The organism is Massilia sp. CCM 8734 (genome assembly GCF_011682155.1).
Taxonomy (GTDB): Bacteria; Pseudomonadota; Gammaproteobacteria; order Burkholderiales; family Burkholderiaceae_D; genus Telluria_A; species Telluria_A rubra.
This window is the reverse complement of the sequence record NZ_WHJI01000003.1, coordinates 56,490-112,442: the sequence shown is the minus strand read 5'-3', so window position 1 is coordinate 112,442 and position 55,953 is coordinate 56,490. Positions and strand designations below refer to the sequence as shown.

Sequence of the window (55,953 nt, the reverse complement as noted above, 5' to 3'; positions counted from 1 at the left end):
CATCGCCGCCAAGACCAACAACAGCCTCGGCGTGGCTGGCGTGGCGTTCAACGCCAAGGTCCTGCCGCTGCGCGTGCTGGGCAAATGCGGCGGCTACACGTCCGACATCGCCGATGCGATCACCTGGGCCTCGGGCGGCACCGTTGCCGGCGTGCCGGCCAATGCCAACAAAGCGCGCGTGATCAACATGTCGCTCGGCGGCGGTGGCGCTTGCGACACCACGACCCAGAACGCCATCAACGGCGCCCGTTCGCGCGGCACCGTGGTGATTGTCGCCGCCGGTAACGACAACGTTAACGTCAGCAACGCCAGCCCGGCCAACTGCTCGGGCGTGATTGCGATTGCCGCAACCAACAAGGCGGGCGGCCGCGCTTCGTACTCGAACTACGGCACCCTGATCGACGTGGCGGCGCCTGGTGGCGACACCGGCGGCCTGATCCTGTCGACCCTGAACGCCGGCACCGGCGCGCCAGGCGCGGATAGCTACGCCAACTACGCCGGTACCTCGATGGCGACCCCGCACGTCGCTGGTGTTGCCGCGCTGATGCTGTCGAAGAACGCGGCCCTGACGCCGGATGAGATCGAAAGCAAGCTGAAGTCGACCGCACGCGCCTTCCCGGCCACCTGCAACAGCTGCGGCACGGGGATCGTCGATGCGCTGGCGGCCGTGAAGTCGGTCACCGGCGGCACCACGCCGCCAGCCGGCACCACCATCAACGAAACGGAAGCGAACAACGCGACCGCAACGGCGAATGCGGTGACGGTCAGCGGCACGGTTGTTAAAGGCAACATGGGTTCGAGCACCGACTCCGACTACTTCGTGGTTCAACTGCCAGCGGGTAAAACCCTGTCGGCGGCAATGACGATCGGCAGCAGCACCGCCGACTACGATCTGTATGCCTACAACAGCGCGGGCACGCAGGTGGCGTCGAGTGAAAACGGCGCAGGCGTAGCCGACAGCCTGAACACCGCCAACACCAGCACCGCCACCACCACCCGTTATGTCCGCGTGAAGTACTACAGCGGCGGCACGGGCGCCACCAGCGGCGCGTACTCGCTGAAACTGTCGTGGTAATGTAAGTCAATGCGGCGGCCTGGCCGCTGCATGACAAAGGGGACGACCGGCTTGCCGCTCGTCCCCTTTTTTACGTCGATAGGTGAGATCGGCCACCGTACTTAAACCGTCTTTCCCGCCTGCGCGGGAAAGACGGTTTTGCGGGTTGCGGTCAACAAATAGCCTCTACCTATACTGCTATTTACTCATACGCCCCCAGCCTGCGCTGTTCCTCCGCCGAAAAATGCTGGTTCCGCACCTGCTGCAACACCGCCTCCGACCCCGTTCCCACGCTCGCCCGCTGCGCCAGATAGGCCTTGATGCGTCCCTTCCACGCCGTCTCTTCGCGATCCAGATCGGCCAGCCGGCTGGCCGCTTCCGGCGAGAACGCCGTCGCCCGCAAGCGATACACCTCGTCGTCACCCGCACCCTGCTCGCGCAGCTTCTGCACCGACGCTTCCATCCGGATCACCTTGGTGGGCGCCTCGCGATCTTCGCGCAACGCCGCCGGCATGCGCTGGTCCAGCGCCGCCATCTTTTGCTCGCGCTCGAGCGCCGTCAGCGCGCCGTCCTGCTCGATGTCGAGCCGCGCCAGCGCATCGGCGTCGTACGCGTCGCTGGCACCGAACAGTCCCGTCGCCTCGGCCACGCTGAAAAACTGCGGCCGCAACCGCTGCTTGAGCGCCAGCCGCGCGCGTGCCGCCTTGGCCAGGTCGGCCTGCGGCGCCAGCGTCTTTTCGGCATCGGCCAGGGCCCGCTTGTAATCGAGATAGCTGGCCAGCAAGCGCTTAGCCTGCGCCGCCGGGCCGGGCGCGAAGCGGCGCTCCAGCTCGCGCTCGATTTCGGCGCGGATCGCCTGCAAATCCTTCTCGCCCAGCCCGGCCAGGTAGTAGTCGAACAGATGCCCCAGTTCGGCGTTGACCACCAACTGGCCATCGGCGTCCAGGCGCACGTCGCCGTCCGGCCTGGTGCCTTCCATCGACCGCACGAACGCAAACGGGTCCGACGGCGCCGGCGGCGCCGCCGCCACGGCGGCCACCTCCGGCCTCGGATAAGCGGCCACCAGCAAAGCGGCCACCAGCGCGCCGGCCCCGAACCTTTTCCATCGCATGCGTGCGGTCATGGCGGCCTCCTTACAGACCGAGCGCCTGCAGGCGGTTCGCTTGCTGGCGGAACACGGTCACCGGACTGGTTTCGAACAGGTTCACGATGCCGATGAACTGGTTCACTTCGTCGAGGTGGTTCATGGCGTAGTCGTCGCGGATCACGCGCCCCAGGCGGCTGGAACAGCTGCTGACCAGGCCATCGTTCTTGCCGCCGAACGCCGCGCCGGTCAGCGCCATGAACGGGTCGATCGCATCGAACACATTGGTGTAGGGCTGGGCCCCGCTCCACGAAAAGTAGTACACGCCATTGACATGGTTGGCGCCTTCGCCGCATGCGCTGGTCGGCACGCCCTGCGGATGGCGTTGGTTAAAGGCGGCCGAGCCGGCCGTGCTGAGCGAGGCGAGCGCAGCCGCGCCATCCTGCGGCAAGCCGGAACGACCGGTGAGGAAGTCCATCAGCGCGGCCACCGCGTTGGCCAGCGCATTGCCCACTTCGGGGGCGTTGCCGGTCAGGATGTCGGCGATCTTCGAGCCCTTGTTCACACCCGCCACCGAGCTGGCCGACGCGACCAGGTTGGGCGCTACCGAAGCGACGTAGCGCACGGTCGGCCCGCCGTGGCTGTGGCCGATCAGATTGACCTTGGCGGCGCCGGTGGCAGCCATGATTTGTTTCACTTGCGAGAGCAATTGTTCGCCGCGCACTTCGGTACTGTTGGCGCCCGAGACCGTGACGGTATAGACTTTCGCTCCACCGCTGCGCAGGGCCGAGGGGATGCCGTAGAAGTACTCGACCGGCCCCAGTTTTTCGAAGCCGAACAGGCCGTGCACGAGCACGATGGGATACTTGGTTTGCGTGTAACCCGCAGCCAGGGCCGGGGCGGGAACGACGAGGATGGCGATAAGCAAAACGGACAGGCACTTCCAAAAGCGATTCATCATTGTTGTCTCCATTGATGGTTTTTGTATGAAATGAACTACTGGAACCGGAGTTGCGCAGTTCAAGCTGCACATTCCTCCGGCTACCGGCAAACGCCCCTGCTTAGGCTGTTTTATGAATTAGAGCGAGCGCTCGGTTTTTTGAATGTAGCACTGGCGTATGCGGAAAGCATCGCGCAGTGCAGCATACGGAGGCCTTGTTTTGCGGTTTGAATTGATCTGTGGTTTTAACGAGCTATAATCATTCCTGAAACCAACTCTAGCGGTAGACGCAACTATGGGAACGCTGGTGTCCACCCGCTTCGACTTCGCCCAGTTTGAAAAGATGACGCCGCTCACCAGCGACACCATCTGGGCCTATCTTGTTGACCGTCACGCCGAGCGGATCGGCGTCAAGCGCCGCAAGCCGGCGCTGGAAAACATGGAAAGAATTTTCGGCGCCACTTTCCGCCTGGCCAATGAAGTGGGCTTTCGCGCGATGAGCTTGCGCGACCTGTGCCGCGAAACCGGTTTGTCGATGGGCGGCCTGTACGGCTACATCGCCAGCAAGGATCAACTGGCGGAAATGATCGAAGACGTGGTGCGGCATGCCAGCCAGGAATTGCCGCGCATGTTCCTGCATGTGCAGGCGCCCCTGGAACGGCTCGAATCGCTGGTGCGGGCGACGATTTACCTGTCCGAGATCTTGCAGCCGTGGTTTTACTTCGTGTACATGGACTCGCGCGTGCTCAGTTTCGAGCAGCGCGGCATGGCGAAAAATTCGGAGCTGTCGATCCAGGCCGAGATTGCGGACATGATCGGCCAGCTCAAGCCTGTGCCGGCCGGCAATCCGGACTTGCTGGCGGGGCATATCGTGGCGATGTTCCAGGATTGGTACATCAAGCGCTGGAAATACCGCGCGGCCAAGGTGCATGTGGATGATTTTGCCGATAGTACCCTGGCCATGATCCGCAGCCATCTGAGTTAAGCTTGGGCCGTCCGCCGCCAAGCCGACGACGACCCGGGCCTTCCAACTTGCAACAAATCCAGTTTCAGTGAATACTGTATGCAATTACAGTAGTTGCCCCTTAACCGGGCACAGCAGAGCGCGTGAACGCCCCAGCCCGAAAAATCATCCATTGCGATTGCGACTGCTTCTACGCAGCCGTCGAAATGCGCGACAATCCCGCCCTGCGCGAGGTGGCGCTGGCGGTCGGCGGTCGCCCCGCCCAGCGCGGCGTGGTGGCGACCTGCAACTACGAAGCGCGGCGCTACGGCATCCACTCCGCCATGGCCACCGCCCAGGCCCTCAAGCTGTGCCCGGACCTGGTCGTGATTCCCCCGGCCATGGAAAAATACCGCATCGCCTCGCGCCAGATCCTGGCCATCTACGGCGACTACACCGACCTGATCGAGCCGCTGTCGCTCGACGAAGCCTATCTCGACGTCACCGACTCGCCGCACTGCAAAGGCAGCGCCACCCTGATCGCGCAGGAAATCCGCAAACGCATCTTCGCCACCGTCGGCATTACCGCCTCGGCCGGGGTGGCGCCCAACAAGTTCGTGGCCAAGATCGCCAGCGACTGGAACAAGCCCGACGGCCTGTGCCTGGTGCGTCCGGACGAGGTCGACGCTTTCGTGGCCGCCTTGCCGGTCAAAAAACTGCATGGGGTCGGCAAGGTCACCGCCGCCAAGCTCAACAACCTGGGCGCGCACACCTGCGCCGACCTGCGCAGCTGGACCATGCTCGAACTGCAACACCACTTCGGCAGCTTCGGCACCCGCCTGCACGACTTGTGCCGGGGCATCGACAACCGCGCCGTGTGCAACGAGCGCGAGCGCAAGTCGGTCAGCGTCGAAGAAACCTACACGCCGGACGTGCCCGACTTGCCGGCCTGCATCGCCCTGCTGCCGGAATTGTTCGACAACCTCAATGCCCGCATTGCCCGCGCCGGGGCCGGGAAAAGCGTGCAAAAGTTGTTCGTCAAACTCAAGTTTTCCGATTTTCACCAGACCACCGTGGAATGTGTTGGCACCGCGCCACACGTGGGGCAATACGCCAAACTGATGGAAACGGGCTACGCGCGCGGCATGCAGCCTGTACGCTTGCTGGGTGTCGGAGTCCGCCTGGGCGAGGCCGAAAACCTCGAACAGTTAAGCCTGTTCGCCGATGCGGACGTGTAAAATGTCGTTCCCTTCGCACAGATGATTTGTCGCGGACGACGCAAGTCCTGCCTCCGGGGCAGGCCGTTACGCAGGAAGTGAAAGCGGTTTTGCGCGCCTTCCTGCTTCACCCCGCTGTAAATACTGACTCAAACAAGGTAAAGCATAATGTGGTTCAAGAATCTTCAGATTTACCGTCTTCCCGCACCGTGGGCATACACTCCCGAGCAACTCGAAGCGGCGCTGGCGCCCATGAGTTTTGTTCCGGCCACCAGTAACGAATTGCTGCGCCAGGGCTGGGATTCGCCGCGCAACAACGGCATCCTGGTTCACACCGTCAACAAGCAGATGCTGATCCTGCTGGGCACCGAAAAGAAGCTGTTGCCATCGTCGGTGATCAACCAGGTGGCCAAGGCCAAGGCGGCCGAGCTGGAAGAAGCCCAGGGCTTCGCACCAGGCAAGAAAGCCATGAAGGAACTCAAGGAGCGCGTGGCCGATGAATTGCTGCCGCGCGCTTTCAGCATCCGCAGCAACACCTTCACCTGGATCGATCCGGTCAATGGCTGGCTGGTGGTGGACGCCGCCAGCCCGGCCAAGGCCGACGAAGTCATCAAGCTGCTGCTGAAAGCGGTCGACCGCATGCCGCTCGAAAGCCTGCGCGTGCAGCGCTCGCCGGTTGCCGTCATGACGGCCTGGCTGGAAACCGACGAAGCGCCGGTGGGCTTCACGATCGACCAGGATACCGAGCTGCGCGCCACTGGCGAGAGCAAGGCGGCCGTGCGTTACGTGAAACATGCGCTGGAAGTGGACGATATCCGCCGTCACATCGCGGCAGGCAAGCAATGCACGCGCCTGGCGATGACGTGGGACGACAAGATTTCGTTCGTGCTGACCGAGTCGCTGGCGATCAAGGGCATCAAGCCGCTCGACGTGATCAAGGAAAGCGACACCAGCACGCGTAACGATGAAGAGCGCTTCGACAACGACATGATGCTCATGACCGGCGAACTGGCCAAGATGATGAGCGAAGTGGTGGAAGCGCTGGGTGGGGAAGCGAAGGCGTAACGGTGTTTTGACGGGCTGCCTCGGTGGCCTGTTCCGGCTCCGGTGCCGCCCGACCTATCCGCTTTTGCCACGATATTCAAAACCGTCATTCCCGCGCAGGCGGGAATCCAAGGCATCTCCGATACGCGAAGGAGCTTGGATTCCCGCCTGCGCGGGAATGACGGTTTTGTATGTAGCGCAAATATTCGCTTAAGTAGAGGCGGTACCCAAAGATCGCACGCTTGGGCAGGCTGGTCCTGCCCGATGTTTCACAACGGCTGAAACACCCCCGCCGCGCGATTCTTGGTCACGTTATCCCACGTGAAAATCTGCCCGTTCATCGCCACATACACACCCGGCGGCAAGATTTGCGCGGCGGCGCTTGCGCAGCCGAGATTGAACAGCGCATCCGAATTCGCAATTTCGTACGGAATCATTGAACCAGTCAACACAATGCTTTTGCCAAGCGCGGCGGCGCCGAGCACGGCCGCCGTTTCCGGCATCGTATCGGTGCCGTGCACGATCACAATCGCCTTCTCCGGCGCCGCCTGGCAACTGGCCAGCACGCGCGCGCGGTCGGCGTCTTGCATGTCGAGCGAGTCGAGCAGGGGAAGCTGCTCCAGTTCAACGGGAACCGTCATGCGCGTGCGCGCCAGCACCGCAGGCAGATGGCTTTCCGCAAAGCCGAGCTTACCGGTCAGTTCATCATAATGTTTATCGAAGGTGCCGCCGGTGGCGATGATGCGCAAGCTCATAGTGATCTGGAATTCGTAAAGAGAAGGTGCCGTATGATAACGTGTAGCGTTGGCCTTGTGCGCGCAAAGCAAAACGCGCAACTTGCCGGTGCGTTAGAATCGTTGTCTGCGCATGAGTCCACTCATTTTTTGTCCTTCAAGAAGCCATGAAAGCCCTTGCCCCAGGAACTGTTATTTTCCATCGCCATCGTGGCTATGGCGTCATTACGCACGTCAACCTGCTGACCGGCTGGATCTCCGCGCGCTTCGGCAGCGAAGCGCGCACGCTCGACCTGAATCTGTCGACCGACGACGTGCAGCATGCCGATGGCGAAGCGATCCTGTTCCGGCGCGCCCCGCCCGACCGCATGCCGCACGCGCGCCTGATGGCGATGGTGCGCGCACTGCACCAGGCCGGTTACGAAAAACTCTATCTCTACTCCTGGCCCAAGCCATCGGGCCTGCACTGGCGCTGGCATTTGTTCACCGCCCAGCGCGACTGGATGCAACGCCCGTGGCGCGAGGGCTGGTACGGCTCGGGCGCCGACTACAACGTCAACCCGGTGATGGGCTGGGGCGATTCGCCTGGCGCCACCACAGATGAACTGGTCACCGCGCTGGCGCGCTTCGACCCGCAAGGCCTGGCGCAGGCGCTCGGACGCGACGAAGACCACACGGCGTGGTTCGAAGGGGCGTGCAAACTCCTGCTGCCGGGCTATATGTACAGCCTGAACGTGGAGCGCCCCGGTGGCGGCGGCTTGCAGGACGCGCCACCAGTGCCGGTGGTGCCCGTGCGCGCCAGCCTGCCGGCTTACGGCGGCCCGGCCCTGGGCTGGCCTCCCGGCTGGGCCGGTTTGTGGACGCGCGCGCATGTGATGCCGGCGCCGCCGATCGATATTACCGGCGAGCGCAAGTTGCGTGAGACGTCGTAGCGGGCGGGAGTTGGTGACATCGGCTCAGAGCCCTCCCTGCGGCGAGACCTGCGACACCGGGGTCAGACCCCCAACGGAAAAACCGGGGTCTGACCCCTCGGACCTGCGACACCGGGGTCTGACCCCTCGACCGGTGACACCGGGGTCAGACCCCTTGCAACGCTTCCGGGTTCAGGATATGCGACGGGGCGCCGTTGGCGAAGTTCAGCACATTCTCGAACGCGGTCCGGAAGTACAACTCGTAACTATCCTTTTCCACGTAGCCGATGTGCGGTGTTGCCAGCACGGTTGGAATGCGCAGCAGCGCCGCGTCCGCCGCCAGCGGCTCGCTGGTGAATACGTCGATGGCCGCATTGCCCGGCCGCCCCAGCCGCAGCGCCGCTTCCAGCGCATCCGGTGCGACCAGCTCGGCGCGGCTGGTGTTGACGAACAGCGCATCGGGCTTCATGCGCGCCAGGTCCGCGGCCGTGACGATGCCACGGGTGCCGTCGGCCAGCCGCAAATGCAGGCTCAGCACGTCGGCGCGTTCGAAGAACTCCTCGCGGGTGGACGCCGCCTCGAACCCATCGGCCACCGCCGCCGCGCGGCTGGCCTCGCCACCCCAGACCAGCACCCGCATGCCGAACGCCTTGCCGTAGCCGGCGATCATGCGCCCGATCTTGCCGTAGCTCCAGATTGCCAGGGTGCGTCCCTTGAGCGTGCGCCCGACGCCGTTCAGCAGCGGGTTGACCGAGGCTGTCTGCCACAGTCCCTCCTTCAGATTATTCGCGTAAGGCACGATCTTGCGGCTGGCCGCCATGATCAGCGCCCAGGTCAGCTCGGCCGGCGCCACCGGCGAGCCGACCCCTTCGGCGATGGCCACGCCGCGCGCCGTTGCGGCGGCCACGTCCACATGCCCGGCCAGCTTGCCGGTCTGGGAAATGAGCTTGAGGTTCGGCAGTTTTTCCAGCAATCCTGCCGGAAACGCCGTGCGCTCCCGGATCAGCACCAGCGCCTCGAACGGCGCCAGGCGGATGCTCAATTGCCCCGCGCCGCGGGCTGAACTGTTAAATATTTTGACATCGTGGCCGTCGAGCAGCTTGAAGCAGTCGAGTTGGCGCACCGCGTCCTGATAATCATCGAGAATAGCTATTTTCATGGGAGATGGCAGAAGTTAAATAAATCTTCGTAGGTAAATAACACGATCCGGAATATTCGAAATAGCCTACTACATTACTCAACTATTATTCCTACATTTTTGACGTTTGAGCATTTAAATCAGGTAATAGCGGGTGTACAATCGCCCCTCATTTCGGGATTTGGCCCCGGCTGCGGACCCTGATTTCCGCCCTGTCAAGTCCCCGCACTACCGTTCCACCAGCCTCGCCGTCATCCGAGGTTGTCGACATGACCGCCGTATCGCCGAACCTTTCTTAGGGAATGGATTCTTGAGCGCAAGCTGAAACGCTGACGACGATCCTGCCGTGCCGGGACAAGAAAGAATTCTTATTGGCATTGGAGGTACTATGAATCAGCCCGTTATGGGTGGCGTTGCAACACTCAACGTCCCAGCTTACATCAAACATCAAAAGCTCATCAATTGGGTCAGCGAAATTGCTGCCCTGACCAAGCCGGCCCGCATCTATTGGTGCGACGGCTCGCAAGAGGAGTACGACCGCCTGTGCGCCGAGATGGTGGCCGCCGGCACGATGAAAAAGCTGAACCCTGAAAAGCGCCCGAATTCCTATCTGGCGTGTTCGGATCCAACCGACGTGGCGCGCGTGGAAGACCGCACCTACATCTGCTCGGCTACCAAAGAGCAGGCCGGCCCGACCAACAACTGGATGGCCCCTGCGGAAATGCGCACCACCCTGAGCGGCCTGTTCGACGGTTGCATGGCCGGCCGCACCCTGTACGTGGTGCCGTTCTCGATGGGTCCGCTGGGTTCGCCGATCGCCCACATCGGCGTCGAACTGTCCGACTCGCCTTACGTGGCGGTCAACATGCGCATCATGACGCGCATGGGCAAGGCGGTCTATGACGTGCTGGGCGCGGACGGCCAGTTCGTTCCGTGCGTACACACTGTCGGCGCACCGCTGGCGGCCGGCCAGAAAGACGTGGCATGGCCATGCAATGCGACCAAATACATCGTTCACTATCCTGAAACCCGCGAAATCTGGTCCTACGGTTCCGGCTACGGCGGCAACGCGCTGCTGGGCAAGAAGTGCTTCGCGCTGCGCATCGCCTCGAACATGGGCCACCAGGAAGCCCAGGCCGGCGGCACCGGCTGGCTGGCCGAACACATGCTGATCCTCGGCGTCGAATCGCCCGAGGGCAAGAAGCACTATGTCGCGGCGGCCTTCCCATCGGCCTGCGGCAAGACCAACTTCGCCATGCTGATTCCGCCAGCGAGCTTCGGCGGCTGGAAAGTGACCACCATCGGCGACGACATCGCCTGGATCAAGCCGGGCGCCGATGGCCGCCTGTACGCGATCAATCCGGAAGCCGGCTACTTCGGCGTGGCGCCGGGCACCAACACCCGCACCAACTCGAACTGCATGGCCTCGATGACCGAGAACACCATCTTCACCAACGTCGCGCTGACCGACGATGGCGACGTCTGGTGGGAAGGCCTGACCAAGGAAGCGCCGTCGCACCTGATCGACTGGCAGGGCAAGGACTGGACCCCGGCCTCCGGCGCCAAGGCCGCGCACCCGAACGCGCGCTTCACGGTGGCCGCGACCCAGAATCCGGTCATCGATGCAGCCTGGGACGATCCTGCGGGCGTGCCGATTTCGGCCTTCATCTTCGGTGGCCGCCGTTCGACCACGGTGCCGCTGGTGACCGAAGCGCGCAATTGGGTCGAAGGCGTGTACATGGCCGCGACCATGGGTTCCGAGACCACCGCCGCCGCCGCCGGCCAGATGGGCATCGTGCGGCGCGATCCGTTCGCGATGCTGCCGTTCATCGGCTACAACATGAGCGACTACTTCCAGCACTGGCTGGGCATGGGCAAGAAGATCGAAGCCATGAACCCGGCCGCGCTGCCGAAGATCTACTGCGTGAACTGGTTTCGTACCGATGCGGAAGGCAAGTTCGTCTGGCCTGGTTTCGGCGACAATATGCGCGTGCTCAAGTGGATGCTGGAACGTATCGAAGGCAAGGCGGGCGGCACCGAGAACGTGTTCGGCACCACGCCGGAGTTCACCGACCTGAACTGGGACGGCATCGACTTCACGCAGGAGCAGTTCGACACCATCACCTCGATCGACAAGGACGCCTTCAACGAAGAGCTCAAGCTGCACAACGAGCTGTTCGAGAAGCTGGCCTATCACCTGCCGCAAGAATTGGTGGAGACCAAAGCGGCGCTGGAAAAGCGTCTGGCAGCGTAAATAGCGTTGACCCCGGCTAAGACCGGATGAAAAAAGCGCGTCTTCGGACGCGCTTTTTTTTCGTCCGCACGTTTGACGGACCCGCGCGCCACCCCGGTGTCAGGTCTGACATTCGGACACGACCTCGGCTATTCGCCAAGCGATGCCATTTTTACAGCACAGCTCGTGTCCGAATGTCAGACCTGACACCGGTTGGGTTGACAACAAGCGGGTCCGCACGCTTGACTGCCGGCGCGCTACGGTTGCAGGCAATTTATCTTATAATTTTCCCATTATCAATCCCAGAGCCGATGCGCTCGACATCGCCGGCCCGTCGCCCGGAGTCCGCCAGCATGGCAGCAGCGCCCCAGTACCTGAAACCGACTCCCGCCTGGGAAGAGCACGAAAAACCCACCATGCCGGGTTCGGCGTCGATGCCCTGGCATCCGCCCCATATCCGCTTTGCCTACGCTTGCGTGGCGCTGCTGGTCGGCATTACCGGCGGCCTGGGCAATGCACTGGTGTCGGCCAACCTGCCGGCCATCCAGGGCACCCTGGGCCTGACCCCGGCCGAAGCGGCCTGGCTGCCGGCCGCCTACATCATGGTCAACGTGACCTCGAACCTGATGGTGTTCAAGTTCCGCCAGCAGTACGGCCTGCGCCTGTTCGCCGAGATCGGCCTGTCGCTGTACGCCTTCGTCACCCTGCTGCACCTGCTGGTGGGCGGCTTCGAGATGGCCATCCTGGTGCGCGCCGTCAGCGGCCTGGCCGCCGCCACCACCAGCACCCTCGCCATGCTCTACATGCTGCAGGCCGCGCCCAAAAAATATACCGGCAAGATGCTGGTGCTCGGGGTGGGCATCGCGCAGATCGCCACGCCGCTGGCCTGGCTGATGTCGCCGGCCTTGCTCGACATGGGCCAGTGGCACAACCTGTATTTGTTCGAAGCCGGCCTGGCCCTGTGTTCGCTGGCTGCGGTGGTGGTGCTCAAGCTGCCGCCGGGGATCCACATCAAGGTGATCGAGCCGCTCGACTTCCTCACCTTTGCGCTGGTTGCGCCGGCCGTGGCCATGATCGTGGCGGTGCTGGCGCAGGGCTTCACGCGCTGGTGGTTCGATACGCCCTGGCTGGCCTACCTCCTGATCGCCGCCGTGCTGCTGTTGACGATCGCGCTGTTCATCGAGCACCACCGCGCCAACCCGCTGATCCAGACGCGCTGGCTGATGATGGGTCCCACCATCCGCTTCATGATCGGGGCGTTCCTGATCCGCTTTTTGACGTCCGAGCAGACTTACGGCGCGGTCGGCCTGCTGCGCACCCTGGGCATGGGACCGGATCAGATGCAGCCGCTGTTCGCGGTGATTTTGGCCGGCACCATCTGCGGCATGGTGGCCAGCTCGATCACCTTCAGCCCCAAGACCGTGATCCCGCAAATCCTGTTCTCGATCCTGCTGTTCGGCGTGGCCGCCTGGCTCGATTACGGCCGCACCAGCCTCGATCGCCCGCACGATTTTTTTGTGAGCCAGTTCCTGGTGGCGCTGGGCGCGGGCATGTTCATGGGGCCGATGATCATGATCGGCATCATGCAGGCGCTCAAATTCGGCGCCGACCATGTGGTGACCTTTGTCGTCATGCTGGCGATGACGCAAAGCCTGGGCGGCTTTACCGGCGCCGCCGCGCTCAGTACCTACCAGCTGCACCGCGAGCATGTGCATTCGACCGAGATCAACGCCCAGCTCAACCCGGCCGATCCCGTCGTCGCCCAGCGCCTGCGCCTGCAGCAGCAGGTCTACCAGGGCGTCAACACCGATCCGGCCCTGCGCGCCGCCCAGGGCGTGGGCCAGTTGGCCCAGATCAGCCGGCGCGAGGCGAATGTCCGCGCGTTCAACGATGTCTTCGCCCTGAGCGGCGTGATCGCCATCCTTTTCCTCGGCTGGTCGCTGTTTGTCGCCGTGCGCCTCGCGCGCCGCCAAAAGCGCGAAGCCGCAGCCTTACTCAACCAGGCACCTGCCAGATAAAAATATGAGCAATCCACTTCCTCCTTCGCGCAGCGAACCCACGGCCGACGAGGCCAATCCACCCGTACCGGGCGACTCCAGCAACACTGCCGCGCCGATCCCGCCGGCCGCCGTGCCGGTCGCTCCCGAACCTCCACCCAAGTACATCAAGCCCAAGCTGTGGACCGTGGTGCTGATGGCCGTCGTCGCGCTGGTGGGTGTTGTGCTGATCATGTGGGCGTGGCGCCTCGGCCCTTTCAACAGCACTCTGGTCCAGACCGACAACGGCTACGTGCGCGGCCAGATCACGGTGCTTGCGCCGCAGGTCAATGGCTACGTGGCCGAAGTGCTGGTCAAGGATTTCCAGTTCGTCAAAGCCGGCCAGCCGCTGCTGCGCATCGATGACCGCATTTACAAGGCGCGCGTGGAGCAGGCCGAGGCCCAGCGCGACGGCGCCATCGCCGCGCTCGATAACTTCACCCAGACCCAGGCCCAGAACCGCGCCCGTGGCGGCGCCGCGCGCGCCACCCTGGTGGCGGTGCAGGCCGAGCGCAATCGCGCCGCGGCCGAACTGGGACGGGTCGAGGAACTGGCGGCCAAGGGATCGGTGTCGCTCAATGAGCGCGACCGCGTGCGCATGACGACCCAGCTGGCTGGCGCCAATGTGCTCAAGGCCAAGGCCGATATCGCGATTGCCGAAGAAACCGTCAAGGCCACCACCGTCTCGCGCGGCGGCCTCGAAGCGCAGGTCAAGAACGCCGAAGCGCAACTGGCGCTGGCCAAGATCGATTTATCGAATACGGTGGTCAAGGCCCCGCGCGACGGCCAGGTGAGCGAAGCGTCGGTGCGCCTGGGCCAGTACGTCACGGCCGGCTCGCAGCTGCTGTTCCTGGTGCCCGACAGCATGTGGATCGTGGCGAACTTCAAGGAAAACCAGACCTGGAAAATGCGCATCGGCCAGCGCGCCACGTTCACGGTGGACGCCTTCAACGGCGCCGCATTGACGGGGCATATCGAACAGATCGCGCCGGCCACAGGCTCGGAATTTTCCGTGCTGCGCGCCGATAACGCCAGCGGCAACTTCACCAAGGTGGTCCAGCGCCTGCCGGTGCGCATCGCCATCAATCCGAGCCAGGAGCTGGCCAAGCGCCTGCGGCCCGGCATGTCGGTGATCGTCAAGGTCGATACCGTCGGCGCGGCGGAGCAGCAGCCGTGAGGCGCCGCGTCTTCCTTGTTGCAGGCATGGCCTGCGGCCTGAGTGCCTGCGTGCCGGCCCTGCGTCCCGCGCCGCCGCTCTCGAAAGTAACCGTGCCCGAGGCCTGGCGCGACGGCCCGGCCGGGCCAGCCACGGTCGATGCACAATGGTGGCGCGCCTTCGGCGACCCGGTCTTGAGCGCGCTGGTGGAAGCGGCGCTGGCGCACAACACCAACGTGCTGGCCGCCGTGGCCCGGGTCGACCAGGCGCGCGCGCTCGTTGCCGTGGCCGATGCGGCGGCGCTGCCGGCCGTGAACGCGGTGCTGGGCGGCGCGTCGGCGCGCGCGCCGGCCGGTGCGGGGCTGGTCAATTCGCGCTCGCTGCAACCGGAACTGCAAGCGAGTTGGGAGCTCGACCTGTTCGGACGCCTGCGCGACCAGTCGCGCGCGGCGTCGCTGCAGTACCAGGCCAGCCAGGCCGAACGCGATGGCGTGGCGCTGTCGGTGGCGGCCAGCACGGCGCAGGCCTACGTGGGTTTGTTGGCGCTGGACGCCCAGCTGCGGATCACCAAAGGGACGGCGGCCTCGCGCGCCGAAGCGCTGCGCCTCGCATCCGACCAGGCGCGCGTGGGCTACACCTCGCAGCTGCAACTGACCCAGGCGCAAAACGAAAACGAAACGGTGCTGCAAGCGATTCCGGAGCTGGAACTGGCCATCCGACGCCAGGAAAACAGCCTGCGCGTGCTGGTGGGCGAGCTGCCCGGCGCGGTGCTGCGCGAACGCCGCTTCCAGGACTTGCCGCTGCTGCCGGCGCCGGCGTCGGTGCCATCAAGCTTGCTGGCGCGCCGGCCCGACGTGGCGCAAAGCCAGTTGCTGCTGGCCGCGAGCGATGCCAACCTGGCGGTGCGACGCGCCGATTTTTTGCCGCACGTGACCATCAGCGCCAAGTTCGGCAGCCTGTTGACCAACGGCCGCGATTACGATCCGGTGACCTTGTGGAGCCTGGGCGGCAGCGTGCTGGCGCCGGTCTTTTCAAGCGGGCGCTTGAGCGCGCAGGTGGACGCGGCCACCGCGCAGCGCGACCAGGCGGCGTTTGCCTATCGCGGCGTGGTGCTGACGGCCTTCAGCGAAGTCGAAAACGCCCTGGCCGGCGTGACGCGCCTGCAAACCCAGATGGCGCACGCGCAAAAGCGCCGCGACATCCTCACGCGCACGCTGGACTTTGCCAAGGACCGCTACCAGGCCGGCTATGCTTCGTATCTGGAAGTGCTCGATGCGCAGCGCAATCTGTACCAGGTCGAACTCAATGCGGTGACCCTGCGCCAGAACCAGGTGAACAATATGGTGGCCTTGTACCGCGCGCTGGGCGGTGGCTGGAGCGCCGGCGCGCAGTAACAGGCTTGAACCGGGCCTCGCGCACGCCTGATATAGCGCAAGGCCAAGGCGGGGACGCTGGCTAGAATGCCCCATGCCCGCCTATAACGACCTCGGTTACCGTTCGCTGTTCGCCCACCCGGAGCTGGTGCGCGAACTGGTCACGCACTTTACGCCCTTCAAGCTGTTTGACAACATCGCGCTGTCCTGCTTCGAACCGGTCGATCCGGTGTATGTGAGCGAGCGCCTGGCGGCGCGCCAGAACGACGTCGTCTGGCGCGTGCGGATCGGCGAACAATTTCTGTACGTGTATATCCTGCTCGAATTCCAGTCCGGCGTGGACCGCTGGATGGCCTTGCGCATGCAGAACTACGTCGGTTTACTGTGCCAGAACCTGATCAAGCAGCATCAATTGCCGCCGTCTTTGCTATTGCCGCCGGTGCTGCCGCTGGTTTTCTACAACGGTGCGCCGGGCTGGAGCGCCAGCACGGACCTGGCCACGCTGCTCATGGACGGGCCCGCCGAACTGGCGTCGTTCCAGCCATCCCAGCGCTACCTGCTGATCGACCAGCAGCGCCTGGACCGGGCGGCGCTGGAAGCGAATTCCACCCTGCTGGCGCTGCTGTTTCGGCTGGAACTTTCAAGCGCTTCCGAAGTCAGAAACATGGTGTTGCCCGCGCTGCTTACCTGGTTCGACGACGCACCTCAGGAAAGCCTGCGGCTCTCGGTCGCGCAATGGATTAAGCACCTGGCGCAACGACGCGGCAACCCGGAATCGTTCGCGTTTGACAGTGTGGAAAAGGTGGCTGACATGGAACGTAAATTTGAAACCTGGTCCGAAGAATTCGAAGATATCGGTTTCCAGCGAGGACTCGCGCTGGCGGAAAAAGCCAGGGAAGAAGGCGTGGCGAAAGGGGTGGCGCAAGGCAAGCTTGAAGGGCAGGTGAGCGCGCTGCGCGGCGTGCTTGGCACCCTGCTGCACAAGCGTTTCGGCCAACTCCCGCAGTCGGCAACGCAGCGCATCGGCGAGGCTACGCAGGCGCAACTGGAACAGTGGTTCGAGCGCAGCCTGGATGCGCCCAGCCTGCCGGCGGTGTTCGGCGACGACCCGGCGCCGGCGTGATCACGCCCTGTTCAGGCGGCGTCGCCTGACAGCGGCGCGTCTTCGCGCTTGGCGCCCGGGAAGGCGTCGTACACGCGGCGGTGAAAAGCATACGAGCAGGTGTCGTCGCGCACATCGTACTCGCTTACCCACTTCAACAGGTAGGGCAGCATGCTGTCCTGTTCTTCCTTGGACGCGTACTTGTGCGGCTCCCACGGCCGCTGCGCGTTGTTGGCCAGGCAGGCGTCCTGGCCCGGATTGATGAACACCAGCTGAGTGCAGAACGGCAGCGCCTGTTCGATCAGGTCTCCGTAGCAGCCTTCCACCACCCAGTCGGGATGGCTGCGCACGAAGGCGAACAGGTCGGCCAGCACTTCGTAGGACGGCCGCGCCACCGCCACCTCGCCCGGCACCCAGAAAATGGTGTCGAGATCGAGGTGCATCAACTGGTATTGCGCGGCCATCTGGCGCGCGCGCGACGACTTGCCCGATCCCGAATTGCCCATGATCAGAACGCGCATCGCAGCTCCTTTACGCCAGCAGCGGCACCAGGTATTTGCCGGTGACGCTCTCCGGATTGGCCGCCACGTCTTCCGGCGTGCCGGCGGCGATGATCTTGCCGCCGCCCGCGCCGCCTTCGGGGCCGAGGTCGACGATCCAGTCGGCGGTCTTGACCACGTCGAGATTGTGCTCGATGATGACCAGCGTATTGCCCTGGTCGCGCAGGCGGTGGATCACCTTGAGCAGCAGGTCGATATCGTGGAAGTGCAGGCCGGTGGTCGGCTCGTCAAGGATGTACAGGGTACGCCCGGTGTCGCGCTTGGACAGCTCCAGCGACAGCTTGACGCGCTGCGCTTCGCCGCCCGACAAGGTGGTCGCGCTCTGGCCGAGGCGGATGTAGCCCAGGCCCACGTCGAGCAGGGTTTGCAGCTTGCGCGCGATCAGCGGCACCGGCTTGAAGAACTCGTGCGCCTCTTCCACCGTCATGCCCAGCACTTCGGTGATGTTCTTGCCCTTGTACTGCACTTCCAGCGTTTCGCGGTTATAGCGCTTGCCGTGGCAGACATCGCACGGCACGTACACGTCCGGCAGGAAGTGCATCTCGACCTTGATCACGCCATCGCCCTGGCACGCTTCGCAGCGCCCGCCCTTGACATTGAACGAGAAGCGCCCGGCGCTGTAACCGCGCTCTTTGGCCGCCGGGACGCCCGAGAACAGGTCGCGGATCGGCGTGAACAAGCCGGTGTAGGTGGCCGGGTTCGAGCGCGGCGTGCGCCCGATCGGGGCCTGGTCGACCGAGATGACCTTGTCGAAGTGTTCCAGGCCGCTGATGGAGTCGTGCGGCGCCGGTTCCGTCTGCGAGCCATACAGGTGGCGCGACAGGGCCGGGTACAAGGTGTCGTTTACCAGCGACGACTTGCCCGAACCGGACACGCCGGTCACGCAGGTCATCAGGCCCACCGGCAGCTTGAGCGTGACTTTTTTCAGGTTGTTGCCGGTGGCGCCGGTGATCACCACCTGCTTGTTGGCGTCGGCCACGTGGCGCTTCTTGGGCACCGCGATTTTGAGCGAGCCATTCAGGTAGCGCGCGGTCAGCGATTTTTTGTTCTTGAGGATGTCCTTGAGCGTGCCTTCGGCGATGATCTCGCCGCCATGCACGCCGGCGCCCGGCCCCATGTCGACGATGTAGTCGGCGGTGCGGATCGCGTCTTCGTCATGCTCGACGACCAGCACGCTGTTGCCGATGTCGCGCAGGTGCTTGAGCGTTTCGATCAGGCGGTCGTTGTCGCGCTGGTGCAGGCCGATCGACGGTTCGTCGAGCACGTACATCACGCCGGTCAGGCCCGAACCGATCTGCGAGGCCAGGCGGATGCGCTGCGCTTCGCCGCCCGAGAGCGTATCGGCGCTGCGGTCGAGCGAGAGGTAATCGAGGCCCACGTTGTTGAGGAATTTGAGGCGCGAGACGATCTCCTTGACCACGCGGTCGGCGATCTCTTTCTTGGCGCCCTTGAGCGTGAGCTTCTCGAAGAACTCCAGGCATTCGCGCAGCGGTTTGCGCGCGACCTCGTAAATGGCGCGCTGCTGCTTGCCGGTGCCGACCTTGACGTGGCGCGCTTCCACGCGCAGGCGCGCGCCTTCGCACGACGGGCACTGCTTCTCGTTGATGAACTTCGCCAGCTCCTCCTTGACGGCCATCGAATCGGTTTCGCGATAGCGCCGTTGCAGGTTGGTGACCACGCCTTCGAACGTATGCTCGCGAATGACCGTGCGACCGCGCTCGTTCACATAGGTGAACGGAATCGAAGTCTTGCCGGAGCCGTACAACACCGCCTGCTGCGACGCCAGGTCGAGCTGCTCGAACGGCATGTCGATATCGAACTCGTAGTGGCTGGCGAGGTTCGACAGCATCTGGAAGTAGAACTGGTTGCGCCGGTCCCAGCCCTTCACCGCGCCCGAGGCCAGCGACAGGTTGGGAAAGGCGACGATGCGGCGCGGGTCGAAAAATTCGATGTGACCGAGGCCGTCGCATTCGGGGCAGGCGCCCATCGGATTATTGAACGAGAACAGGCGCGGCTCGAGCTCCTGCAGCGAGTAGCCGCAGGTGTTGCAGGCGAACTTGTTGGAGTAGACGTGTTCCTGGGCTGTTTCCATTTCAAGCACCACGGCGCGGCCGTCGGCCAGGCGCAGCGCGGTCTCGAAGCTCTCGGCCACGCGCTGCTTGATCTCGGCGTTCACCTTGACCCGGTCGATGACCACGTCGATGGTGTGCTTCTCGGTTTTTTTCAGCTTGGGCAGGTCGTCGATCTCGTAGATCTTGGCGTCGTGGGTGCCGCTCTGGATGCGAAAGCGCACGAAGCCCTGCGCCTGCATCGACTCGAACAGGTCGCTGTGCTCGCCCTTGCGGTTGGCCACCACGGGCGCCAGGATCATCAGCTTGGTGTCTTCGGGCATGGCCAGCACCGCGTCGACCATCTGCGAGACCGTCTGCGCGGCCAGCGCGTGGTCCGGGTGGTTGATGCAGTAAGGCGTGCCGACGCGCGCGTACAACAGGCGCAGGTAATCGTGGATCTCGGTGACCGTGCCGACGGTGGAGCGTGGATTGTGCGAGGTGGCCTTCTGTTCGATCGAGATGGCCGGCGACAGGCCTTCGATCAGATCGACATCGGGCTTTTCCATCAACTGCAGGAACTGGCGCGCGTAGGCCGACAGCGATTCGACATAGCGGCGCTGCCCCTCGGCGTACAAGGTGTCGAACGCCAGCGACGACTTGCCGGAGCCGGACAAGCCGGTGATCACAATGAGCTTGTTGCGTGGCAGGTCGAGATTGATGTTCTTCAGGTTGTGCGTACGTGCGCCGCGAATGCGGATCTGTTCCATGTGTTGTGTGCCTTAAACGGGTCAGCTCATACTATAGCTGTGTTTCGAAAGCGACGTCTGCGGGGACGATTGCCGCGTCCACAGGTGCGCCAGGGGCGTATTGATCTTACTCAGGGATTTTGCAGCTTTTAACTGTGTTTCTACTGTACATAATACCAGTATTCATGCCGCCAGCAAACGGATGACGAGTCGACAAGGGCGGAACTCCGTGCCGGCTTTGTTGTCTGATCTTACAGTTTGCATGGCCAAGCGGCTGGACGGGGAGGGTGCCGGTGCGGGAGAGAATAGACATTTGGAATCCCGGCTGACATATAATCCTCCTCTGGCAAAAAATCATCGCGCCGCGGGACGCACGCCGCAGCAGTTCAACAGGAGCAATACATGGCATCAGTCAATAAAGTCATCATCGTCGGCAACTTGGGGCGCGATCCGGAAATCCGCTACATGCCCAGCGGTGACGCCATCGCCAACATCGCCGTCGCGACCTCGTACAAGTCGAAGGACCGCAACACCGGCGAGCAAAAAGAGCTGACCGAGTGGCACCGCATTTCGTTCTTCGGCCGCCTGGCCGAAATCGTCGGGCAATACCTGAAAAAAGGGTCCTCGGTCTACGTCGAAGGTCGCCTGCAGACCCGTAAATACACCGACAAGGACGGCGTCGAGAAGTACGCGACCGAAATCGTCGCCGAGCAGATGCAGATGCTGGGCGGACGCCAGGGCATGGGCGGCGACGCCGGCGGCGGCATGGACGATGGCGGCGGCTACGATTCGCAGCCGCAGCAGAGCCGTCCGGCGCCACAGCGCCAGGCTCCGCCTGCGCCAGCGGCCCGTCCGGCGCCGAAGCCAGCGCCGAATTTCTCGGACATGGATGACGACATTCCGTTCTGAGAACGGTGACGCCCTTTCTGTGAAAAAGCCCCTGTAACGGATTGACGTTACCGGGGCTTTTCTCTATGTGCGGACTGTTCGTACCGGCGCTTGCAGCCTGGGCATCGGCATTGCGCGCCTCTGCATTTGGCGCTGCCCAACTGCATTTCGCGCCGGTATCCGGTGATTCGTCGCATAACTTCCCTCCGTGCTCCCGTCGCGGGCAAAGTGGCACCAACTTAAGCAACTTTGCGGAGCCCACCATGCTGATTCAGATCCTGACCCACACCCCCATCTATGTTTGGGCCATTCTGGCCATGCTGGTGTATCGCGGCGTCATCGCCATGCGCGATCGCGAAATGGCGATCCGGAAGCTGTTCATCATTCCCGTCATCATGCTGGCCTTGTCGCTGCAGGACATCGTGGCAAAGTTTGGTACCGCCTTCCTGCCGCTGTGCGCCTGGGCTGGCGCTACGGTGGCGCTGACCTTGCTCGTTGCGAAGTCCGGCGGCGCAGGGGCGAGCGCCGGCGCCACGCCCGGCAGCCTGCGTGTCCATGGCAGTGCGGCGCCGCTGATGATGATGATGGCGATTTTCTTCACCAAGTACGTCACGGCGGTGACGCTGGTCATGCATCCTGGCGCCAGCCACAATGCATTGTTTTCAACCCTGGTGTGCGCCTTGTTCGGCGTCTTTAACGGCTATTTCTTGGGCAGCCTGGCGGGCAAGCTGATGACCTGGCAGTCATTGCGCGCATCGGCCAAGGGCAGCAACTACTTGACGGCCGCAGCGTAAATGGCGCCTACGTCACGACGGATAACTGCGCCATGACCCGATGAGGTCCTGATTGTGAAAAAGCCCTGTCACTAACTACAGTGACAGGGCTTGTCGACTTCTGGCGCAGCTTAGCGCGCCTGCTTGCGGCGCCGTGCGATACCAATCCCGGCAATACCCAGGCCGAGCAAGGCCAGCGAGCCCGGTTCCGGCACAGTGTTGGTCGGCAGCGCGGTCAGGCCGGCATTGTAGTAAAAGGTGCCGCTCATGAGCGCGCCGCCATCGCAAGACTGGTTGAACGACGCGTCGAACATGTCGATGGCGCCGGACTTGAAGCTCAACTGCTTGACGGTGAAACTGCCTTTGACCTTGTTGCATCCCCTGTGGTTGTAGCTCACGTCCAGGCCGGGATGGCCCGGCGAAGCGAACGATGCCCGCTCCGCATTCGTATACGTGACCCCGGCCTGCAAGGGAACACCCAGTGCCTCACTCGAAAAATCCAGCATGGCGTATTTGGTTTCAGGTTTGTCAAACATGAACAAAAAACGCAGGAAGTCGGTCTCAGGAGCAGCGGCCGTACCGCTATTGTTGAAGAAGGTAGCCTTGTTAAAGACGAGCAGCGGATCGTTGGACGAATACACATTGTCAACCAGCTTTCCTGCGCTGATATAGTCCCCTGGTGTCGCCGCCATGGTGAAGTGGGCTACCGAGGCCTGGCTCGATGCAGCCAGCAGGGTCGATGCGATGAGGAAGGCCTTGCCGATCTTGAATTTCATTGCGTTTGTTCCGATGAGATAAGTAATCATCTGTACAAGCAAATTTCATGCCATTTACGCAAGAAATAGATATGTTGTTTTTAATCAATAAGTTGCATCAAGGATAAATTGGTGGCTGTGTTTCATCTTCGTGCCAGTGTAAAGTTTTCCGACACTGCCGCGTGCGCACATCCCGACAGCCGGTTTTGACGCGGCGCGCTATCGGGCACATACTTTGCCACTTCGGACAAGCAAAGGCCTCCCATGAATGCGCTCACGCTCCACTACCACCCCCTGTCCTCCTGCTGCCACAAGGTCTTGATCGCGCTCGACGTGCTCGGCATCGAGCTCGACAAGCGTCTGCTCAACCTGGGCGACCCCGACGAGCGCGCCGCGCACCTGGCGCTGTGCCCGACCGGCAAGATGCCACTCCTGATGGACGGGCCGCGCGCGGTGCCCGAAACGAGCATCATCATCGAATACCTGCAGCGCCACCACGCCGCCCCGGGCCGCACCCTCATTCCGGACGCGCCCGACGCGGCGCTCGACGTGCGCTTGTGGGACCGCCTGTGCGACCTGTACGTGATGACGCCGATGCAGGCGCTCACGGCCGACCTGCTGCGCCCGGAAAGCGAGCGCGACGCGCGCACCGTGACCCAGGCGCGCGCCGGCCTGGCCTCGGCCTATGCGTTCATCGAGCGCCAACTGGAAGGGCGCACCTGGATCGCCGGCGACGCTTTCAGCATGGCCGACTGCGCCGCCGCGCCAGCCTTGTTTTACGCGATGGCGTACGTGCCGCTGGCGCCGCAGCATGGGCGCCTGGCGGCGTACGTGGCGCGCTTGATGGAACACCCCTCGGTCGCGCTCACCATCGAGCAGGCGCGGCCCTACTTCAAGTTCTTTCCTGGGCGCAGCGGCTTGTCGCGCAGCTACTTCGACCCCGCCGCAGCCTGAGGAGGAGGCCGGCGCGGGTTGACGCCGGCGCGCTTCGCTTACGGGACGAGAGCGCTTACCGGCGCTTGCAACAACCAGCCTTTTGCCGGTTGCGACTTAAAATCCCTGAACGTGCCTTTTTCGGCCTCGATTAGTGCTCCCAGGACGGCACCGGTCAGGGCGCCCCCGACAATGCCAGCGCCGCTGTTGAGAGGCGTGAAGGCCAAGGCCGTCTTCGCGCCTGACATATCGTCCGGGCGCGGCGCGAGTGGCGCAACTTTCGAAAAATCTGGCCTGTCGTCCGGATGGAAGACCATCAATGGCCGATTTGTTCCGATAATGTGGAACACGGTCGGTTCATTGCCCGGCTTTTTCGGCAGCAGGATGCCGCATTCCCACGCGCTGCCGGCCAGGGCGTCTTCCTTGCGCGGCCGGCCGGTCAAATACACGCACATGGGGGGACCGGCGAAGTAGGTTCCTGCCTCATCCTCGAATTTTCCAACATACGTTCCCGGCACGAGTGTGACGTCCCAAAACCCCAGCTTCCATTTCACCTCCTCCTTGACCTGCAATACCTGCTCGTTGGCGGGCCGCCGCAATGTTTCTGGCCGGGCGGCGCAACCCGCAACGACCAGGGCGGTGAACAAAGCCAGTGCTGCGCGGGGAAGATCTTTTCGGGGAAACATGGGTGAGGTACTTTCAAATGCCAAAACGATGAGAAGGCGTTTATTCTACTATCGCCCGCACTCGACATACATTCATGCCCGATCCGCCCACGCCAGCGGCCATTCCACAATGGCGTGCGGGCCGACGGCGACCAGCACGGCGCGCGCCGCATCATGAAAGCGGGCGCTAAAACCCGGCAAGACCGCTACCCGCGCGCGCGACGCCAGGTCCCAGATGCTCGTTTCCGTGGCGGCGGCGACGATGATGCGCTTGCCGTCGCAGAACAGGTCGAGCACATCGGCTTGCTTGTCCATTTCCATCGGAAACTTCCGCTCCGGCGTGCCGGTGTTTTCCCGCGTCGCGTCGACAATGTAGACGCCCGGCTCTTGGATCGATGCGTTGACATGGGGGTCTTCCTCGTCCGCGATGTTCCATAGCGCGATGTGGCGCTCGTCGATCCAGCAGGCCGGGTAGTCCCAGCCGTCACGCATCATGAGGATCACCGCCGAGGCGCCATCTTCGGTTTCCCATGGATTGGCGCCGAGCCAGCCGGTCACCGACCAGGCCCGCGCCATGCCGCCCGAGGCCCAGACCCAGCCATCGTTAAACATGCGGCTGCCGTCCGGGCTGGGGCACAGCCGTCCATGAAAGAAGTCGAGGTAATGACGCGGCTGTTCCTTGCCGGACTCGTAATGCGCGATGTGGCGTTCGGCCAGCGACTCGCCGCTCGCCGCATCGGCCGCGTCGAGGCGGTTCCACTCGCTGCGATGAACGAACACGTTGCGCCCTTCATGGCGCAGGAAACATGCGCTGAAAGGCACCTCGGCGGCGTGATAGTTCTCGCCGCCGAGGCGCAAGGTGATCTTGCCGGAACGCGTCTCCAGGACCACGCCGGCCTGGCCGCGGTCGAGCACGATGGCGGCGTACGCGCCGTCCAGCGAGGCGTGCAGCCGCAAGCGGGCCGGATTGGCGCCGGCGCCCGCTGGCACTGCGGGAAGCGCTACCCGGCACAGTTCGGCCACCGCTCCGCTGGCAGGATCGACGCCGTGCAGCGCGCCGTCCGCCGTCAGGACCAGCAGCTGGCCATACGGCGCGTCGACCGCGCAGGCATCGACAATCGCCGCCCCCGGCCATGCGAGCGAGCGTAGCCGGCAAGCATGGCCATCGCCGGCCCGCAGCAGGCTGTCATGGATGGAAAGCATGGAGTTCCTAGAGTGGCACGATGCCCATCCGGGCCACGTTGATTGTGAAATGCATGAAAAAGACCGATGAAGTTGCAAGAATGGGCAAAATGATCACGTTGCAATAATGAAACAGAAATCGCAAAAATGCAATAATTACCGGACGTATTGACGAGCGATATGGGATACTTGTTGCGTTTTTAACTACATAATATCCGTGAGTCATCATGAAGAAACCGTTTCTTACCTTACTCGTCACCTTTGTCGGGTTCTTTGCCGCGTTCGTCTCGATGAACATCAAGAAGATCGATACCCACAGCGCGATCGCGAAGGCGCCGGTATTCGTGCTGGCCACGCCGGAAGGCATCACCAAGAAAACCAAGAAGCTCAGCACCAGCTACCAGGTCAATTACACCTATGCGGTTGACGGCGCCACCTACAAGATCGACACGGACTGGGTCAAGACGGTTGAGCAAGCCGAAAAGATGGCGTCCGAGCCGGTGCAGGTCGCCTTTGCCGCTGGCAAGCCGGACAATGGCATTTTCAAGACCGAATACGATACGCACGATCGCAGCGAAAGTGTATGGGGCGCACTTTTGATGGCGGCCGGAATGGGCCTGGTGGCTGCGGCTGGATTTACCCTGGTCCTGCTCTGGAAATTCCCCTGGTTGCGGCGCTGATGCGCCCCAGCGGCGGCGGCCCCCGCTGCCGTCACTAAAAAACCAGCCTCGCGGGGCTGGTTTTTTTGCGCCGGCGGCAAGCTCACGCCACCGCGCGCCAGGGCCGTAACGCCGCCATGATTTCGCCGGCCAGGCACTCCACCGCCGGGGTACTGCTGCCGCGGCCCCGGATCAGCACCACCTCGAGCGGCTCGAGCGGCGGCAAGCCTTCCGCGTCGCCCAGGCGCGCCAGGTGCGGGGGGACGCTGCACTCGGCCAGCGCGGCCACCGCCAGGCCCGCATCGACCATCGCCACGATGCCCAAGAGGCTCGGGCTGCTGTAAGTTGCCCCATACGGCCTGCCACTTTTTTCCAGCGCGGCCAGGGTGTGCTCGCGCGCCATGCAGCCCTTGTCGAACAGCGCCACCGGCAGCGGCGATTTTTTCCACACCGCATGCCGTTGCGAGCCGACCCAGACCATCTCTTCACGCCGGATCAGGGTCCCTTCCAGGTCGTCGGCGCGGGTCACCAGCGCCAGGTCGATCTGCCCCTTTTGCAGCAGCGGCTTGAGCAGCGTGCTTTGCAGGCACACCAGCTCGATCTCGACATTGGCGAACAGCTTGGTGAAGCGCTCCAGCACCGGCGGCAGCAGGGACGCCACGTAATCGTCCGGCGCGCCCAGCACCACGCGTCCGACCACTTCCTGGGTGCGCAGCGCGGCCAGCGCCTGCGCCTCGAGCGCCAGCATCTGGCGCGCGTACGGCAGCAGGCGCTCGCCCGCCGCCGTCAGTTCAATGCGCCGCGTGTGGCGCGCAAAGAGCGCCTGGCCGACCGTTTCTTCGAGCTTCATGATCTGCATGCTCACCGCCGCCTGCGAACGGTGCACGGCGTCGGCCGCGCCGATGAAACTCATGTTGTCGGACGCGGCAACGAAGGTGCGCAGCTGGTTCAGGTTCAGGTCGGAAGTCATGGTTTCGATTATCGAATGAATTTCATCAAATAAATCAGCTTGTTTGATGCGTGGCGCTGTCCGATCATAGCCTGAAACCACGCACAGGAGAGAATCCATGTCCAATCCCGCCGTATCGTTCGCCGCCGCCATGATCATGCTTGGCACGCTCGGTATTTTCTTCCACGAAGCCGCCCTGGCGCCGGTGATCACCGTGTTTTTTCGCTGCGCCTTCGGCGCCGCCATCCTGCTGGCGTACTGCGCTTGCAAAGGCTTGCTCACGAAAAAGAATGCCTCGCTCAACAACCTCGGACTGGCGCTCGGCAGCGGCGTCCTGATGTGCCTGAACTGGGTGATGTTCTTCGAAGCCATCGCCCGCATCGGCATTTCCATGACCACCATCGTGTACCACGTGCAGCCGTTCCTGGTGCTGATCTTTGGTTCGCTGCTGCTCAAGGAACGGGTCGGGGCCAGCAATGTCGGCTGGGTCGCGCTGGGATTTGCCGGCCTGGTGCTGGCATGCGGGCTGAAAAGCGGCATGACGCTCGATTCCGCCTACCTGACCGGCATCGCCTTCACGCTCGGCGCCGCCATCGCCTATGCCGGGGTGACGCTCACCACGCGCGCCATCCGCGGCATGCCGCCCCAGCTCACCGCCCTGACCCACTGCCTCACCGGCGCCGTGCTGACGGCCGGTTTTTTCAGCATGCCGGAGGGCGGCATCGGTGGCGCCCAGTGGGGCTGGCTGGCCGGCCTGGGCCTGATCCCGACCGCGCTCGCCTACGTGATGGTGTACGGCGCCACCCCGCGCATGCAGACCGCCGCCATCGCCGTGCTCACCTTTCTGTATCCGGCCTGCGCGCTGGTGGTCGATTACCTGGTCTACGGCCACGCGCTCGGCGCGCTGCAACTGGCCGGCTTCGGGCTGATCGCCTGCGCCACGCTCGGCGTCAACCTGGAATGGCAGTTATTCCCTGCCGTGAAGAGGGCATGATGCATCCCTACCGCACCCGGCGCGCGCAGCTGATCGCGCAGATGCGCCAACACGGCGGCGGCGTGGCCGTCATTCCCACCGCGCCCGAAGTCATGCGCAACAACGATGTCGAGTATCCGTTCCGGCACGACAGCTATATCCATTACCTGTCCGGCGTGACCGAACCGGAAGCGATGATCGTGCTGGTCGCCGGGGCGCAGTCGCGTGCCATCTTGTTTTGCCGCGACCAGGACCCGGCGCACGCAATCTGGCATGGCGTGCGCCATAGCCCGCAGCAAGCCTGCGCGCATTTCGGCTTCGACCAGGCGTTTCCGATCGCCGCGCTCGACGAGCAAATGCCGGCCCTGCTGGCCAACGTCCCGGCCCTGTTCGCCGGCATGGGCCGCAATGCCGCTTTCGACGAGCGCCTGCACGGATGGCTGCGCGGCGTGCGCCAGGCCGGGCGCGCGGGCGTGCGCGCGCCGGCGCGCGGGCGTGCGCGCGCCGGCGCGCATCCATGACGTCCACATGCTGCTTGACGAGATGCGGCTGATCAAGGATGACGGCGAACTCGACCTCATGCGGCGCGCCGCCGCCGTCTCGGCCGACGCCCACCTGCGCGCCATGCGCATGGCCCGCGCGGGTCTGGCCGAGTACCAGGTCGAGGCCGAGCTGCTGTATGAATTCCACCGCCAGGGGGCGGCCGCGCCGGCCTACCCGTCGATCGTGGCGGCGGGCGCGAATGCCTGCGTGCTGCACCACAATCCCGGCCGCACCGTGTTGCGGGATGGCGAGCTGCTGCTCATCGATGCCGGTTGCGAGCTGGGCAGTTACGCGGCCGACATCACGCGCACCTTCCCCGTCAGCGGGCGGTTTTCGCCGGCGCAAAGGCGGATCTACCAGATCGTGCTGGATGCGCAACTGGCCGCCATCGCCGCCGTGCGTCCCGGCGCCGATGTCATGGCGCCGCACGAGGCGGCGGTGCGCATCCTGGCCCAGGGCATGCTCGATACCGGACTGTTGCAGGCCGACCGCGTCGGCGCGCTGGACGACGTCATCGGCAGCGGCGCCTGGCGCCAGTTTTTCATGTGCAAAACCAGCCACTGGCTCGGCATGGACGTGCATGACGTCGGCAGCTACCGCGAGCCGGGCGGCGACGCCTGGCGCATCCTGCAGCCCGGCATGACGCTCACCGTCGAACCGGGCCCGTACATCCGGCCGGGGCCGGGCGTGCCGGAGCAGTACTGGCACATCGGCATCCGCATCGAGGATGATGTGGCGGTGCTGCCGGCGGGCCGGGAAGTGATGAGCGCCGGCGTGCCCAAGGCGCTGGACGAACTCGAAGCGCTGCTGCGTTGACAAGGCGCACCACATGGCGCAGTCTGGGAAGATCAAACCCATCAGGAGCGACGCATGCATCTTTCCCCGCCCATTCCCATCCTGCGCATCTTTTCCGAGCAAAAAGCGCGCGAGCATTATCTGGATTTCCTCGGCTTCCGCTGCGAGTGGGAGCACCGTTTCGAGGAGGGCATGCCCTTGTACATGGAAGTCAAACGCGGCGAGCTGGTCATCCACCTGAGCGAGCACCACGGCGACGCCACGCCGGGCTCGACCATCTTCGTCCACGTCGATGACATCGACGCGCTGCACCGGGAACTGACGGCGAAGAATTACCCGTATGCGCGCCCGGGCGTGGACGATTTGCCGTGGGGCAGAGTGATGCAGGTCGGCGATCCTTTCGGCAACCGCATCCGCTTTTGCCAGCCGCCGGCATGACGCTCATGGGAAAAATCGTCCTGGAAGGGTGGAACCCGGGCTTTAATAAGATTGCCCTGAACTATTTGCTACGAGCGCAATTCGGCTATTCGCTCGCCTCGGCAAAACGCCTTGTCGACGACATATTGCAAAATCAACGGATCGAATTGGCGCTGCCGGATGCGGAAATGACTGACATCAAGCTGGCCTTGGAGGCCATCGGCGTGCGGGTTACCTAGCTCAAGAGCCGCCAGCGCCACCGGGCCGCGCTACATCTGCCGGAAATGATGCAGGTAGCTGCGGCTGACCGGCAGCACCTCGGTCCGTCCGCGCAGGTGCACTTCGGCCGTCTCGTTCACCCCGCGCACCACTTCGCTCACGTAATGCAGATTGACGATCGCCGAACGGTGGATCTGCACGAAACGTTCCGGATCGAGTTCATCGCCCAGTTCGCGGATACTCTTGCGTATCAGCGCCTCGCCGTCCATCCACACGACCGAGGTGTACTTGCCCTCCGCGCGCATGAAGGCCACCTGCTCCACCGGAATCAAGCGCACGCGGCTGCCGACCGAGGCCTTGATCCACTGCAGCCAGTTGCGCGGCCCGGCGCGCTGGCGCAGCTCGCTGGCCATGCGCTCGAGCACGGCGTCGAAGGCCGGCCCGGCGGCGGGCGCCGTTTCCAGCCGCGCCTGCAAGCGCCGCACCGTGTCGGCCAGGCGCGCCGCATCGACCGGCTTGACCAGGTAATCGATCGCGCCTTGCTCGAAGGCCTGCACCGCGTACTGCTCGTAGGCGGTCACGAACACGATCTGCGCGCGCCGCGCCAGCGCGCGCGCCGCCTCGATCCCGTTCAGCCCCGGCATATGCACATCCAAAAACACGATCGCCGGCGCATGCTGGTCGAACAGCTCGACCGCCTCGGCGCCGTTGCGGGCGTCGGCCACGATCTCCAGTTGCGGCCACAGCCGCGCCAGTTGCGCGCGCAGGTGCTCGCGCAGCAGCGGTTCGTCGTCGGCGATCAGGGCGGTGGGGTGGCTCAAGCGGCTCAAGTGGCTCATGTAGCGCTCCGTGGCGTAAAAGTGAGTTCGACGTGCACGCCGTGCGGCGTTTCTTCATGCAGGTCGAGGCGCGCGCCGGGACCGTAGAACGCTTGCAGGCGCGTACGCACATTGGCCAGTCCCGTGCCCGGCTGGGCCGATTCCGACATGCCCTGTCCGCTGTCGCCCACCCACAGGCTGACGCGCCCGCTGGCGTCGGCCTTGCCGCCGACCTCGATGCGCCCGCCCTCCAGGCTCGGATCGATACCGTGGCGCACCGCGTTTTCAACCAGGGTCAGCAGGGCCATCGCCGGAAACGGCAGGCTGTTCAGTTCCGGCGCCACCCGCACGCTGAAGCGCAAGCGGTCGGGCATGCGCATGTGCATCAGCTCCAGGTAGGCGCGCACCAGCTGCAGTTCGGTGTCGAGCGTGGCGTCGGCATCGTTCAGGCGCGGCATGGCGGCCTTGAGGTAGGCGATCAGGTGGCGCAGCACCGGGCCGGCATTGTCCGACTTGGCCTCGACCAGCGCGGCGATATTGGCCAGCGTATTGAACAGGAAGTGCGGCTCGATCTGTGCCTGCAGCAAGCGCAGGCGCGCGGCCGTCAGTTCGCGTTCGAGCGTGTCGCGCTCGCGCTCTTCGCGCAGGCGCGCGGCGCGCTCCTTGGCCCTGCGTTCGACCCGCAGCGCCGCCAGCGTCACCAGCGTGCCGACCACGACCGACAGGATGGCCAGCATGATGTAGCCGAGCACCAGCTCGCGCCGGGCCGGAATGTGCTCGGTCAGCACGAAAATCGCCAGCGTGGCCACTGGCGCCACGAGTACCACCGCCAGCAGCCGCGGCAGCGGACGCCAACCCAAGGCGCCGCCCGCCGTGTAAGTGAGCAGCAAGAGCGCGCCGATGAACCCGATGCGCAGCAGCACCGACAGGAAAGGGCCGGACGACAAGGCCGACAGCACCCACGACAGCTGCAGCGTGATGAGCAGCGCCACCAGCGACTGGCGCAGGGTCGGCAGGGCCGGATGGCGCGCGGGCGGGGAGAGGAGCGGCGGCGTGGTCATCCCGTCACAATAACCGTTCGGCGCGCGTCGTTCAAGCCCGGAAAACCGCCGCCCGTCGCGCCATTCGCCGCGCATGCTCGCCAGCGCCGCCGCCTGCTTCTACTGTGCGGGTACAGACCATCACACCACAAGGAGCATCCCATGATCTTGCACACTGCCGCCGGCCAGCCGCGCACCGCGCCGGCTGAATCGGGCGCACCCGCGCGGCGCGCTACCGGCGCCGGCGCGCTGGCGTGGTCGGCGCGCCTGTGGTTCGGCGTAGCTGTGGCCGGGCAACTGCTGTTTGCCTGGTACGTCGCCGTTTTCTACGGCGGCGCGCTGGTGCGTGGCGAGCTGGCGCAATGGAACAAGGTCATGCCGCGCGGGTATGTCGCCGGCGACACGGCCGGCAATGCCGCCATTGGCGTGCATGTCCTCGTGATGGTGCTGATCACCATCGGCGGCGCGCTGCAACTGCTGCCGGCGCTGCGGCGACTGGCGCCGTCGTTCCACCGCTGGAACGGGCGCGTCTACGTGCTGCTGGCGGTGGGGTCCAGCCTGATCGGCCTGTACATGGTGTGGTTTCGCGGCGCGGCAGGCGGCCTGGCGCAGCACCTGGGCATCAGCGGCAATGCCGTGCTGATCGTGCTGTGCGCGGCGCTGGCCGTGCACCATGCGCGCGCCGGCCGCATCGCGCAGCACCGGCGCTGGGCGCTGCGCCTGTTCCTGGCGGTCAGTGGTGTGTGGTTCTTCCGGATCGGCCTGATGGCATGGATCGTCGCCAACCGGGGGCCGGCCGGATTCGATCCCGAGACCTTCCAGGGGCCGTTCCTGAGCTTCCTGTCGTTTACCCAATACCTGCTGCCGCTGGCGCTGCTGGAGCTGTATGCGCGGGCGCAGGCGAGCGGGCGGAAGGCGGCGCGCATCGCGATGGCCGCCGCCATGCTGGTGCTGAGCGTGGCGACAGCGGCCGGCGTGGCTGCGGCGGCGATGATCCTGTGGCTGCCGCGTCTGTGACGCGCGCGGCGGCGGGCGTGTCAGCCGGGGAAGGCCTCGGCCGTCGTGCGCACGACCAGGGTGCTGCCGGCGGTGACCGGCAAGCCTGCCCACACCCAGTTGTGATGGGCGATGATGGCCGGCGCGGCCAGGTGCGGACGGTCGGCGGTGGTGTGCGCGTCCGCCAGGGCCACCACTTGCAGGGGGCGCGAGGCTGCCGCGCGCACGGCGGTATCGATGCAGAACTCGGAGGCGAAGCCGCTGATATACAAGGTGGAGGTCGCACTGGCTGCGAGCTGGTCCGCCAGGTCGGTCGCGGCGAACGCATCGGCGGCCAGCTTTTGCACGGTGCCGTCGGTGGCGGCCTGTTGCAGGGCCGGGATCACTTGCCACGCGGCCGAGCCGAGCGGGGCATCCGCATTCACATGCTGGACGAAGATTACCTTGCCGCCCTGCGCACGGATGTGTTTGGCAGCGTGATTGATGCGCTCGACCACGCCGTCGGTGTCGTGGCACGGGCAGGCCGGATTGTTAAGCCACGCGTTTTGCATATCGATGATCAGTAGCGTTTTCATGAAACCCCTGGAACAGTGATGAGAGAGGCATCAGTGTTACCCAGAGTCCCGGTCAGATAAACTGGCGCCGGGCTCGCAGATTCCAAACCACCCATTACGAATACCCCGACACGCCGATCGGCATCCCCCTACAACCGGGGTCAGAGCTTTAATTGGAAACAAAAGTTCACCCGAAACGAAAGCGGCCTACAAGAACGGTCATACCTCGCTAAACGCGCCAGTTTCAGTGAAAATGGGCTTAAAACCAAGCTCCGGTACCTGTCAGGCAGCAAAAAGTTGCAAGTTAAAGCTCTGACCCCGGTTGGGGGAGGGCGTCGGCGAGTTGGCTGCCGAACGGCGTACGCGACCATTGCTGGCGGTTGCCGATCACGTACAGGCGCCGCTTGGCGCGCGTGGCGGCGACGTTGATGATGTTCGGCCGCCCCGCCGCCCATTGACGCGCGCCGTCGCTCTTGCCGCCCAGGACCAACACTACCGTTTCGCTTTCCTTGCCCTGGAAGGTGTGCACCGTGCCGACGTGCCCTTGCAGCCATGCGCCGACAGCGTCGTCGCCCGCCTCGCCGGCCCATTCGTCCACGCGCGCTTTCAACAAGGCGGTCAGCCCTTGCGCCACCGACTTGAACGGGGTAATCAGGAACAGCTCGGGCAAGCCGTGCGCCTTGCCAACCCAGCCTTCGCTGGCGTAGCGCACCACGATATCGGCCGCGAGCGCGCCTTCGCGCCCGTTGTAGTGCTCGTCGAATTCGCCCGCGCCGACATCGTGCCAGCACGACGGTCCGAGCAGCGGCCGGCTGGCCGTGGCCTGTTCTTCTTCGGCGCGCGCCGGGCCGTAGACCATCTTGGCATTGTAGGCAATCCGGTTCGACAGCGAAAACATCGGGTCGGCGCAGCGCCGGTGCACGCGCAGCGGCGCACCGACCCACAGGTCGCTGCCGTCGTACTGCACGACGTTGGCGCCGAAGCGGTTGCCGCGGTCGGCCAGGTGCTGCGCCGAGTAGGCTGTCAACTGGTGCTCCGGCGGCGCTCCGTGGTACGACAGGATGCCGTAGTCGAGCTGCTTGTCCATCGTGATCACCGGTTCGACCTGCAGCGGGTCGCCCACGATCAGCGCGCGCTTGGCACGCCAGATGGCGCCCAGCGCGTGCGATGGCACCGCCTGCCCGGCTTCGTCCACCAGCAGCAGGCCGATCTCGCCTTCGCCCAGGTCGGCAAAGCAGCGCGACACCGACGCGAAGGTGCTCGATACCACCGGCACCGCCAGGAAGAAGCTGGCCCACAGGTGGCGCGCCATGGCCGGCAGGTGCGCCTTGATGTGGCTTTCCTGCGCCAGCATGGACAAGGCCAGGCGGAAGTTGGTCTCGAACGGTTTGCCGGCATGCTTGAGGAACGCTTTGTGCAGGTGCATCGCGGCGATGAACACGTCGGCCCGCGCGGCATGGTAGTCGGCGTTGCTGCGCGGGAGGGACTTCTGTTGTTGCTCGACCGGCAGCGCGGCGAACGCGGCCGGATCGAACGCGGCCTCGCCCAGACCGGCCGCGAGCGCGTCGACCCGTTCGGCCACCGTGTGCAGCGCTTGCGCGCGGGTGTCGGCATCGCGCCGGGCCGATTCCCAGTCGGCGGCGCAGGTGCTGGCGCTGCTGCTCGCTTCAAGGCGCGCCAGCGCCAGGCGCGCGCGTTCGCCGCGCAGGTGCGCGTATTCGTCCGACAGCGCTTGCTGGCGCGCCACGAAGCCGGCGTAGCGCGCCTTGCCGAAAAAGCGCGCCAGCAACTGGCGCCAGGCCGGCCATTCGGCCGCGTGCAGTTCGCGCTCGCGCAGGTTGACGGCGAGGGCGGCGGCGTTGTCGGCCGATTGGGTGTCGAGCGCTGTCAGCGCCGCGCTCGCTTGCGCGTTGCGCCGGCCGGCGAGGTCGGCGGCGGCATCGGCGGCGGCGCACAGGGATTCGGCCGCCTTGCGTTCCGGCAGCGCGCTGTCGTACGCGAGGATCGCCGCCTGCATCGCTTCGACCCTGGCCACGGCGCTGTTGAAGTGCGCGCGCGCCGCTTCCCAGTTGAGCGAGGCGCCGGCGCCGGCCAGTTGCTTGGCCAGTCCCAGTTCCTTGAAAAAGCCCAGGCGGTTGGCGACCAGGTTGCGGTTGGCTTTTTTGCCGAGCGGGACCGAAATCAAGCCCCAGCAGCGGATTTTGCCGTGTTCTTCAGCGTCGTCTTGCGCTGGTTCCTCGCTGTCGGCCTCGCCCGCCTCGCCCGGCAATTTTTTCTTTTCTTCGTTGAGGATCGATTCGGCGCTGGCGGCAAAGTAGTCGAACGGTTCGCCGTTCATCAGCAGCGGCTGCGGGGCGACCTTCTTGATGCTGGGCAGGTCGAGCGTGATGTTTTCGACCGCCTTGTTGTTGGCGCTGGCAACCACGATGCCACTGTCGAGCAGGCGTTCGTCGAGGTGGTAGCTATTGCCCTTGAGCGTGACGCCATTGCTGTTGGCCGGATAGGCGATCTGGTGCTGGCTGCGCGAAAACGCCGCTTCCGGATGGGTGAACTCCGCCAAAATCCTGGCGCGCTCGACCACGCGGGCGGCGATCACGTCCATCAGCAGGGTGGTCTTGCCAGTGCCGGGCGGGCCGTTGACCGAAAAAATGCCGCCCTCGGCCAGGGTTTCCAGGCCGATGTTGACGGCCACCTGTTGCATCAGGAACAGTGGAAAGGGACTCGGCCAGCGTCCGGCCGGAAAGCGGCGCGGGTCGAGCGCGGCGTTGACCGGGCCCGGGCGCGTGATGTCGCGCCGGGCGCCGTCGCGCCGGGCGCCGTTGCGCTGGTGGCCGTCGAGGTAAGCCTGGATCTGGGCCGAGCCGGGGCCGCTCTCGGCGTCCTGGCGCAGGCGCTCGAGGTCGTCGAGGTAGAAGGAGTTGATCGGGTCCATCTCCGGTTCGCGCGAGAATTTCTTGCCGCGCCGGTCGATCAGCGCGACTTGGTGCGCGCACAGTTGCGCGCGTGCGAGCAGGGTGCGCGGTTTCCAGTCCAGCTCGGTGAAGAGGTAGTCGCTGACCTGGGCGAACCAGTCGGCGTCGGCGACGCCGTGGTTGCCCATGGCCAGTTCGTGCAGCTTGTTTTGCAGGCCGAACAGGGTGGTGCTGAAGCCGATCGGGGCCTTGTTTTTCTTTTCCGCAAAGGCGAGCGCGAACGCGCCCAACTGCAAGGTGTCGACGTCGGGCCGGCCATCCGAGCCGATTTCTATCGCGCAAAGAAAGGTGTTGCCCCTGGCCGGGCGCAGGTGGTTACCGCTGAATGTGTCCGGGTTCGACTCGAGCGGGAACATCTCGGCCAGTTCGGCTTCCAGCACGCTTTTTTCGACCAGGCCGAACCAGACGAAATACTTGTGCTGGCCGTGCACGGCGTCGGCGGCCAGGCTGCCATGCGGCGCGGGCAGCCACGGCAGCGGCTCGTCGTAGCGCTTGAAAAACGCAGGCCGCTTGCCTGCCTTGGGAATATCCGGATACATGAGTGCTTCGACATCGAACCAATAGCGAAGCGTGTTGACATACTGTGCAGGCATAGGATTTTTCCGGGAGTGTGGCCGGGCGATGACAGCGCGTGCCGGCCAGCTTGCATGACCGTGCTGGCGATCATTTGACAAGGCGGAATTGTAACTTCACTCACGGCAAAAATGCCTTGATTTCACCATTGCGTGCGCAGCGGCCACTGCCTGCCGCGCCGCGCATCCCTGGCCGATGCGCGGCGGCCGCCCGCAAGAACTATCCTGCGTAGTCGACCGGGTCGCCGGCCAGCGGCGCGGGCTCGCCGCCGGGGCCGGCGCTGGCCTGGTCGACCATGTGCGCGTAGCCGCTGAAGTCGGCGACTTCGAAGCCGAACGGCAGGCGCGCGGCCGCCTTGTCGTAGTTGACGTAGGGACGCACGGCCTGGGCCAGTTCGTCGCGGCGCCAGCCCATGGCGATGGCATGGGCGATCAGGCGGCCCTGTTTTTTGGCGATCGGGGCCGGGCTGCCCCACAGCGCCGGCGCGCCGGTGAACCACAGGCCGGGGTAGCGCGCGTGCAGCACGTTGCCGACCAGCTGCTGTGGTTGCTCGCTGCCTTCGGCCAGGATCTCCTGGCTCCGGTAGCCGGTGCAGCACACGATCACGTCGGCCTCGCAACTGCTGCCGTCGACGAAATAGACCGTGTGCTGGTCCACCTGCGCCAGCGCCGGGCGCAAGGGCACCATGCCGCTGCGCACCGGTCCGAGCATGCTGTCGCTGACGGTGATGCGCTGGCGCCCGACGTCGATCTCGTGACTGGACGGATCGACCGCATGGCCGATCGCGCCGTGCTCGCGGCAGGCGTCCCACAGCCGCGCCTGATAACTGTGACGGAAGGTTTCCTTCAGCGCGCGCATGGCGACGTCGATCGGGCTGCCGTGGAGCAGGCGCGGCACCAGCCAGGTGGGACTGCGGCCCGACAGCACCAGTTGCTGCGCCACCGGAAACAGCCTGGCGGCGCACGCCATCGCAGTATTGCCCAGGCCGATGATGAGTACGCGCTGGCCGACGAAGCGGCTGAGGTCGCGCACATCGGACGAATGGATGATGCGCCCGGCAAAGTTGGCGCCGCCGGCGATGAGGGGCAACTGCGGTGTGTGGTACAGCCCGCCCGCATACACCACGTGTTCGAAGTGGCGCAGCAGCGGCGCGGCGGCCTGGTCGGCGCTGGCGATCAGCAGGTCGGCCCCGCCGTCATACAGCGAGGGCGTCGCGCACAGCACCTTGGTCGAGGTGAAGATGCGCGAAGCCAGGCCCTGGCGCTTGATGGTGTCGAGGCATTGTTCGGTGTACGCGGCCCAGCTGGCGGCGCCCGGATGGGACAGCGGCAGTTGCGCGGCGGCGCTCTGGACCAGGTCCGGATACAGCGCCGACAGCGGATCCTTGCCCCATATCCCGCCCGGCTCGGAACGCGCTTCGAACAGCACCGGGTCCAGGCCGCGTTGCAGCATCTCGGCGGCGGCCGCCATGCCGCTGCTGCCGGCGCCGATGATGGCGATGCGCGGCCGGCTCATCACGCCGCCGGCCACGCGCGCGGCCAGGTCGGCAAAGGTGGGCAGGGCGGCGCTCATCGGCACCCTCCTGCGCGCGACCCCGCTTGCAACCCCGCTTGCGGCGCGGCAAGCGGGGTTGCAAGCGGAGGGGCGTCACATGGTGCTAACGTCAATTGCCGGGCTAGGCACTTCACATCGACAGATTCGATTATGGACATCGTATTCATCACTCGCAGGACGGATCAATGAAAGCGGCAAGCGGTTTGCGCATGCCGGAAACGCGGTGTTAATGCCGGATCCGGCATTTTTACGAAATATTGTTATTTCGTCGGGGCGATTAAAAACGATTTACCATCGGAGTGTCAATCAATATTGCAAGGTCATTACTGGCGGTAATTTGTGTCGCATAAGAAAGTGATATAAGTATTTGAATTTAAACGACTTTGGTTTTCACTTCTATTTCACGCTGTTGTTGTTGCGCCAATTGGGATGTTGAAAATTTGCGCATCGGCGGGAAGCCGCACGGGGAGCAAGTCGTAGCGCTGGCGAGGCTCCCTGATTAATTAATTGAACATTAATTGTTATGGCAAAAAGACCATAATTGTCATCCCCCTGTCATAATCCTCTGCCTGTTTATTGTGCTGATTCCGATTAAATATGCGCAAAGGTAATGGGAAATCCGCAGTGCTATGCCAAAAGACACATTTAATGGTTGTATTGACGCATATTCGACATGATATTGATCTGAATCATGCTGGAGAAGAAAAAATGATCCCGTTTGCATAAAACAGACGGGGAGCGCCCGCCGCCAGCGCCAAAAATCCTCATCGGAAACTTGTTAATCGATTGCAAGCTATGATGAATGATCCCTAACACATCCTTATGAGGAGTCATTCAATGCTTGAGGCAATCCGCGTTCCCGACATCGTCCCGCTCGAACACATCCTGCCGGATGAACCCTTATTGATGATGGGCGCCGGTCCGGTGCCGATTCCGCCGGCCGTGGCGGCCGCCAATTCGATCGTCATCAACCACCTGGGCGACACCATGAACCAGGTCATCGCGCAGGTGAAGGAGATGGGGCGCTACGTGTTCCAGACCCGTTCCTCGCATGTGATGGGCGTCGGCGGGCCGGGCTCGGCGGCGATGGAAATGGCGATCGCCAACCTGGTCCATCCGGGCGACAAGGTGTTATGCATCTGCAACGGCTACTTCAGCAAGCGCATGGCCGAGATGGTCAGCCGCGTGCGCGGCGAGCCGACCTTGCTGCACATCGACAACAACGAAAGCGCCAGCGTCGAGCTGGTGCAGCGCGCACTGGCCCAGGGCGACTACGCGGCCATCACCCTGGTGCAGGGCGAGACCTCGAACACGGTCTGCAACCACAGCCTGGGCAGCATCGCCCGCATGGCGCACGAGCACGGCTGCCTGGTGATCGTCGATGCCGTCTGCACGCTCAGCACCATGGCGCTCGACATGGATGCCTGGCAAGTCGACGCCGTCATTACCGGCGGGCAGAAAGGGCTGTCCTCGATTCCGGGCGTGTCCCTGCTGGCGTTTTCGGAACATGCCTGGGCCAAAAAGATTGCCACGCGCACCCACCAGCCGTTTCACTGGTGCCTCGACGCGCAGCTGGCCGACCAGTTCTGGAACCAGAAGTCGTATCACTACACCGCGCCCGTGTCCGGCATCCTGGCGCTGCACGAAGCGCTGCGCCTGGTGTGCGCCGAAACCTTGCCGCGCCGTTTCGCGCGCCACCAGCAATGCTCGGAAGCGCTGCAGGCCGGCATCGAAGCGCTCGGGCTGGACTTGCTGGTGCCCAAGCAGCACCGCCTCAATTCGGTGATCGGCATCGTCACGCCCGATCACGTCTCGTCGGATGTGGTGCGCGCGCATATGTCGCGCGTGCACAAGGTCGAAATTTCCGGCGCTTTCGGCCTGAACATCTTGCGGATCGGCCAGATGGGCGAGCAAAGCCGCGCGCACAACCTGTTCCGCACCCTGCACGCCTTCGGTTCGAGCATGCAGGCCGGCGGCGCCAGCCTCGACCTGCCGGCCGGCATGGCCGAACTGGAGCGCTCGCTGTCGCGCCACGCGATCGCGCAACCGGCATAGCAAGGCGGACGGATGGGCGTGCGCCAGGCATTGAAAGGAGACATTGACGACGCTTAAACCGGCGCGCGGAACTTCGCGCACGCCGCACCACTCCAAGCTGTACACGGTTGCGCTGGCATCCGGGTGTTTTCCCCAAGGAGTTTGCGATGCTCAAGCATGTCGACGCCGTATCGTTGGTGCAGTGGCACGACGCCAGGCTGGCCGACGCCCGCTTGCCGGTGCTGGCGAACACGCGCTTGTGGCGCTGGATCGAGTCCAACCACCGTCACAACCGCCTGCTGTGGGATGAAGAAGACCGCGCCCGCCGCACCGATGCCGGCAGCGCCGCCATTGCCGCCAGCAAGCGCCTGATCGACCAGCACAACCAGTTGCGCAACGATGCAGTCGAATTCATCGACGAAGCCTTGCTGGCGCAGTTGGGCGGCATCGCGCTTCACGCCGGCGCGCGCCTGAGCAGCGAGACGGCGGGCGCCATGATCGACCGGCTGTCCATCCTTGCGCTCAAAATTTTTCATATGCACGCGCAGACGCGGCGCAGCGAAGCGGGCGCGGAGCATGTGGCTGCCTGCACGGCCAAGTTGCAGCGGCTGGTGGCGCAGCGGCACGACCTGGCTTGCTGCCTTGATCGCCTGCTGGCCGAAGCCGCCGGCGGGCTTGCTTTCTTCAAGGTCTACCGCCAGTTCAAGATGTACAACGATCCCGCGCTCAATCCCTGGCTGTACGGTGCGGCGCCCGCGCGGCAGGGCAGCGGGGCGGCGCCATGAGCGACGACGCCATCGAAGTGCTGGTACCGACCTGCAACCGCGCGGCGGCGCTGGCGGTGACGCTGACGGCGCTGGCGTCGCAAACGCAGCGCCACTTGCGCATCGTCGTCTCCGACCAGTCCGATGGCGAGGGCGCCGCCGCCAGCGGCGAAGTGCGCGCCGTGCTGCGCTACCTGGCGGCGCAAGGGCTGCGCGTCGACCTGCTGCGCCACCTGCCACGGCGCGGCATGGCCGAGCAGCGCGCTTTTTTGCTGGCGCAAGTAACGGCGCCTTACTGCCTGTTTCTCGACGACGACGTCATCATCGAAAGCGACCTGATCGAACGCATGGCGCGCACCATGCGGCAACAGCGTTGCGGCTTCGTCGGCAGCGCCTTGCACGGGCTCAGCCACGCGCACGACTTCCGGCCGCATCAGCAAGCCATCGACTTCTGGGACGGGCAGGTGGAGCCGGAAACAATTGCGCCGGGCGGCGGCGCGTGGGAGCGGCATCACCTGCACAGTGCGGCCAACCTGTTCCATGTGCAGCGGCGGCTGGGCATCGGGCGCGACGCCACGCGCGCGTACCGGGTCGCATGGATCGGCGGCTGCGTTTTGTTTGATACGGAAAAACTGCGCGCGGCGGGCGGCTTCGATTTCTGGACCGCGCTGCCGCCGGACCACTGCGGCGAAGATGTGCTGGCACAACTGCGCGTGATGGCGCGCTCTGGCGGCTGCGGCATCATTCCATCGGGCGCCTATCATATGGAATTGCCGACCACGGTGGTGTCGCGCCGGGTCGATGCGCCCAGGGTGCTGCCATGACCGGCGCGGAGCGCGCCCCGCTGGCCGACGTGCGCACCATTGCCGTGCTGCGTCCGAACGCGCTGGGCGATTTTGTGTTCTGCCTGCCGGCCTTGCATGCGCTCAGGCAGTGTTATCCGGCGGCGCACGTGTTGTACATCGGCCTTGCGTGGCATGCGGCGTTCTTGCAAGGGCGGCCGGGCCCGGTCGATGCGGTGGCGATCATGCCGCCGACCGCCGGCATGGGCATGCAGGGAGAGGCCGACCCGCGCGCCGTCGACGTTTTCGTGGAAACGCTGCGCGCCGCAAGAATCGATCTGGCCGTGCAGTTGTTCGGTGGCGGACGCCATGCCAATCCCTTCGTCCGCCGTCTTGGCGCGCGCCTCGCCGTGGGCATGTGCAGCGCCGACGCCGAGCCGCTCGACCGCAACGTCCGCCACGAAGGATTGGTCAACCGGCGTTTGCAATTGCTGGAAGTGGCGGCCCTGGCCGGTGCGGCGGCGTGGCCGATGCGGCGCGAGTTGCACGTCACCGAAGACGACCTGGCGCAGGCGGCGCGCCTGCTGCCACGTGGGAGCGAGCGGCCGCTGGTCCTGCTGCAGCCGGGCGCGACCGACCCGCAACGGCGCTGGCCGGTGCGGCGTTTCGCGGCGCTTGGCGATCTGCTGGCGCGGGAGGGCGCGCTGGTGGCGGTCAACGGCAACGCGCAGGAGGTGGCGCTGGTGCGCGAGCTCGTGGCGGCGATGCGTCATCCGCCGATCGATCTGAGTGGCAAGGCCTCGCTCGGTGCGCTGTGCGGAATACTGGCGCGCAGTGCGCTGGTGGTATCGAACGATACCGGCCCGCTGCACCTGGCGCTGGCGATCGGCACGCCCGCCGTCGGCATTTACTGGCTGACCAACCTGATCGAATCCGGGCCGCTCAGGCAGGAGGGCCATCGCGCGGCGGTGTCGCTGCGGGTGCATTGTGCGGTCTGCGGCGCAGAGAACATCCAGCGGCGCTGTGCGCACGACGCCAGCTTTGTCGACGACGTGGCGCAGGAGGAGGTCAATGCGCTGGCGCTAGGGTTGCTGCGTGAAGGAGGCAGCGTGGATTGGCGCGGGAACGACGGGGCGGCGCGAACGGCCAGGTGGTGACGGGGAACCATGGACCCCTCGGACCCCTTGGCGCCCACAGCCGAAGCTGACGGGCACACCATCGCACTCCTGCGGATGCAACCCCGTCCGCCTGCGCTTACCGCAGCATCAGCAAGGCCCTTGCCTGATCGATCACGGTTTGGGCCTGCTCGCCGAACGGGTCCCACAGACAACGGTGCAATTGCTGGTTGAGCGGCGCCCAGCGGCGGATATCGGCCTTGCTGAAGATAACCACGCTGCGCAGCCCGAGTCCGGCCGCAATATGAGACACGCCCGTATCGTTACAAATCAGCAGGCGCGCACGGCTCATCAAGGCCGCCATGGCGCCGATCGACAGCGGCCCGGCCGCATCGACCGGTGCGCGCCGCATCAGGCGCCCCACAGCGGCCGTCAGCGGCGCCTCGGCGGGCGAGCCGGTCAGCACCGTGGTGAGCCCCGGCCCGATCGCAAGCTGGTCCGCCACTGCCGCAAATCGTGCGGCCGGCCAGCACTTGTCGGCCGAGCGCGCGCCGGGATGAATGCACACGTAGCTGCCCGACGCCAGGGCGCGCGTGACGCCGCTCGCTTCGAGCTCCCGCTCGTCCGCCTCGGTGATCGGAAATTCGAGCTGCTGACCGCAGGCCGGCGCACCGAGCCCGGTGGTCAGTTCCAATAGCCGTAGCGGTTCCGCCCCGGTTTCCGGAAAACGAATCAGGCATTCATCCTCGCCGCCCGCAACCGCTCCGAAGCCCGCCATCGCGCGCGCGCCGAAGGCCCGCACCACGGCGTTGCTGTACTGGCCATTGCCGTGCATCTGCAGCGCCAGGTCGAAGCGGCGCGCGCGCATGCCCGCGTAAAAGTCATCCAGCTGGTCAAGCCTGGCCGCTTGTTCGGGAAACGCTTCGTGGCCGGGAAAGGCGATGAACTCGTCGATATAGCGCCTGAACCGGTTGGCGAACTGGTCCGCCCAGGACAGGCCGACCAGGCTGATGCGCGCTCGTGGCATGGCCGCGCGCAAGGCGCGCAGGGCCGGCACCGCGCACAGCATATCGCCAAGCTGGAGCGCGCGGAAAATGACTACGCTGTTGCTGTCGTGCTGGTGTAACCAGGAAGATGTCATGGCTTGGCGTCATTCATGGGAGTGTCTGTGCCGCCGTCGCGCGGCGCCGGTCGTACCAGGGATAGGACACAGCGCGCGCGTTCGCGTTCAGCGCGGCGCGCAGCGGCTTGATGCCGATCGTGTCCGGTGCGGGTGACATCACCATGGCCGCGCAATCTGTGCTTTGAAAATGCGGTATGCTGCCTGCAGTCCACAACATCCAAGGTTGGCCGCATGCTGCAAATGCCCTCATCTTTTACGCCGCTCATTACGGCGCAATCCCATCCTGACCCGCTCACGTTTGTGTTCCACGGCAGCCGCTTGTTGCTGCGCGAGGCGGATCTGGCCATGCCTTCCGCAGACGAGCTGGTGCGGCTGAATCTGGCGGGCGCACCCCATCCGGTTGGCCTGTTGGGAGAGCGTTATTGCCAGACCTTCTGGTGCGGCAATGAGGAGTTGGCCTTGCCGGGTTACGCCTGGCGCAGCATGCGCTCGCTGTTCGGCGCGCTCGATGAAGACGTGCTCAGTGTGGCGGGCCGTGCCAGCCAGATTGCCGAATGGGCGCGCACGCATCGATTCTGCGGCGCCTGCGCCCAGCCGATGCAGCTCAAAGCGGGCGAGCGCTGCTATGTGTGCAGCGCCTGTGGGATGATGGCGTATCCGCGCATTTCGCCGGCGATGATGGTGCTGATCCGCAAGGGCGACCATGTCTTGCTGGCATTGCACACAGCATCGGCCGCCAAGCGCTTCACGCCGCTGGCCGGTTTCCTTGAAGCGGGGGAATCGGTGGAAGAAGCGGTGCACCGCGAGGTGTTCGAAGAAGTCGGCTTGCGGGTCCACAACCTGCAATATTTTTCCAGCCAGTCGTGGCCGTTTCCGCATTCCCTGATGATTGCCTTCACCGCCGATTATCTCGACGGCGAGATCCGGGTCGACCCGAGCGAAATCATCGAAGCGCGCTGGTTCGGGCCGCATGACGAATGGCCCGAACGCGTGCCGCATTTTTCCGTTTCCACCATCCTGGTCGACGCCCACCGCCCGGCCTGACACGTCCAGGCAGCGCGGCTGACAGCGGCCCTGGCGCCGGCCCTATGGCTTCGGCCCGGTGCCGCGTATCTGGACCGTGCGCTTCATCAGGTCGAACCAGAACGGGGCGCCGAACAAGGCCGTCGAGGCGGTCAGCGCCCAGCCGGCGACACTGAGCGCGAACTGTCGGTTCAGGACCGGCGGAAATTGTTCCCAGCCAATCGGCAAGGCCCACAGCATCTGCAGCGCCTGCGGGTTCAGCGTGGCCGGGGCCGCGCCGATCTGGGCCGCCAGCGAGGGGTGGGCCCACAGCGTGCGGAACAGGTGGATGCTGTCGATGTTGAACAGCGCCGCCAGCAGCAGCGACAGCAACACGCTGATCATCATCGAACGCCGTTTGTAGACGCCCGACACGCGTTCCATCGCGCTATCGAACCAGCTTTCCACCGAGGCCTGGAAACGTGCCATGTCGCCCCCGGCGCGCTGGTAGATGCTCTGCAGCGCACGCTTGATTTGCGGGTCCGGGAGAGCGTCGATGTCGCGCCCGAGCTGGTCGTAGTCGCCCGGAATCGACTGCACCGCGTCGATCAGGGCGATCGCGAAATGCTCGGGCTTGATGTAGGACGGCTTGGCGCCGATGTGTTCCTGCCCCGGCTGGGCCGGGTTGCCGTGCGGATTGACCAGCGCGTGCGCGTACAGGGTGCGCGCCAGGGCGGTGAAATCCGGATCGTTGAGCATGCTCTTGATGCCTTCGAGCAGCCCGCGTGCGCGCAGTTTCAGCGCCGACGCCAGCGCTTCTTGCACCGTGCTGACAATCAATGCCACTGTCGCGTAGCAAAAGGTCAGGCCAACCGCCACTTCAAGGACTGTGCTGCCGAACATAGATCCTCCCATGAGTTTGCAAGGGGTTTGCTATCTCCGACGCTAGCCCAAAGGCGACCTCTAGGGCACAGGTTTGCTCAACAAACTGGGCGCTGTGGCGTACCCGCCACGTTCAACGGGGAAACAGCCCGCCGAGCGCATCCTTGACGCGGTCTTTCAGTTTTTCCTTGCCGCCAGTCGGGATGCTGGCGCCTGTCTTTTGCGCCGCTTCGTTGCCGAGCGCGGCCACATCGACCTGCCACGTCATCTGCGCCAGCGGGCCGCTGAGCGCGACCGGTACCGTCAGCCCGCCCAGGGTGCCGATGGCGGGACCCTCCTGGCCGGTCAGGCCTGGTATCACCGTGCAACGCAAGCGGGCATCGATGGTGGCGTGCGCGAGGTCGAGCTGGCCTTCGCCGCTAATCCGCAGCAGCGCCGTGCTCGCCGTCAAATCGGTATTGCGGGCAACGCCGCGCTCGATCCGGAAACTTGCGCTCAGTTCGCCAAAGCCGGTCGATTCCGCATCGCTGCCCACGCCGGCGGCCGCCTTGGCGTCGCGCACCAGCCGGCCCAGGTCGATGCCGGCGATGACGCCGTCGCGCAGGCGCAGCGCCGCCGTGCCTGCGAGCGCCTCGCGCAGGGCCGTGGTGCTGGCGCCGCGCGTGTTCAGGTCGAGCTGGACGTCGCCACGGCCGCTCAGTGGCGTCTTGCCGGTGGCGTCAAGCAACAGGGGACCGAGGGAGATGCCGCGCAAGTCTTGCACCAGCGTCATGCGCGGCGTGTCGGCGTCGTGCGTGAAATCGATGCTCAGCGCGCCGTTGCCGTTGCCGCCGTACAGCGTGGCCGAGAGCGGCTTGATGGTGGTCTTGCCTGCGTCGGCCAGCAACACCGCATGCACGTTCGCGGCGCGCAGGCCGCCCACGGTCAGCTCGCCCACTTGCAAGGTGCCGCTGGCGCGCAGCCGGGCCAGCGCCGACAGGTCGATGGGCTGGTCCGGCGCGCTGGCGCCTGCTGTATCGACAGCCGACGCGCTAGCCGGCCCGGTCGCCGGCGCCGCCTCCCCCGTACCCGTGCGCGCGCGGTAGCGCGCCAGGTCGACCCGGTCGATATCGATGTCGAGCTGCAGCAGGCCGCCGCGCAGCGCGCCTTTGCCGCTCACGCTGCTGTCGTCGATCTTGCCTTTGAGCGCGGCGGCGATCGCTTCCTTGCCGAAGTCGATCTCGATGCTGCCTTTCAATTTGGCGCGCGACTCGATACCGGCCCGGCTGGACAGGTCGAGATTGGCGTCGAGCTCGGTCATCGCCACCCGGCGCGTGTCGCGGTCGAGCGAAAAGCCGCTTTCGAAAATGAGCACGGTATTGAGCGCCGGCTTGTCGACGCCGATATTGGCCGACAGCGCAACCCGGCTCGGCACCCCGTGCGCGATCGGCCCGGAATCGATGTTCAGGCGCGCGATGTCGAACACGCGCCCGGCCTTGCGGTCGTCGAAGCGCAGGTGGGCGTTGTCGACCCGGATGCTGTCGACCGCGAAGCGGACCTTGGCCGGGCCGGCGCCGGCATTGCCGGCCGCGCCCGCCTGCTGGCCGGGATGTTTGACGCGCGCGGCGGTCAGGTCGTCGATATTCATGCTGCCATCGGTCTGGCGCACCAGGGTGGCGCGCATGCCGCGCAGTTCGATGCGGTCGACCACGACTTCCTGGCGCAGCAGCAGGGGCATCAGCGCGAACGACAGGCGCACGCTGTCGAGTGCGGCGAATTCGCCCTTGCCACCCAGTTCCGACAGGCTCGCCTTGCCCAGGCTCACACCCAGGCGCGGATACAGCGCCAGCCGGATATCGCCGCCGATGGTCAGCGTGCGCCGGGTCTTTTCGTGTACCCGCTCGACGATGGCGCTCTTGTAGGCGTTCGGGTCGAAGCGCGCCGCCACGATGCCCACGGCGCTGCCCAGCACCAGCACGGTGGCGCCCAGCGCGATGACGGCGATCCTGATGCGTGCTTGCATGGCGAAACTCGGAGGCTGGAAAGGCGTCGAGTGTAGCACCGGGCAAGCCCGATGGCATGCCCCTGTTTTCGATATACTTTCGCCATTTTCAACACTCCCGGAACCGGAATATGGCGAACGACGCTAACGCGCAGACAACCACCGTCATCGGCTGGCATCACGATGCCGACGCCGCTTTTGCCCAGGCGCGCGCCTCGGCCAGGCCGGTGTTCCTGTATTGGGGAGCCATGTGGTGTCCGCCCTGCAACCGGCTAAAGGCGTCGGTGTTGTCGCAGCCCGGCTTTGCCTCGCTGGGGACTACGTTCGTCCCCCTGCATATTGATGGCGATGCTGCCGGCGCGCAGCGCGCCGCCGATCGTCTGCAACTGCGTAGCTATCCGACCCTGGTGCTGTACCGCCCCGACGGCACGGAAATCACGCGCCTGCCATGCGAACTGACAGGGCCGCGCTTCCTTCACCTGCTGCAACTGGCGCTGGCGGCGCCGTTGACCGCGTCGGAATCGCTGCAGGCCGCCCTGTCGGGCCAGCGCGCGCTGTCGGCCGACGAATGGCACCTGCTGGCGTGGTATTCCTGGGATACCGACGAAGACCAGTTGCTGGCCGGCCGCAACCTGGCCGCCACCTTGGCCATCTTGCGCGCGGCTTGCGACGAGCCCGCATCGGCACTGCGCCTGGCATGGCACGCGCTGCACGCGGCGGTCTCGGCCAAGGCCGCGCCGGACCAGCACCAGGCCAGCGCCATGCTGCTGGGCACGCTGGCCGACCCGCAAGCGGTGCTGGCGCAGGTCGACCTGGTGACCGGCTACGCGGTCGACCTGGTGCGCGGCTTGACCGCGCCGCAGTCGGCGCCGCGCCTGGCATTGACGGCGGCATGGTCGGACGCGCTGGAGCAGCTGGAATCATCCGACGCCCTGAGCCCGGACGATCAACTGTCCGCCTTGCGCGTACGGGTGCGCATGGCGCGCCTCGGCAGCCCTGTTGCCGGGCTGGACGCGGCATCGCTCAACGTGCGTATCGGCATGGCCCTGGCCACCGCCAATGACCACGTGCGGCGCCATCAGATCCTCAACACCGCAGCCGGCCTGCTGGTCGATGCCGGCCTGCCGGACGAGGCCGAGGGCCTGCTGCTGGCGGCCGTGGCCTGCTCGCTGGCGCCGTTCTACTTCATGCACAACCTGGCGAGTGTCGCCAAAAAACGCGGCGACACTGTAGCCATGCTCGACTGGTACCAACGCGCGTGGGAACAGTCCAGCGGCCCGGCCACGCGCCTGCAATGGGGCGCCACCTTCCTGCTGGCGCTGCTCGAGGCCACAGCGGCCGACGCGGGCCGCATCGGCGCCGTCGCCGCCGCGCTGCTGCCCGAGCTGGAAGGCATGCTCGACGCCAACTGTGGCCGCAACGGCGCCCAGCTCAAACGCATGTTGAGCAAGCTGATCGGCTGGAATGGTGCCAGCGAGCAAGTCGAAATTGTAAAAAAGTCCTTGTCGGCGCACGTCAAGGAATAAATTTAGGGAACCTGTTCCAGATCAGACCCTCAAATGATATTTGAGGTTAAAGACGATGGCACGACCCGAGTTCGCGAGCGACGTTTCGCGCGAAGAGTTTGAAGCGGTACGCGGCATGCTGGAAGCGGCGCGCCGCAAGACGCGTCCGCGCAAGCACGACTTGTACGATGTGTTTTGCGCAGTGTTGTACTTGCTGGAAACTGGCAGCGCCTGGCGCGGCGTGCCGGAGGGCTTCCCGCCCTGGCGCACGGTGCATGAATATTTTACCCAGTGGACGGCGCGACGGCCCGGTGAACCGATGTTGCTGGAAGTCGCGCTGGAGCAGGCCGGCCGCCCGGCCACCGTCGCGGCCCTTCACAAGGTACTGGGACGCCGTTAGCCTGGCGCCGGTTCAGCACCCGCGGCAGCTGCGGGCGCCGCTGCGGCTGCCTTTTCGAACGTCACTGTTTTTTCATCGATGAAAAAGGTGCCGACCGGCTGCCCCAGCGCAGTCGGCTTCGGCTCGGCCAGCTGGGTGCAGGTGAGCGTATCGATCTGGATCAACTCGCCGCTCGAGCGCACCGAATACACGTCGTCGCCGTTCGCGAACAGTTCGACCGACACCTCGTCGAGCGGCACGCTTTCCATCGGAAACGCGCGCTGGCATTCCGGCATGTGCGAGGTCACCAGCGTGAGTGTCATCTGCTTCTTCCAGAAGTATTCCTGCTCGGCACGCACGGTGATGACGTGGTCGTTGCTGCTCTCGGTAATGTAGTAGGTGGCCGAGCCCTTGATACAGCCGGTCAGCAGCAAGGGCGTCAGTACAATCGAGAACCTGCGCATGATCGCTTTCCTGTGGAGTAATGCCAGTAAGTATAGATCAGAACTCGGTGCCCATGGTCAACGACACGCCCGCGCGGCGTGGCCTCGGCAGCGTGCTTTTGAACTCCGACGAACGGCGCGACACGCGCAGTTGCAGGAACCAGGGGCCGTGCTGCCCGGTGCGCGTGTAAGGGAAATTGAAGCGCATGCCGGCGCTCAGGGCGCGTACAAAATTGCGCCGGCCCGCCATGGCGTCGTCGCCGGCATGGCGGCCGTTCAGGAAGGCATGTTGCTCGCGCATGCGCGCTTCCAGGCTGCCGAACGCGGCGCATTGCAGCCACGGCAGCACGCAGGTCGGGGTCGGGGACGAGGACAAGGAGCTGGCAGCGAACGGCGGCAAGGGCGTGTCCAGGGCCTCCCGTGCCAGCAGGCGGGCCATTTCCAGCGGCGCGGCGGAGGCCCCGTCGTGCCCCAGCATGACCGTCAGGCCGCCCACCGCATAGTTGCTGTCGTTGCCGTTAGCCATGCCCCACCAGGCGCTGGAGGACAGGCGCAGGTCGCGTCCGAGTCCGACTGCGGCCGGCTTCGTGATGCGGGCCGCCGCGCCGGTGTAATAGCGCGGCGGCTCGGTCAGCCAGGCGCTGTCGGCGATGCCGAAGCGGGCCAGGTCGTCCGGGAAGCGCGGCTGCGCCATCGCGGCGCCGCAGGAAAGGGTGAGCGTGGCCGCCAGCCACGCTAAAGATGCACTGGGTAAAGTAGCCATGACCGTCACCGCCTCGTTGAAAAATACTACGGAGGAGTTCGATTCTAGACGCGTCGCGCCGGCCCGGTTTGGCCTGGCGCAGGTGTGCCGCGATGGCCGCGCCGGCGCCCGGTTTACTGCCGCTTGCGCTTCCAGAAGCGATCGAGCAGCGGCTTGACGCTGGTGCCGTGCACGACGATCGAGAGCATGATGACGACCACCGTAATCTGGATCAGCTCGCGCGTGAGCGAGGCCGGCAGGCCGTGGTTGAGGGCATACATCAGGTAATACAGCGAGCCGATGCCGCGCACGCCGAACCAGGCGGTAATGCCGCGGATGCGCATCGAGCTGTCCGAGCCGGCCAGGCCGATCATCACGCTCAGCGGCCTTGCCACGGCGAACAGGAACAGGGCCGTGCCGACGCTGCGCCAGTTCCAGTCGTGCATCGACACCATGCCGCCCAGCAGCAGCACCAGGGTCAGTTCCGACAGGCGTTCCAGATGCTCCTTGAACACCAGCGATTCGGCGCTGACGGTCAGCGGCACCCCGACCGGCGCTGCTTCGGCGGCCGGCGCTCCGGCGCCCGAATCATCCCTGGTTTTTTCGGGCACCAGCAAGCCCTGGCGGTCCTTGTGGGCGCCGGACAACACCAGTTCCGTCTGGCGCAAGGCCACGCCGGCAAAAAACACGGCCAGGAAACCCCAGGCCACAAACACCACGCTCAGGCCGTAGACGACGCCGATCAGGCCCAGGCCGACCAGGTCGTCGAGCACTTCGTGCTTGGGGTCTTTGCCGCGCAGCATCCATCCGATGCGGCCCAGCGCCGCTCCGCCCAGGGTGCCGATGGCGATCGCGGCCAGCGTGGCCCAGAGCACGTCGACCAGCACCCAGCGCCAGCCGAAGTCGCCCAGTTCATGCGCGCCGAGCAGACCCAGGCCCAGCATCACGAAGGGGAAGGCCGAGCCATCGTTCATGCCCGCTTCGCAGGTGAGGGTAAAGCGCAGCCGGTCGCGGTCGTCCGGATGGCGCACCTGGACGTCGGTCGCCAGCACCGGGTCGGTGGGCGCGAGGATGGCGCCGAGCAGCACGCCTGCGCCCAGCGGCAAGTCCAGCACGTAGTAGCAAAAGGCCGCGATCAGGCCTACGCTCAGGCTCATCGAGACCCAGGCCAGGCGGATTGCCGGCATCCAGCGCTGGCGCGAGATCGGCACCGGCATCTTGACCCCGGCCGAGAACAGCGAGACCAGCACGGCGATTTCGGTGAGGGTTTCGAGCAGGTGCGATTGCTCGACCGGGCTGAAGGAAAAAATGCCCAGCACCATCGGCCCGAGCCCGAGCCCCACGCCCAGATAGACGATGGCCGACGTGAACGGCAGGCGGGCAATGCTGGTGGCCATCAGGCCCCGCGCCAGCATCAGGCAGCCGATCAGGATGAACCAGTGGGTAGTCGTCATGAGAAGCTTCGGCGCGAGGATGGGAGTGGGCCGATTCTACAGAAGACAACTGTTTCCCTGCACGCTGTTGCCGTACGGATCGAAGCTTCCCGCGGCGTGCGCCCGCCAACAAAAAAGCCGGGACAATTTCCCCGGCCGTTCCCCCGCCGCGCAGGCTGCCAGCGCCCCGCCTTGGCGCGCCGCTTGGCGCGCCGCCTAGCGCTGGTAGGCGCCGATATCGATCGGCGCGTCCCTGGCGCGCGGCTTGCCGGCGATGTCGGCCGCGGCCGCGTGCTCGCCGGTACCGTGGCCGACCCCGGGCGAGCCGGCGCGCAGGCGGAAGTCGGGCAGCGCGCCTTTGCCGTAGCGCATGAACTGAGGCGCTTGCGCCACCGTGCCAAGGTGCTTGAGGCCATTGTTCAATTGCCAGTCGGCGGCGGCGTTCAGATACACCAGGTTGTTACGGTAGCTGTTGTGCGGGCCGGTCGATCCCTGTTCCGAAATGCCATATTTGTTGTCGTACACGATGTTGTTGTGGACGTTGGTGAAATCGTTCGGCCCCTTGATGTAGTAGGGGTCGCCGCCGCCGACCAGGATGCCCGTCATCGAACGCGCGATCGTGTTGTGGCTGACGATGACGTTGGTGGCGTCGTGCCACATCTGGATGGCCGCGCCGCCGATGGTAAACAGCACGTTGTTGGTGACGCTGCCGGTGGTGCTCATGTTGATGCCCTGCACGAAGCGACAGTCGGTCGGGCCGATGTCGTGCACGGTGTTGCCGCTGACCGTGCTCAGGTGGCCCTTGTAGTAGCTGTCGACGCTGATTCCGGCCGCGCCGGCGCTGGTGCAGGGCACGTCCTGGCCGACATGATGCACGTGGTTGTTGCGGATCTGCGAGTCCGAGCCGGCGCTGTAGATGCCGTAGGTCCAGCGCACGCCGCCGTGGGCGTTGCGCCCGTCGACCTGGAAGCCGACGATGTCGACGAAGTCGCCACGGTTTTCCCACGCCATCTTGGTGAGCGAGCCGCGCGGCGGCACCAGGCGGGCGCCGCCGCGCGTGGTGGAGATGTACGAAATGCGCCGTCCGGCGCTGCCGCTCATGGTGGTGCGAAAGCCGCCCGCGTAGGTGCCCGGCGCCACGTGCACGGTGGTGCCGGGCAGGGCGACCCTGGAGGCGCGCACGATGGTTTCGAAGGGCTGGGTCGCGGTCCCGGGATTGGCATCGGAACCGTTGCTGGCGACGTAGTAGTGGTAATTGGCGCTCTGCGCGGCAACGCTGGCGGCAGGGGCGCTGGCCGCGGCCAGCGGCAGGGCCAGGCCGGCGAGCAGCGCCGCCGGCAGAAGTGGGTGGTGGAGCCTGGATCGGTTCATCAACAAAGTCCTTTTCGCCGGATCGTGCTGGGAGATGGAGGCGGATGCCGGAATCGAACCGGCTTCCCCAGCTTTGCAGGCTGGTGCATTGCCATTTTGCTACTCCGCCATGAAGCTAGTGTCCACCCGCGCCGGTCCTCGCTGTGCCGACTGGATCAAACAAACTGTTTGTACGGCGCCCAAAGAAAAGCGGCCCTTGCAGGGCCGCTTTTGCTGGATTGAAAATTGCCGCTTACTGCGCAACCGCATGGTCGTCGGCGCCGGTCGCGCCGCCTTCGGCACGGCTGTAATTATTGATCACATAGCGGCTGGCGAGGTTGGCCACGCGGGTGAGCATCAGGTTGTCGTGCACGCCGAGGGTAAAGCCGGCCGACATGGCGCCGGCGCGCTGGAAGAATTCGGGATTGGCGATCGTGCGGCCTTTGTTGTCGGTGATGTTCAGGCGCAGCAGCACGCCGGAACTGCCCGCCAGCGGCCCCAGGAACACGCGCTTGGCGCCGCGCTTGAAGCTCATCTGTTCGATGACGGGCTGGATCACCAGGGTGCGGCCGTTGGCCTTGCGCGCGTTCCACTCCAGCAGCGACGCCGACAGGTCTTTTTGAATATTCGCCTCGATCTTGTTCAGCCCATCCGGATCGGCCCTGACATCGGGTCCGAACACTACCGGCCGCACTTCGATGCGGCCGAACGCCGAAAACGCTTCGGAGGGCGGTGGATTATTGGTCGAAGAAGCCTTGATTTTGGTGGCGCCGCAGCCTTGCAGCAATACCGCACCAAACAGGCATGAAGCAAACAGCAATGCTTTGGAGGTGATGTTCATGTAATTCCTTCGTGTCGTCGTTTTTATAAGGGGCCGGCAGGTGCGGGCAGTGGCGATAATATAGTAAACCGATCAGTATTCACTAATATATAACTTTCCGGCGGAAACGCACCACAGGGCTGGAACAAGCCGGCCCGGCGCCCGTCTGCCTGCTTGATGCCCCAGTCCGCGCCGATGAAAGCGCGCGCACGGCCGCACTGCGCGGCCTGAATATCCTCGACACGCCGCCCGAAGAGCGTTTCGACCGCATCACGCGTACCGCCCAGCGCGCGTTCGGCTGCCCGATCGCGCTGCTCACCCTGGTCGACAGCGAGCGTCAGTGGTTCAAATCGCGGCGCGGTCTCGACGTGCCCGAAACGCCGCGCAATATCTCGTTCCGCGGCCACGCGATCCTGCGCGATTTTCCCTTCATTACGGCCTTGCCCTTCATTGCAGTGAGCGCGCAAGACGACTCATCGCATGCCATCCGCGTCATTGATCTCCACCCCGGCCCCGTTTTGGTCCCCTTGCGAACATAGCGCCCGCTGCGATTCATCGCCAGCCAGAAAGTAAGCTTGCGTGTTGGCTACCGAGCGCTGAGAAAATGCCTACACAGTTAGACTGGCTCCGCAGCGCTATTGTTTCAATGACACTATTTCTATTCAAGGAGATCCGCATGCTGAAAACGACGTTGATCAAATGTGTACTCGGCGCCGCCGTTGCCACCGCTTTCGCCCTGCCGGTAAGCAGCTACGCCCAGACGGGCGCGGCGACCATGAACACCCCCGCAGCGAGCGCGCTGAACAAGGCGGACCAGAAAATCGTGGCCGACATGGCACGCGCCAACATGGCGGAAATCGAGGCCGGCAAGCTGGCACTGGCCAACAGCCAGAATGCACAAGTTAAAACCTTCGCCCAGCAAATGATTGATGACCACACCAAGGCCCTGAACGACGTGACGCAACTGGCGCAAACCAAAGGCGTCACACTCCCAACCGAGCTCGACAGCAAACACAAG

Annotated in this window: 50 protein-coding genes, 1 tRNA gene and 2 pseudogenes (2 of these 53 running past the window's edge); 29 read left to right on the top strand and 24 right to left on the bottom strand. The window is 64.9% G+C overall.

Translation table 11 applies throughout. The features are described 5' to 3' along the window. On the top strand, positions 1-1,075 hold the 3' portion of the coding sequence (locus tag F2P46_RS04245) for a S8 family serine peptidase (protein ID WP_166885540.1). It extends 746 nt beyond the left edge of the window; the window shows 1,075 of its 1,821 coding nt (coding positions 747-1,821); its start codon lies beyond the left edge, outside the window; its stop codon occupies positions 1,073-1,075. A gap of 181 nt (positions 1,076-1,256) precedes the next feature. Here F2P46_RS04245 and F2P46_RS04240 read toward each other — a convergent pair whose 3' ends face one another. Together F2P46_RS04240 and F2P46_RS04235 are read right to left on the bottom strand one after the other, a co-directional pair. After that, on the bottom strand, positions 1,257-2,177 hold the full coding sequence (locus F2P46_RS04240) for a lipase secretion chaperone (RefSeq protein ID WP_166885538.1): 921 nt from the start codon (positions 2,175-2,177) through the stop codon (positions 1,257-1,259). A 10-nt stretch (positions 2,178-2,187) separates the two neighbouring features. Continuing rightward, positions 2,188-3,099 (bottom strand): triacylglycerol lipase, encoded by a 912-nt coding sequence (locus F2P46_RS04235; RefSeq protein ID WP_166885536.1) that lies wholly within the window; start codon positions 3,097-3,099, stop codon positions 2,188-2,190. 286 nt (positions 3,100-3,385) lie between these two features. Here F2P46_RS04235 and F2P46_RS04230 point away from each other — a divergent pair, with 286 nt between their 5' ends. From F2P46_RS04230 to F2P46_RS04220, 3 genes are all read left to right on the top strand, one after another. After that, positions 3,386-4,063: a TetR/AcrR family transcriptional regulator gene (locus F2P46_RS04230; protein ID WP_368737876.1), complete on the top strand. Its 678-nt coding sequence runs from the start codon at positions 3,386-3,388 to the stop codon at positions 4,061-4,063. A 122-nt stretch (positions 4,064-4,185) separates the two neighbouring features. Further along, complete coding sequence (dinB, locus tag F2P46_RS04225) at positions 4,186-5,259, top strand: DNA polymerase IV (RefSeq protein ID WP_166885534.1); 1,074 nt, start codon at positions 4,186-4,188, stop codon at positions 5,257-5,259. Positions 5,260-5,406: 147 nt separating this feature from the next. Then, a complete protein-coding gene (locus F2P46_RS04220; protein WP_166885532.1) occupies positions 5,407-6,303 on the top strand; it encodes a recombination-associated protein RdgC in 897 nt (298 codons plus the stop codon). Between the two features lie 248 nt (positions 6,304-6,551). Here the strand turns inward: F2P46_RS04220 and F2P46_RS04215 are convergent, their stop codons facing one another. Beyond that, entirely contained in the window at positions 6,552-7,037 is a 486-nt protein-coding gene (locus F2P46_RS04215) for an asparaginase domain-containing protein (RefSeq protein ID WP_166885530.1), read from the bottom strand. Positions 7,038-7,183: 146 nt separating this feature from the next. Between F2P46_RS04215 and F2P46_RS04210 the strand changes: the two genes are divergently transcribed. Next, positions 7,184-7,948: an L-asparaginase gene (locus F2P46_RS04210; protein WP_166885528.1), complete on the top strand. Its 765-nt coding sequence runs from the start codon at positions 7,184-7,186 to the stop codon at positions 7,946-7,948. Positions 7,949-8,093: 145 nt separating this feature from the next. Here the strand turns inward: F2P46_RS04210 and F2P46_RS04205 are convergent, their stop codons facing one another. After that, the gene (locus tag F2P46_RS04205; protein WP_166885526.1) at positions 8,094-9,086 is read right to left on the bottom strand and encodes a D-2-hydroxyacid dehydrogenase family protein; all 993 of its coding nucleotides are present in this window, start codon (positions 9,084-9,086) and stop codon (positions 8,094-8,096) included. A 367-nt stretch (positions 9,087-9,453) separates the two neighbouring features. On the opposite strand from F2P46_RS04205, the gene F2P46_RS04200 reads away from it, so the two are divergent. From F2P46_RS04200 to F2P46_RS04180, 5 genes are all read left to right on the top strand, one after another. After that, positions 9,454-11,319, top strand: coding sequence for a phosphoenolpyruvate carboxykinase (GTP) (locus tag F2P46_RS04200; RefSeq protein WP_166885525.1), 1,866 nt, complete (start codon positions 9,454-9,456; stop codon positions 11,317-11,319). Between the two features lie 332 nt (positions 11,320-11,651). Next, positions 11,652-13,316 (top strand): MFS transporter, encoded by a 1,665-nt coding sequence (locus F2P46_RS04195; RefSeq protein WP_229509044.1) that lies wholly within the window; start codon positions 11,652-11,654, stop codon positions 13,314-13,316. 4 nt (positions 13,317-13,320) lie between these two features. Beyond that, positions 13,321-14,511 carry an HlyD family secretion protein gene (locus F2P46_RS04190; protein WP_166885523.1) on the top strand — a complete coding sequence of 397 codons (1,191 nt, stop codon included), beginning with the start codon at positions 13,321-13,323 and terminating at the stop codon, positions 14,509-14,511. Continuing rightward, positions 14,508-15,884 (top strand): efflux transporter outer membrane subunit, encoded by a 1,377-nt coding sequence (locus tag F2P46_RS04185; RefSeq protein WP_368737875.1) that lies wholly within the window; start codon positions 14,508-14,510, stop codon positions 15,882-15,884. Before F2P46_RS04190 ends, F2P46_RS04185 begins: the two co-directional genes overlap by 4 nt. Before the next feature lie 73 nt (positions 15,885-15,957). Beyond that, positions 15,958-16,986, top strand: a complete 1,029-nt coding sequence (locus tag F2P46_RS04180; RefSeq protein WP_166885521.1) for an Rpn family recombination-promoting nuclease/putative transposase — start codon at positions 15,958-15,960, stop codon at positions 16,984-16,986. A gap of 11 nt (positions 16,987-16,997) precedes the next feature. Here the strand turns inward: F2P46_RS04180 and F2P46_RS04175 are convergent, their stop codons facing one another. Together F2P46_RS04175 and uvrA are read right to left on the bottom strand one after the other, a co-directional pair. Beyond that, positions 16,998-17,486: a shikimate kinase gene (locus F2P46_RS04175; protein WP_166885519.1), complete on the bottom strand. Its 489-nt coding sequence runs from the start codon at positions 17,484-17,486 to the stop codon at positions 16,998-17,000. 10 nt (positions 17,487-17,496) lie between these two features. Then, the gene (uvrA, locus tag F2P46_RS04170; protein WP_166885517.1) at positions 17,497-20,343 is read right to left on the bottom strand and encodes an excinuclease ABC subunit UvrA; all 2,847 of its coding nucleotides are present in this window, start codon (positions 20,341-20,343) and stop codon (positions 17,497-17,499) included. 381 nt (positions 20,344-20,724) lie between these two features. On the opposite strand from uvrA, the gene ssb reads away from it, so the two are divergent. Together ssb and F2P46_RS04160 are read left to right on the top strand one after the other, a co-directional pair. Next, positions 20,725-21,231: a single-stranded DNA-binding protein gene (gene ssb / locus F2P46_RS04165; RefSeq protein WP_054265190.1), complete on the top strand. Its 507-nt coding sequence runs from the start codon at positions 20,725-20,727 to the stop codon at positions 21,229-21,231. Positions 21,232-21,473: 242 nt separating this feature from the next. Then, complete coding sequence (locus tag F2P46_RS04160) at positions 21,474-22,004, top strand: DUF6622 family protein (RefSeq protein WP_166885515.1); 531 nt, start codon at positions 21,474-21,476, stop codon at positions 22,002-22,004. A gap of 110 nt (positions 22,005-22,114) precedes the next feature. Here F2P46_RS04160 and F2P46_RS36990 read toward each other — a convergent pair whose 3' ends face one another. Continuing rightward, positions 22,115-22,759 carry a PEP-CTERM sorting domain-containing protein gene (locus F2P46_RS36990; protein WP_229509042.1) on the bottom strand — a complete coding sequence of 215 codons (645 nt, stop codon included), beginning with the start codon at positions 22,757-22,759 and terminating at the stop codon, positions 22,115-22,117. Between the two features lie 243 nt (positions 22,760-23,002). Here F2P46_RS36990 and F2P46_RS04150 point away from each other — a divergent pair, with 243 nt between their 5' ends. Then, positions 23,003-23,692 (top strand): glutathione S-transferase family protein, encoded by a 690-nt coding sequence (locus F2P46_RS04150; protein WP_166885513.1) that lies wholly within the window; start codon positions 23,003-23,005, stop codon positions 23,690-23,692. 38 nt (positions 23,693-23,730) lie between these two features. On the opposite strand, the gene F2P46_RS04145 is transcribed toward F2P46_RS04150, so the two are convergent. Together F2P46_RS04145 and F2P46_RS04140 are read right to left on the bottom strand one after the other, a co-directional pair. After that, on the bottom strand, positions 23,731-24,357 hold the full coding sequence (locus F2P46_RS04145) for a hypothetical protein (RefSeq protein ID WP_166885512.1): 627 nt from the start codon (positions 24,355-24,357) through the stop codon (positions 23,731-23,733). 72 nt (positions 24,358-24,429) lie between these two features. Beyond that, the gene (locus F2P46_RS04140; protein ID WP_166885510.1) at positions 24,430-25,539 is read right to left on the bottom strand and encodes a hypothetical protein; all 1,110 of its coding nucleotides are present in this window, start codon (positions 25,537-25,539) and stop codon (positions 24,430-24,432) included. A gap of 206 nt (positions 25,540-25,745) precedes the next feature. Here F2P46_RS04140 and F2P46_RS04135 point away from each other — a divergent pair, with 206 nt between their 5' ends. Beyond that, positions 25,746-26,198 carry a DUF3592 domain-containing protein gene (locus tag F2P46_RS04135; protein WP_166885508.1) on the top strand — a complete coding sequence of 151 codons (453 nt, stop codon included), beginning with the start codon at positions 25,746-25,748 and terminating at the stop codon, positions 26,196-26,198. 82 nt (positions 26,199-26,280) lie between these two features. Here the strand turns inward: F2P46_RS04135 and F2P46_RS04130 are convergent, their stop codons facing one another. After that, the gene (locus F2P46_RS04130; protein ID WP_166885506.1) at positions 26,281-27,147 is read right to left on the bottom strand and encodes a LysR substrate-binding domain-containing protein; all 867 of its coding nucleotides are present in this window, start codon (positions 27,145-27,147) and stop codon (positions 26,281-26,283) included. 97 nt (positions 27,148-27,244) lie between these two features. Here F2P46_RS04130 and F2P46_RS04125 point away from each other — a divergent pair, with 97 nt between their 5' ends. Genes F2P46_RS04125 through F2P46_RS04110 form a run of 5 tightly spaced genes read left to right on the top strand, consistent with a single transcriptional unit; the run spans position 27,245 to position 30,093 of the window. After that, the gene (locus tag F2P46_RS04125) at positions 27,245-28,120 is read left to right on the top strand and encodes a DMT family transporter (RefSeq protein WP_166885504.1); all 876 of its coding nucleotides are present in this window, start codon (positions 27,245-27,247) and stop codon (positions 28,118-28,120) included. Next, positions 28,117-28,620, top strand: coding sequence for an aminopeptidase P N-terminal domain-containing protein (locus F2P46_RS38525; protein ID WP_306667668.1), 504 nt, complete (start codon positions 28,117-28,119; stop codon positions 28,618-28,620). Before F2P46_RS04125 ends, F2P46_RS38525 begins: the two co-directional genes overlap by 4 nt. After that, entirely contained in the window at positions 28,508-29,458 is a 951-nt protein-coding gene (locus tag F2P46_RS04120; RefSeq protein WP_306667667.1) for a M24B family metallopeptidase, read from the top strand. Before F2P46_RS38525 ends, F2P46_RS04120 begins: the two co-directional genes overlap by 113 nt. A 54-nt stretch (positions 29,459-29,512) precedes the next feature. Further along, the gene (locus tag F2P46_RS04115) at positions 29,513-29,875 is read left to right on the top strand and encodes a glyoxalase superfamily protein (protein ID WP_166885502.1); all 363 of its coding nucleotides are present in this window, start codon (positions 29,513-29,515) and stop codon (positions 29,873-29,875) included. Between the two features lie 5 nt (positions 29,876-29,880). Continuing rightward, positions 29,881-30,093: a hypothetical protein gene (locus tag F2P46_RS04110; RefSeq protein ID WP_166885500.1), complete on the top strand. Its 213-nt coding sequence runs from the start codon at positions 29,881-29,883 to the stop codon at positions 30,091-30,093. A 30-nt stretch (positions 30,094-30,123) separates the two neighbouring features. Here F2P46_RS04110 and F2P46_RS04105 read toward each other — a convergent pair whose 3' ends face one another. After that, positions 30,124-30,912 carry a LytTR family DNA-binding domain-containing protein gene (locus F2P46_RS04105; protein ID WP_166885498.1) on the bottom strand — a complete coding sequence of 263 codons (789 nt, stop codon included), beginning with the start codon at positions 30,910-30,912 and terminating at the stop codon, positions 30,124-30,126. Continuing rightward, on the bottom strand, positions 30,909-31,952 hold the full coding sequence (locus F2P46_RS04100; protein WP_166885496.1) for a sensor histidine kinase: 1,044 nt from the start codon (positions 31,950-31,952) through the stop codon (positions 30,909-30,911). The genes F2P46_RS04105 and F2P46_RS04100 overlap by 4 nt, the downstream gene beginning before the upstream one ends. Before the next feature lie 141 nt (positions 31,953-32,093). Between F2P46_RS04100 and F2P46_RS04095 the strand changes: the two genes are divergently transcribed. Then, positions 32,094-32,948: a DUF2306 domain-containing protein gene (locus F2P46_RS04095; protein WP_166885494.1), complete on the top strand. Its 855-nt coding sequence runs from the start codon at positions 32,094-32,096 to the stop codon at positions 32,946-32,948. Between the two features lie 20 nt (positions 32,949-32,968). On the opposite strand, the gene F2P46_RS04090 is transcribed toward F2P46_RS04095, so the two are convergent. The 3 genes from F2P46_RS04090 to F2P46_RS04080 form a co-directional block, all read right to left on the bottom strand. After that, positions 32,969-33,502, bottom strand: a complete 534-nt coding sequence (locus F2P46_RS04090; protein ID WP_166885492.1) for an isochorismatase family protein — start codon at positions 33,500-33,502, stop codon at positions 32,969-32,971. A gap of 283 nt (positions 33,503-33,785) precedes the next feature. After that, on the bottom strand, positions 33,786-37,046 hold the full coding sequence (locus tag F2P46_RS04085; RefSeq protein ID WP_166885490.1) for an AAA domain-containing protein: 3,261 nt from the start codon (positions 37,044-37,046) through the stop codon (positions 33,786-33,788). 199 nt (positions 37,047-37,245) lie between these two features. Next, complete coding sequence (locus tag F2P46_RS04080) at positions 37,246-38,598, bottom strand: FAD-dependent oxidoreductase (protein WP_166885488.1); 1,353 nt, start codon at positions 38,596-38,598, stop codon at positions 37,246-37,248. Between the two features lie 819 nt (positions 38,599-39,417). On the opposite strand from F2P46_RS04080, the gene F2P46_RS04075 reads away from it, so the two are divergent. From F2P46_RS04075 to F2P46_RS04060, 4 genes are all read left to right on the top strand, one after another. Then, positions 39,418-40,635: an alanine--glyoxylate aminotransferase family protein gene (locus tag F2P46_RS04075; RefSeq protein WP_166885486.1), complete on the top strand. Its 1,218-nt coding sequence runs from the start codon at positions 39,418-39,420 to the stop codon at positions 40,633-40,635. A gap of 146 nt (positions 40,636-40,781) precedes the next feature. After that, positions 40,782-41,399: a DUF4254 domain-containing protein gene (locus F2P46_RS37470; protein ID WP_166885485.1), complete on the top strand. Its 618-nt coding sequence runs from the start codon at positions 40,782-40,784 to the stop codon at positions 41,397-41,399. Further along, positions 41,396-42,202 carry a glycosyltransferase family 2 protein gene (locus tag F2P46_RS37465; protein WP_166885483.1) on the top strand — a complete coding sequence of 269 codons (807 nt, stop codon included), beginning with the start codon at positions 41,396-41,398 and terminating at the stop codon, positions 42,200-42,202. The genes F2P46_RS37470 and F2P46_RS37465 overlap by 4 nt, the downstream gene beginning before the upstream one ends. Next, positions 42,199-43,317 (top strand): glycosyltransferase family 9 protein, encoded by a 1,119-nt coding sequence (locus F2P46_RS04060; RefSeq protein ID WP_166885480.1) that lies wholly within the window; start codon positions 42,199-42,201, stop codon positions 43,315-43,317. The genes F2P46_RS37465 and F2P46_RS04060 overlap by 4 nt, the downstream gene beginning before the upstream one ends. A 97-nt stretch (positions 43,318-43,414) precedes the next feature. On the opposite strand, the gene F2P46_RS04055 is transcribed toward F2P46_RS04060, so the two are convergent. Then, on the bottom strand, positions 43,415-44,416 hold the full coding sequence (locus F2P46_RS04055) for a glycosyltransferase family 9 protein (protein WP_166885478.1): 1,002 nt from the start codon (positions 44,414-44,416) through the stop codon (positions 43,415-43,417). Positions 44,417-44,629: 213 nt separating this feature from the next. Between F2P46_RS04055 and nudC the strand changes: the two genes are divergently transcribed. Next, positions 44,630-45,442, top strand: coding sequence for an NAD(+) diphosphatase (gene nudC, locus F2P46_RS04050; RefSeq protein WP_166885476.1), 813 nt, complete (start codon positions 44,630-44,632; stop codon positions 45,440-45,442). Between the two features lie 42 nt (positions 45,443-45,484). Here the strand turns inward: nudC and F2P46_RS04045 are convergent, their stop codons facing one another. Beyond that, positions 45,485-46,303 carry a hypothetical protein gene (locus F2P46_RS04045; protein ID WP_166885474.1) on the bottom strand — a complete coding sequence of 273 codons (819 nt, stop codon included), beginning with the start codon at positions 46,301-46,303 and terminating at the stop codon, positions 45,485-45,487. Positions 46,304-46,415: 112 nt separating this feature from the next. Next, positions 46,416-48,284 (bottom strand): AsmA family protein, encoded by a 1,869-nt coding sequence (locus tag F2P46_RS04040; protein ID WP_166885472.1) that lies wholly within the window; start codon positions 48,282-48,284, stop codon positions 46,416-46,418. Between the two features lie 110 nt (positions 48,285-48,394). Between F2P46_RS04040 and F2P46_RS04035 the strand changes: the two genes are divergently transcribed. After that, positions 48,395-49,789 carry a thioredoxin family protein gene (locus F2P46_RS04035; RefSeq protein WP_166885470.1) on the top strand — a complete coding sequence of 465 codons (1,395 nt, stop codon included), beginning with the start codon at positions 48,395-48,397 and terminating at the stop codon, positions 49,787-49,789. Positions 49,790-49,844: 55 nt separating this feature from the next. Then, positions 49,845-50,066 (top strand): annotated as a pseudogene (locus F2P46_RS04030) (transposase); the annotation flags it as partial. A 98-nt stretch (positions 50,067-50,164) separates the two neighbouring features. Here the strand turns inward: F2P46_RS04030 and F2P46_RS04025 are convergent. From F2P46_RS04025 to F2P46_RS04000, 6 genes are all read right to left on the bottom strand, one after another. Continuing rightward, positions 50,165-50,611 (bottom strand): hypothetical protein, encoded by a 447-nt coding sequence (locus tag F2P46_RS04025; protein WP_166885466.1) that lies wholly within the window; start codon positions 50,609-50,611, stop codon positions 50,165-50,167. A 37-nt stretch (positions 50,612-50,648) separates the two neighbouring features. After that, positions 50,649-51,353, bottom strand: a complete 705-nt coding sequence (locus F2P46_RS04020; RefSeq protein WP_166885464.1) for a hypothetical protein — start codon at positions 51,351-51,353, stop codon at positions 50,649-50,651. Between the two features lie 113 nt (positions 51,354-51,466). After that, positions 51,467-52,786, bottom strand: a complete 1,320-nt coding sequence (locus F2P46_RS04015) for a sodium:proton antiporter (protein ID WP_166885462.1) — start codon at positions 52,784-52,786, stop codon at positions 51,467-51,469. A 195-nt stretch (positions 52,787-52,981) separates the two neighbouring features. Next, positions 52,982-54,136, bottom strand: coding sequence for a DUF1565 domain-containing protein (locus tag F2P46_RS04010; RefSeq protein WP_166885460.1), 1,155 nt, complete (start codon positions 54,134-54,136; stop codon positions 52,982-52,984). A gap of 35 nt (positions 54,137-54,171) precedes the next feature. Then, a tRNA-Cys gene (locus F2P46_RS04005) sits at positions 54,172-54,245 on the bottom strand. A 123-nt stretch (positions 54,246-54,368) separates the two neighbouring features. Then, on the bottom strand, positions 54,369-54,956 hold the full coding sequence (locus F2P46_RS04000) for a hypothetical protein (RefSeq protein WP_166885458.1): 588 nt from the start codon (positions 54,954-54,956) through the stop codon (positions 54,369-54,371). Positions 54,957-55,105: 149 nt separating this feature from the next. Here F2P46_RS04000 and F2P46_RS37460 point away from each other — a divergent pair. Then, a pseudogene (locus tag F2P46_RS37460) lies at positions 55,106-55,351 on the top strand (GGDEF domain-containing protein); the annotation flags it as partial. Between the two features lie 260 nt (positions 55,352-55,611). Next, positions 55,612-55,953 carry the start of a DUF4142 domain-containing protein gene (locus F2P46_RS03990; protein WP_229509040.1) on the top strand. 399 nt of this gene lie beyond the right edge of the window, so 342 of the gene's 741 nt are visible here — the first part of the coding sequence; it begins with the start codon at positions 55,612-55,614; its stop codon lies off the right edge, out of view.

What these genes read in the sequence shown, in the direction of transcription:
- F2P46_RS37465 (WP_166885483.1), top strand. Translation starts at nt 41,396, where the DNA reads ATGAGCGACGACGCCATCGAAGTGCTGGTACCGACCTGCAACCGCGCG.
- F2P46_RS04190 (WP_166885523.1), top strand. Translation starts at nt 13,321, where the DNA reads ATGAGCAATCCACTTCCTCCTTCGCGCAGCGAACCCACGGCCGACGAG.
- F2P46_RS04115 (WP_166885502.1), top strand. Translation starts at nt 29,513, where the DNA reads ATGCATCTTTCCCCGCCCATTCCCATCCTGCGCATCTTTTCCGAGCAA.
- F2P46_RS04100 (WP_166885496.1), bottom strand. Translation starts at nt 31,952, where the DNA reads ATGACCACGCCGCCGCTCCTCTCCCCGCCCGCGCGCCATCCGGCCCTG.
- F2P46_RS04010 (WP_166885460.1), bottom strand. Translation starts at nt 54,136, where the DNA reads ATGAACCGATCCAGGCTCCACCACCCACTTCTGCCGGCGGCGCTGCTC.
- F2P46_RS04090 (WP_166885492.1), bottom strand. Translation starts at nt 33,502, where the DNA reads ATGAAAACGCTACTGATCATCGATATGCAAAACGCGTGGCTTAACAAT.
- F2P46_RS04020 (WP_166885464.1), bottom strand. Translation starts at nt 51,353, where the DNA reads ATGGCTACTTTACCCAGTGCATCTTTAGCGTGGCTGGCGGCCACGCTC.
- F2P46_RS37470 (WP_166885485.1), top strand. Translation starts at nt 40,782, where the DNA reads ATGCTCAAGCATGTCGACGCCGTATCGTTGGTGCAGTGGCACGACGCC.
- F2P46_RS38525 (WP_306667668.1), top strand. Translation starts at nt 28,117, where the DNA reads ATGATGCATCCCTACCGCACCCGGCGCGCGCAGCTGATCGCGCAGATG.
- F2P46_RS04220 (WP_166885532.1), top strand. Translation starts at nt 5,407, where the DNA reads ATGTGGTTCAAGAATCTTCAGATTTACCGTCTTCCCGCACCGTGGGCA.
- nudC (WP_166885476.1), top strand. Translation starts at nt 44,630, where the DNA reads ATGCTGCAAATGCCCTCATCTTTTACGCCGCTCATTACGGCGCAATCC.
- F2P46_RS04060 (WP_166885480.1), top strand. Translation starts at nt 42,199, where the DNA reads ATGACCGGCGCGGAGCGCGCCCCGCTGGCCGACGTGCGCACCATTGCC.
- F2P46_RS04235 (WP_166885536.1), bottom strand. Translation starts at nt 3,099, where the DNA reads ATGATGAATCGCTTTTGGAAGTGCCTGTCCGTTTTGCTTATCGCCATC.
- F2P46_RS04105 (WP_166885498.1), bottom strand. Translation starts at nt 30,912, where the DNA reads ATGAGCCACTTGAGCCGCTTGAGCCACCCCACCGCCCTGATCGCCGAC.
- F2P46_RS04240 (WP_166885538.1), bottom strand. Translation starts at nt 2,177, where the DNA reads ATGACCGCACGCATGCGATGGAAAAGGTTCGGGGCCGGCGCGCTGGTG.
- F2P46_RS04025 (WP_166885466.1), bottom strand. Translation starts at nt 50,611, where the DNA reads ATGCGCAGGTTCTCGATTGTACTGACGCCCTTGCTGCTGACCGGCTGT.
- ssb (WP_054265190.1), top strand. Translation starts at nt 20,725, where the DNA reads ATGGCATCAGTCAATAAAGTCATCATCGTCGGCAACTTGGGGCGCGAT.
- F2P46_RS04195 (WP_229509044.1), top strand. Translation starts at nt 11,652, where the DNA reads ATGGCAGCAGCGCCCCAGTACCTGAAACCGACTCCCGCCTGGGAAGAG.
- F2P46_RS04180 (WP_166885521.1), top strand. Translation starts at nt 15,958, where the DNA reads ATGCCCGCCTATAACGACCTCGGTTACCGTTCGCTGTTCGCCCACCCG.
- F2P46_RS04215 (WP_166885530.1), bottom strand. Translation starts at nt 7,037, where the DNA reads ATGAGCTTGCGCATCATCGCCACCGGCGGCACCTTCGATAAACATTAT.
- F2P46_RS04075 (WP_166885486.1), top strand. Translation starts at nt 39,418, where the DNA reads ATGCTTGAGGCAATCCGCGTTCCCGACATCGTCCCGCTCGAACACATC.
- F2P46_RS04120 (WP_306667667.1), top strand. Translation starts at nt 28,508, where the DNA reads ATGCCGCTTTCGACGAGCGCCTGCACGGATGGCTGCGCGGCGTGCGCC.
- F2P46_RS04095 (WP_166885494.1), top strand. Translation starts at nt 32,094, where the DNA reads ATGATCTTGCACACTGCCGCCGGCCAGCCGCGCACCGCGCCGGCTGAA.
- F2P46_RS04210 (WP_166885528.1), top strand. Translation starts at nt 7,184, where the DNA reads ATGAAAGCCCTTGCCCCAGGAACTGTTATTTTCCATCGCCATCGTGGC.
- F2P46_RS04135 (WP_166885508.1), top strand. Translation starts at nt 25,746, where the DNA reads ATGAAGAAACCGTTTCTTACCTTACTCGTCACCTTTGTCGGGTTCTTT.
- F2P46_RS04200 (WP_166885525.1), top strand. Translation starts at nt 9,454, where the DNA reads ATGAATCAGCCCGTTATGGGTGGCGTTGCAACACTCAACGTCCCAGCT.
- F2P46_RS04140 (WP_166885510.1), bottom strand. Translation starts at nt 25,539, where the DNA reads ATGCTTTCCATCCATGACAGCCTGCTGCGGGCCGGCGATGGCCATGCT.
- F2P46_RS04085 (WP_166885490.1), bottom strand. Translation starts at nt 37,046, where the DNA reads ATGCCTGCACAGTATGTCAACACGCTTCGCTATTGGTTCGATGTCGAA.
- uvrA (WP_166885517.1), bottom strand. Translation starts at nt 20,343, where the DNA reads ATGGAACAGATCCGCATTCGCGGCGCACGTACGCACAACCTGAAGAAC.
- F2P46_RS04125 (WP_166885504.1), top strand. Translation starts at nt 27,245, where the DNA reads ATGTCCAATCCCGCCGTATCGTTCGCCGCCGCCATGATCATGCTTGGC.
- F2P46_RS04150 (WP_166885513.1), top strand. Translation starts at nt 23,003, where the DNA reads ATGAATGCGCTCACGCTCCACTACCACCCCCTGTCCTCCTGCTGCCAC.
- F2P46_RS04000 (WP_166885458.1), bottom strand. Translation starts at nt 54,956, where the DNA reads ATGAACATCACCTCCAAAGCATTGCTGTTTGCTTCATGCCTGTTTGGT.
- F2P46_RS04080 (WP_166885488.1), bottom strand. Translation starts at nt 38,598, where the DNA reads ATGAGCGCCGCCCTGCCCACCTTTGCCGACCTGGCCGCGCGCGTGGCC.
- F2P46_RS04035 (WP_166885470.1), top strand. Translation starts at nt 48,395, where the DNA reads ATGGCGAACGACGCTAACGCGCAGACAACCACCGTCATCGGCTGGCAT.
- F2P46_RS04145 (WP_166885512.1), bottom strand. Translation starts at nt 24,357, where the DNA reads ATGTTTCCCCGAAAAGATCTTCCCCGCGCAGCACTGGCTTTGTTCACC.
- F2P46_RS04205 (WP_166885526.1), bottom strand. Translation starts at nt 9,086, where the DNA reads ATGAAAATAGCTATTCTCGATGATTATCAGGACGCGGTGCGCCAACTC.
- F2P46_RS04045 (WP_166885474.1), bottom strand. Translation starts at nt 46,303, where the DNA reads ATGTTCGGCAGCACAGTCCTTGAAGTGGCGGTTGGCCTGACCTTTTGC.
- F2P46_RS04160 (WP_166885515.1), top strand. Translation starts at nt 21,474, where the DNA reads ATGCTGATTCAGATCCTGACCCACACCCCCATCTATGTTTGGGCCATT.
- F2P46_RS36990 (WP_229509042.1), bottom strand. Translation starts at nt 22,759, where the DNA reads ATGAAATTCAAGATCGGCAAGGCCTTCCTCATCGCATCGACCCTGCTG.
- F2P46_RS04015 (WP_166885462.1), bottom strand. Translation starts at nt 52,786, where the DNA reads ATGACGACTACCCACTGGTTCATCCTGATCGGCTGCCTGATGCTGGCG.
- F2P46_RS04130 (WP_166885506.1), bottom strand. Translation starts at nt 27,147, where the DNA reads ATGACTTCCGACCTGAACCTGAACCAGCTGCGCACCTTCGTTGCCGCG.
- F2P46_RS04040 (WP_166885472.1), bottom strand. Translation starts at nt 48,284, where the DNA reads ATGCAAGCACGCATCAGGATCGCCGTCATCGCGCTGGGCGCCACCGTG.
- F2P46_RS04055 (WP_166885478.1), bottom strand. Translation starts at nt 44,416, where the DNA reads ATGACATCTTCCTGGTTACACCAGCACGACAGCAACAGCGTAGTCATT.
- F2P46_RS04110 (WP_166885500.1), top strand. Translation starts at nt 29,881, where the DNA reads ATGGGAAAAATCGTCCTGGAAGGGTGGAACCCGGGCTTTAATAAGATT.
- F2P46_RS04175 (WP_166885519.1), bottom strand. Translation starts at nt 17,486, where the DNA reads ATGCGCGTTCTGATCATGGGCAATTCGGGATCGGGCAAGTCGTCGCGC.